A 57,671-nucleotide genomic window follows, 5' to 3' on the forward strand; every position below is an offset into this window, starting at 1 on the left:
CTTCTTGAGTAAGATGAGTATAGTTCATGATGCAACTTTGACTTTGGTCGGTCGGAAGCAAAATGCTAGCTCATCTTGCTTCCTTCCAATAATTTAATCTCTGTTGCACTTCATTTGAGAATCCAAGCATTAAAAAAATTGAAAGACAAGAAATCAGAATAAGCTGAAAATGAGCAAATTGAAGATAAGCTGCAGGCTAATCGGTGGCTTATCAATAAAAAACGGACTCACATTGTCACAATTTAGTTGCTGAAAATTTAAACCACAGTGCTAGTCTGATAAAGACAACCTCATTGAGGATAACAATAATGAAAATATTATTCTATGTTGCCTTGAGTATTGTCGGACTGAGTTTGACCGGCTGTGAGGATCCGCTCAACAAACCCAGAACGGATACCCGTACCATGATTATTGGAGGCGTGCCAGTGCATGATCAGGATTATCAGCTGCGAGATGAACATCTTATTGTCCAGAATCAGTTAAAACCTTAACACCTTCATCTGGTTGAAATTCAGGATAAATACAAAATTTTTTAAAGCAAATAATCAGATTTTTGTTTAAAATAAGAACCCGATTTTTAGGTAGGTCATCTCGTGGAATCATTCTGGATTTTAGGCTCGATTGCTTTTGCCCTCATGTTAGGTGCAATGAGTCCTGGGCCAACCTCTATCTATGTGGCAAAAAATTCCATTGCAATTTCACGTAAACATGGCTTATTTACTGCACTGGGTACCGGTTTAGGTGCGGCGGTTTTTGGCTTGCTTGCTGTGCTAGGTTTACAGGCCTTTTTACTGGCCGTTCCTTCGGCTTATCTGGCCTTAAAAATCTGTGGCGGTTTGTATCTGCTGTGGCTGGCATTTAAAATTATTAAACATGCCAAAGAACCTCTTGAAACAGACACCGCTATCAGCAAGCAGATATCTTTAAGTCGCGCTTTTACCACCGGCCTGATTACCCAACTGTCCAATCCAAAAATTGCGATTGTATTGGCCAGTATTTTTACGGCACTTTTACCGAAAGAAATTCCCACTTATTTTTATATTGTTCTGCCAGTATTGTGCTTCTTTATTGATGCAGGCTGGTGCTCTCTGGTCGCTGTGGCTCTGTCTGCGGAAAAGCCACGCCGTGTGTATTTAAAGTTTAAGGTAATATTCGACCGGGCAGCAGGTGCAGTCATGACCATGCTTGGCTTGAAGTTAATTTTTGGCATGAAGTAAGTTTATTATTCACTTTAGCTGCATATCCAGATTTAGGTTCTGTGTTTGCAAAAGCATGAAATGCTGATTGGTATGATTGCTTAAAGTTTATAAATGATGGACATGAAAGCACATAAAAAACATATAAATGAAGCTGATCTCTGTCGCTATAAAAATATGCAAAACAGCGCCAGAACTTATTAAAAGCAAGACAGATAGGGAGTGTAGTTTTTTTATTTTTAACTCTTATTCTGCCTTGCTTTCGATCCACACAAGCTCTGTTATTTGTTAGATAACACTTCCTGCTGCTTGTAGCGAAAAGCTCTTTGCATATTTCAGTCAAGTTGAGGGGGTAAAGCCTAATTCTTCTCCAACCTATTCCTCATTAAGCGATCTCAAGACAGCTGTTAATCCTTGAAGTGTATAGGCATCCACTGATAGCTTTTTCCCTCTTTTGAATAAATATGCCCAATTCCAGGGAAGGGTAAATGCGGAGCTGCAATCGTTTGTCCTTGCTTGGCATAGTTCGCGAAAGATTTTAAGCGGGTTTCTACCGCTTTTTTCGGATCAATATCAAAGTCGACTGCGGTGTAAGGCCGGTCAAACTGAATACTGTGTGAATGTACTATATCTCCAATAAAAATCAGCTCCTGACCCTGTGATTTTAAGCTAAAACCAAAATGTCCTGGCGTATGTCCTGCCGAACTGATGACATTAAAACCATGAATTTTGTCACCAGATTTAAAAGTTTTAAGCTGATCTTTAGCCTGATAAGGAGCAATGGCTTTTTTGATTTTATCTACAGTAGCTGCAAAAGCTGCACGCTTTTGTTGCGGCAAGCGTTCTGCACTTTTTGGATTCATCCAGAAATCCAGTTCAGTTTGAGAAATATAGACGGTCGCATTGGGGAAATTTGCACTGCCATGATTACTGATGCCACAAACATGGTCAGGGTGTAGATGGGTGAGAAGGATAGTACTGACTTGCTCTGGTTTTTGTCCTGAAGCCTGTAAATTGGAATATACCGAACCCAAATGAGGACCATTACAGCTGGCAGTACCACTATCGACCAAAGTTAATCCTTTTCCATCATTCACTAAAAACGCATTCACCGAAGTCTGAATGCCTTGGCTGTGGTGGATATAATATTTTTTGAGAATCTGATTTATTTCAGCTGCAGGCAGGTTTTTAAATAAGGCTTTGGATAAATAATTGCTCCCATCAAGCAGCACCGTAATTTGATAATCTCCAAAGCTGTGTTGATAATAACCGGGAACCTGTTTCTGTTGCGGTAGAATCGAAGAAGGAGTTTGAGCATGAGTTAGAGAAACACCAACAAGTGAACTAAAAGCAAACACGGATAGGGCTAAAGGACCAGTTAAATATTTCATGGCTATTCTTATGTAATTGAAGTCAATTTTATGTATTAGCATGAATATCATTAAAAAAGAATATGAATATATTTACCTTTTTACAAGGCCGAGTATATATTTCCTTCTGTACTAAAAATGCAGTCTGCACCTGTATATTAAATTTTTTGAGAAACAAAACCTGCATTTTTATTAAAATATTATTGTAAACAGATTGTTTAGATATATTTCACTTTTCATGAAAAGACCGTTAATATGGGGAGATAACGAACAGTTTTGAGTGCCACTATGAGTTTCTGGAAAAGAAAGAACAATGCCAATTTTGTGTTTTTCATCATAACGTTATATTCATTGCTGGGCTTCGGCATTGGCTATGTGATCTGGGAATTTGTGCTGCAAGGCTGAGCGGTTTAGAAATAAAAAAGCCTCTAGAGATAGAGGCTTTTTTATCATACTTGGATATAAATTTTAAAACCTTATTGAATGTTCCCTATCCCTATGGGAGAGGGCTGGGGTGAGGGATTTTCTTAAGGTGAGAAATGTGTGTCTTTCTTTTGATAGATGAAAAGTAACAACATCCCTTTGTTCGTTAGAAGGCACGTCCATGTGCCCTAACGAATGGACGACATCTATGTAGCTGATCACGTGAGTAAATATTCTTTTATTCACAAATTAGTTATTTTTGCTTTAAATAGTGAGCTTAACTGCTTAGTAAGTCTGATTAAAATCTTTCTTATGTATGGTAATACTTATTGCGTTTACGTGATCTTTAGGTTGTATTTGGCGTAAATCTTCAACAATGGCAAATACAGTTGAAAAATAGCAGATCTAGTAAATTGAAGTAAATTCTGAAGACTATTTTCAAACTCACTAATTTTTACATAAGTATGTGTTGAATCATTAGATAATTCAAATGGGTCTGGAACTAAAAATAAAATATTATGTTCAAGTGAATTTCGCCAAATTTTATAAAATCCAAATTGCCCATTTTTTTCATTCAGATCGTATATAAGACTATTAATTGCAATCAAAGCAAAATTTTCTTTTTCTTCAAGTTTTAATTTATTTGTATGCCAAAAATTATTAAAAGCTGTATTTTTATTAATTGTTAATCCGAAATATTGGCAAAGAAAAATTGCTAATTTATCTAATATAGAAAAGCATAATCTAAAACAAGTTCTTAATTTTTCTGATCTTATATCTATGATTTCATGTTCATTTAATTCTGAATAACAGCTTTCAAAATCAAGTTTGGAGCTATCGGTGGATTTAGATTCATAGTAGAGAACTCGAACCAATGAAAACTCAGCTTTAATACGGTTTAAGTATTGTTCGTATTGAAGAATATTTTGAGAAGAAATAATTCCTTCAAGTAATGTCAAATTATCTCGCTCATTGGCTATGCATGAACAATACATTCCATGAACATTTAGAGTTAAATTTTCTTTTATACACCATTGTCGAAATTCACTCATTGAGAAATATTCTTTAGATGTTTCTAGTTCATCAGTATCCAGATTCTTGCAATTTAATTGCTTAGCTAAATAATCAATTTTATGATTGTAGTAGGGAATCCAAGCTTTAGGTATTAAAGGTGAGTCACAAGCAAATTTATATCCTTTAATTATTTCAGTGATCATTTTTTCAGTGCGATGATCTAATAACTGATCAAATTGTTCTAAACAAGACGTTCTATTGAGCCATGCTTGAGGGTAAATAGTATTTTCTCTTATAACAAGATTATAAAGCTGTAATGCTTCAGAAAATCTAAATAGCTGTTTTAGTGTATTTGCAAGATTAATTAAATTCTGCTGATAAAGATCTTGATCATCTTCTTTTCTAATTATTTTGTATGCTTTCCAGTATAGATTTTTGACATCATTATAGAAATCTATATTCTTGAAAGTTAATTTATCTTTGGAATAACCGCAATTGTTTGCTAATGATAATTTTCCATTGGCTAAATTGTAATAATAATTAACATTATATTCTTTTTCATAAAACTCTGAGTTTTTCTCTAAAATTTCAACACCTTTTAGAACTGTATCAACATTTTTTAGGAAAGTCCCTACATCAATAAAATGGGCACCAAGATTAAAGTAAAGGTGACGAGAAAAGTCTGACTCAGGGTGTTTTTCAAGTTCTTTTCGCATGATATTACAGCCGAACAAAGCTTCTTCATATTGTTCAGCATCAATTGAATTAGAAATAGCATTTATAGCTTTATTAATTTCTTTTAGTTCTAGTTTCATTAAAATAACTTATATAAAAAAGCCCCACTAAAATATAGCAGGGCTTTTTATAAGTGTCTAAATCTTAAGACACTTTATCACCCGGTTTAGCACCAGTTTCAGGTGAAATCACCCAAACACCTTCGCCATTGCCTGCGGCTAAGACCATACCGTTAGAAATGCCAAAACGCATTTTACGTGGGGCTAAGTTCGCTACCATCACCACCAATTTACCTTTGAGGTCTTCAGGCTTATAGAACTCACGGATACCACTGAACACATTGCGTGGTTCAGCTTCCCCCACATTTAAAGTGAGTTGAAGTAGCTTGTCAGAACCTTCAACCGTAGTGGCCTGCAAAACTTCAGCAACACGCAGGTCAACTTTCATAAAATCATCAATATGAATGATTTCAGCTTCACCGACTTTAGGTTCGGGCTTTTTCTCAGTCTTCTTCTCTTTTTTCTTTTCAGCTTTTGCAGGTTCAGCTGTAGCAGTCAAAGAATCTTTAGACGCATCGACCATCGCTGCAACCGCTTTAGGGTCTACACGTTGCATCAGCGGTTGGAACAATGCAATTTCGTGATCCACCAGAATTTCGGTACGAGAGGCAAAATCGAAAGCAGCCAGTTTCAGGAAGTCCTGAACCTGAGCAGCCAGGGCTGGAAGAACAGGAGCCAGGTAAACAGCCAATTGACGGAACAGGTTAATACCTACCGAGCACACTTCATGAACTTGTTGCTCTTCACCTTCAACTTTGGCTAAAGCCCAAGGTTTTTTCTCATCGATATATTGGTTTGCTTTGTCTGCAAGTGCCATAATTTCACGAATGGCCGTTGAGAACTCACGTGCTTCGTAAGCTTGAGCGATTGAATCACCCGCATCAATAAAGCTTTGCACCAGTTCAGGTTCTGCACAACTTGCTGATAATTTATTGTCAAACTTGGTATTGATGAACTTGGCACAACGACTGGCAATGTTGACTACTTTACCGACCAGGTCTGAGTTTACTTTCTGAACAAAGTCTTCAAGATTTAAGTCAGAATCTTCCACTTTGTCAGACAGTTTAGAGGCAAAGTAATAACGCAGATATTCAGGATTTAAATGCTGTAAATACGTTTCCGCTTTAATAAAGGTGCCGCGAGATTTCGACATTTTCTGACCGTTCACAGTCAAGAAACCGTTGACGAATAAACCGGTTGGAGTACGGTAATTCGCGCCTTCCAACATGGCTGGCCAGAACAGGGCATGGAAATACACGATGTCTTTACCAATGAAGTGATAGACTTCATTTTTAGAATCTTTTTTCCAGAAATCGTCAAAGCTTAAATCAGGACGTTGGGTTTTAACGTAGTTTTCAAAGCTCGACATGTAACCAATTGGCGCATCGACCCAAACGTAAAAATATTTATTCGGTGCATCTGGAATTTCAAAGCCAAAATAAGGCGCATCACGGGAAATATCCCAGTCTGACAACCCAGCTTCAAACCATTCATCTAATTTGTTGGCAATAGAGACCGGTAAACGGCCTTTATCACGGGTCCATTGTTGCAGGTATTCTGCAAAGTTCGGCAGTTTAAAGAAATAATGATCTGAAGATTTTTCAACAGGGGTTGCACCACTTAAGGTTGATTTTGGATCAAGTAGTTCAGTGGCATTATAAGTCGTACCGCAAACCTCACATGAGTCGCCGTATTGATCTTCCGCCTTACATTTTGGACAGGTGCCTTTAATAAAGCGGTCTGACAGGAACATGCCTTTTTCAGGATCAAACAACTGGGTAACAGGGCGAACGGCAATATTGCCTGCTTCACGGTTTTTGATATAGATCTCTGATGCACGCGCGCGATTGGTATCGCTATGGGTAGAATCATAATGATCAAAATGCACACCAAAACCGTCAAAGTCACGAATGTGTTCAGTTTGCACATTGGCAATTTGTGCTTCAGGCGAAATACCATTGGCTTCAGCACGCAACATGATCGCGGTACCATGAGCATCATCCGCACAGACATAAGTCACGTCATGACCCATCGCACGCATTGCACGAACCCAGATATCTGCTTGGATATAACCAAGTAAGTGACCCATATGAATGGGGCCATTGGCATAGGGAAGGGCATTGGTGACTAGGATTTTACGCACGGATTCACTCTCTCATTCATATTCATTATGCAATGGGCCACAATTTTACATGATGCCGGAGGGATTACAAAGCAATGCTTTGTCTGAAACACCACTAATTAGGACAGCTAAATATCTGAAATTCAAATAGCGGACAGATTAAAGCCGGCTAAGGCTGAAAAATAGAAGAATTGCATAGCTGCTACATCCTGCAAATAACGGCAACAACATGTACAGGCTTTGTTGCAGTTTGCTTAATTCATCCCGACTCCCTACGCACTTTATGCTAAAAACGTTTGATGATTTAAATAAAATTTAGCTTAGGAGAGTACTCATGACTCAACATCAACAGACCAGTACATCGAAGCAACACCAAGATAAAACCCAGCAGACAAAAGCATTAAATCAGAAAATTGAACAAGAGCAAAAGCAAAACGAGAATGATAAACAGCACAATCAGCATCATCAGGAAGAGCCAGGTGCCAAACCGCACAAGGCGGATCCAAACACTGACACCAAGAGTAAGCAAAGTTCTCAGGCAGCAGATAGTGAATCAGTAGAATCACAGCATGCTTCGAAGGATAGCCAATCTGATAGCACGGGTCAGTCTGGTAAAAAGACAGAAACCCAGGAAAGACTAGAACAGCTTAAAACTGAAGCTGGACAAAAATTTGAAGAAGCTAAGCACAAAGCCACTGAACTTGCTCATGATGCTTCAATTAAGCTGGGTGAACTGAAAACTCAGGCGACTGAAAAGTTTGATGAACTCAAAAAAATGGCGACCGAAAAGCTGACTCAAATGAAGAAAGATCATCAATCTGCGGACGGGCAAGCTGAAAATACCCACATGAAGGATGATGAAAAGCAGGATTTGACCGAAGCAGAGACGCACAATCAATCATCTATGCAGGATACAGCCAAGAAGGATCAGGCTGATAAGGACACGTCTCACAACACTCAAAAATAATAAATAATGATCTGCCAGGCGACCACTTCCGAAAGGGATTGAAGTGGTCTTTTAAGGCAGGAGTGAATAAAAATAACTAAAATTTTTAGGCATATAAAAGACTAAAAGAGCGGCAAAGCCATTATTTAGCAGTATTAAATCAGAAAAAATATAAAAACCGACTAAAATAGTAGGAAATAGCGATATAAATATATCTCTGGTTCAAGACAATGCTTAACCTTCTACCCAAACCTCGTTAAACTAAGTACTTCAGATGTCTCAGCCTAATTTTGGAGTAACCTATGTCGTGGCTTTCTTCGCTTAAATCGGTTTTTTCGCCTTCCAAGGAAGTGAACGAAGAAGCTGTGCAGCACATACTCCAAAACTACATTTTGCCGAATTCCAGTCATGCCTTGAAAGATCGTATTACTCAGGTCAATGTGCAAGGCGAGATTTTACAAATTACTTTAAATACTTACCCGGAAGAAAAAGAGCAATTACAACAGATTCATGATGAACTGGCAGATGCGCTAGAAAAATGTGGTATTAAAGAGCTGAATATGCATGTCATTCAGCAGAAAACCGGCCATAAATCTACGCAATCAGATGGGTGCGGACATTCGCATGCCGCGGGGGAAAGCTGCTCTACGACGGACCAGACGCCAACAGGCAAAAGCAATTTACCGCCTGTAGTTGATGCTTCAGGTGGTACAGCTTCAACAGAAGTAGCTGATCCCAATAATCCGCCAATTCAAAAAGCTGCACCCCAACAGCGTGATGTAGCGAAACATCCCCGTATTCAGAATGTGATTTTAGTATCCTCTGGCAAAGGCGGTGTAGGCAAGTCCACCACGACCGTCAACTTGGCATTGGCCTTGCAAAAACTCGGTCTAAAAGTGGGGGTGCTGGATGCTGATATTTATGGTCCAAGTATTCCCACCATGCTGGGTAATGCCGGTAAAACGCCAATGATTGAAGCCGAGCAGTTTGTGCCCTTAGATGCCTATGGTATGCCCGTATTATCTATTGGCCATTTAACAGGTGATCATAATACTCCCGTGGCTTGGCGTGGGCCAAAAGCCACGGGTGCCTTGATGCAACTGTTTAACCAGACCCTATGGCCGGATCTGGATGTTTTGATGATTGATATGCCGCCAGGCACAGGCGATATTCAATTAACACTTGCTCAGCGTATTCCGGTAACAGGCGCCGTGATTGTGACCACACCGCAAAATGTGGCCTTAATGGATGCCACTAAAGGTATTGAATTATTCAATCGGGTGCAGATTCCAGTGATGGGGGTGGTCGAGAATATGTCGACCCATATCTGTTCGAACTGCGGTCATGAAGAACAGATCTTTGGTACGGGTGGCGGCGACCAACTGGCAGAACAATATGACATTCCCTTACTGGGACGCTTACCTTTAAATGTGAAAATTCGTGAAAATGCCGATGCCGGTAAACCTTCGGTGATTGCAGAAGACGAGACAGCGGATAGCTATCTAGAGATTGCCCAGAAAATTGCAGATCGCTTGCCGCAAGCAGAAAAAGATAAAACTCGTATTTTCTAAGATTTTATAGTGAAAAAAGAGAGCCTCGGCTCTCTTTTTTATGAGGTTCTACGTAGTCACTGTATTTTCTTTTCTTGCCTGAACGATATTAAAGCCAATCGCAATAATCACCATGAAGGTGCCGATAATATCGGTCATGGTTTCCGGCACGATCATCATAAGTGCGCCAACCCCCAGGAAGATCCGCCAGAACCAGTTCAGTGCTGTTTTAAAATAACCTTCTACTGCAGCCCCCAGTGCCAGAATACCAACAATGGAGCTTACAGTAATGCTTAAAATGACATGCCATGCCGGTAAGGCAAATTCTTTGGCATTCACGGCAATATCTGTCGTGTCAATCATCAGCATCGCCGGGTTATAGACAAACAGGAAAGGCACAATAAAACCGGCTAGAGATAGGCGTAGGGCCAGGAATCCGGTCCGCATAGGATCACCACCGGCAATCCCGGCACCGGCAAAGGCGGCCAAGGCCACGGGTGGAGTGATATTGGCAAACAAACCAAAATAGAACACGAACATATGGGCGACTAAGATGGGAATGTCAAAGTTGGCCAAAGCGGGGGCAGCCATCGTTGCGGTAATGATATAGGCAGGAATGGATGGCAGGCCCATACCGAGAATCATCGATGCAATCATGGTGAAGAACAGGGTCAGGAACAGACTGCCAGCACCAATACTCATGATGGAAGAAGTCATCACTGAACCGAAACTGGTCAAGCTCACGACACCAATAATAATACCGACGACGGCACAGGCAGCCATCACGGAAAGTGACTGTTTAGCGCCATCAGCTAAGGCTTCCAGAATTTCTTTCGGTCTCATACGGGTCGATTTTCTGAATGCTGCAACCACGATAGTCAATAAAATCGTATACACAGCCGCATAGCTAACCGGAATGGATTGGAATAAGAAGAACACTAAGGCAATGATAGGGAGTAATAAATGTCCTCGTTCTTTTAGGACCTCTTTGACTCGTGGCAGGTCAGCTTTGGGAACACCTTTCAGGTTATCCCGGCCGGCTCTGAAATGGACTTGTGCCATCACCCCGAGATAATATAGCAGGGCGGGCAATACCGCAGCTAAGGCAATGGTACCGTAACTGACACCCGTGGTTTCTGCCATAATAAATGCGCTAGCGCCCATTACTGGCGGCAAGATCTGTCCACCCACAGAAGCACTGGCTTCAACCGCACCGGCAAAGTTTTTGTGATAGCCAATTTTCTTCATTAAAGGAATGGTAAATGAACCGGTTCCCACCACATTGGCAACGGCAGTTCCGTTAATACTGCCCATAAAACCGCTGGAAATCACGGCAACTTTGGCTGGCCCACCTTGCTTATGCCCGGCAAGTGCCATGGCTAGGTCATTGAATAATTTTCCCATTCCTGATTTCGCCAGAAAGGCACCGAACAGGATAAACAGGAAAATGAAGGTGACCGAAGCACCGATGGCTGAGGAATATAACCCTTCAGTCTTTAGATACATTTGGCCGAAAATATCACTGAATGTATAGGGGCGGGTGAGCAAGCGATCTGGCATCCAGTCAAAATGACTGACAAATGGATAGCTTAAGAAAATCAGTCCCAGGATCGGCAGCATCCAGCCCATTACCCGCCGTGCTGCCTCAACCACTAATACGACCGTTATAATCGAGAAGACAATGTCCAGCGTATTGGGAATGCCTCCGCGAGTGGTCATAATGGCTTGGTATTCTTTAAACAGATAAAAGAACGAAGCAAAAGAGGCGATTACCCAAATCCAGTCAGTCCATGCGACCTTTTGTCGGCTGCTGGCCTGACGTGCTGGATAGAGCAGGAAAATCAGTGCTAAACCAATGGACACATGTGCCGCACGTTGAATCAGTTCGGGTAAAGGATTAAAGGTAATATAGAGATGGAATAACGAATAGGATATTGCTAAGGCAGCAATAAACCAGCGAACCGATTTATTGATCGGGTTACGGGTAACAGATTCACGGTCAAATTTTTCTAATAATTCTTGTTGCTGTTGCTCATTGAGTGCTTCGGGCACATTTTTTATGTCTTGTGGATTCATAGGCAGTCATTTAAACCTCTTTTTTTCCATAGGCTGTCTTTTTTTATAGAGATCTGTACCGTGCTGTAGTCAGGAAAATCCTGATAAACATTCCAGACCCGATCAGCGATCTTAATTTTTCCCTGCATCCTGCGTGAAATGACCCAGTTAAGTTCTTCCATCTTCCGGTCGATGTGCATATGGATGCTGCCATCATCCTGTCGAGTAATAGTGCCTTGGTCAGGTGTACCTGCGCCAAATGAAATGAACTGTGTTTCTGCCAGAATCAAATCGTTTTCATGTTGAAGATAGCGTTCTTTCCACTGTGTTTTTTCTACCGAATGCATCCAGCTGAGCTGAAAAGATTTCTGGTCAATTTTGCACTGAAAATTTTGCTCTCTCACTTCAACAAAAATATAAGGAAATACCAGCCAAACACAGCTAATAAAAAAAGCAGCCCAACTAAAAAGTGCAGCAATCGCTGCACCTTGTATCCATTTCATCAGTTCGCTGTATTCTCATCATAGAATTTTTGCGCGCCCGGATGTAGTGGAGCCACCAGACCTTTTTGTGCATCTTCTAGAGTGATTTCTTTAGCAGCCTGATGTGAATTGGCGAGTTGATCGAGACTGGAGAAGAAAGTCTTGGTCAGCTTATATACATCATCAGTAGACAAGTCTGAGCGAACCACCAGTGCATTCATGATCGCTGCTGTTGGAATATCTTCAGCATTGCCATAGGTCCCTTTGGGGATGGTCATCGGCAGGAAATAAGCCTGATCTTTGGCAATGGCTTTGACTTTGTCAGGATTGATACTCACCAGTTGCAGATCAAAGCCCTGTTGTAATTCCATCAGAGAAGAGTTTGGGAGGCCGCTGGTCAGAAAGGCTGCATCCAGCTTGCCACCTTTTAAAGCATCCGCTGCTTCGGCATAACCGAGATAATCTACTTTGACATCCTTATAAGTAATGCCAAAACCATTCAGCAGGCTACGTGCATTCACTTCTACACCTGAGTTCTGGGCACCCACCGCAATACGTTTGCCTTTGAGATCTTCAATATTTTTAATACCAGAACGCTTCGAAGTCACGATTTGTACATAGTTGGGATAAAGAGCAGCAATCTGCTGCACGTTGTCAATTTTGGCACTAAAACTGCCTTGACCATTGATCGCCTCAGTTAAGCTGTCACTCATGACAAAAGCCATTTCAACTTTGTCTTGTTTCAATAAATTCAGGTTTTCGACAGAAGCACCAGTGGTCTGAGTTTTAGAACTCACGCCGTAGGTCTTGTTATAGATTTCAGCCAATCCTGTCCCAATGACATTATAAGGACCTGAGGCCCCACCTGTGGCAATATTGACAAATCGGGTTTGCAGTTTATCTGCAGCCACACTTTCGCCGGATGCAGTCTGACTATTCGATTTATTTTGTGCATTATCATTCGAGCAAGCAACTACGCCTGATAGCGCTAAACCCATGACTGAAAGCTTGATCCATTTATTCATATTATGACTCCTGATATTATTCTGCAGTTTTTAAAATATAATTAAAACAACAATGTACTAGACCGTCTGGAGGTAAAAAAAATGTGAATTATCAATTGTTGTCTTTGTACAATTTAACAGCAATTATTTTGTCTGAATACCATTAATAGCATTTTTTTCAAAAATTTACTTTATCAATAGGTTGAACAAATTGAGCAAGATAGACAGCTTAAATGTATAGCGGAAATTTAAGCATGAGGAGTGAGATAAAAGTTGCTCCAACCACAGTATCTTTTCATAGGCATGTCCAAAGTTCATACACAAGGCCAGAGGTTTTTGATTGGTTGAATTTCAATCAAAGATTACCAGAAATAATGGTTTTTTTAAGTTTTGACAATTTTCCCTTTCATAGGGTGTGGATCAGTATTTCTGGAATTCTAATTCCGAATACGCTCATTGAAACCTCTACTTTTTAGCAGTTTTACTATGTGCTTATAGCTTTATAAATTGACAAAATTGACTAAAAGTAAACTTTCTTATATTTTTAACCAACTACTTAATAGTAAATAGAAAAATAAAATATAATTTTTTTTAATATGTTCGCTTACAAATATTTTTTTGCAGATTTGACTGGATTATTTTATGCTGCAGGCATAAGAGCGAGGTCAAGCTATGGTTTCATGGTTTTTTATTGGTTTGGTGATAAGTATTCTATTAACACCCGGCCCAACCAATACTTTATTGGCATCGTCGGGCATCCAGGTCGGGTTTAAGAAAGCTTTTCGTCTTATTCCTGCAGAAGCCTTTGGTTATTTGATTGCAATTACTTTTTGGGGCATTTTAATCGGAAAGATCTCGGTTTATTTTCCTCCACTTCCTCATATTCTCAAACTGTTTAGTGCAGCCTATATTCTTTTTCTGGCCCTGAAATTATGGCGTACGGCAGAGCTGGATGAAAATTTTGAGCAGCTAACCATTCGTGCACGTGAATTGTTCTTTGCGACTTTACTGAACCCTAAAGCATTACTGTTTGCTTCGGCTATTTTTCCGGTGATGGTTTGGAAAAGCAGTCTCTATTATGTGACTTATATGCTGGTATTCTTGGCCTTACTGATTCCAATTGCATTTTTCTGGACATTTTTAGGCACAATTCTGGCGCGTAAAAATAATCGCTGGCTAAATCAGAAGAACCTGCAAAAGACCGCTTCGATTATTTTAATGAGCTTTTCTGTGCCTTTAAGCTACTCCGCACTGCTTAGCTTATAAACCAGAAAAAGTGACGAATGTTTGTGAAATTTACTTGTCAGGATTTCACTTATTTTCATTACTGCCAATTTCAGTTAAAGTACGTCGTAATTACTTATATTTAAGATTTTTGGATTATATCAATGGCAATTAAGTCTGATCGTTGGATTCGCGAAATGAGCGAAAAACACGGCATGATTGAACCGTATGCAGAAAACCAGATTCGTCTGGATGAGAATGGTCAAAAACTGATCTCTTATGGCGTTTCAAGCTATGGCTATGACGTGCGCTGTGCACGTGAATTCAAAGTGTTTACCAATGTTCATTCTGCAATTGTCGATCCAAAGAACTTTGATGAAAAAAGCTTTATCGATATTGAGTCGGATGTATGTATTATTCCACCGAACTCATTTGCTTTGGCGCGTACAGTAGAATATTTCCGTATTCCGAGAAATGTACTCACCGTTTGTCTGGGGAAATCGACCTATGCGCGTTGCGGAATTATTGTAAACGTTACTCCGCTTGAACCAGAGTGGGAGGGTCATGTCACGCTTGAATTTTCAAACACGACCAATTTGCCTGCCCGTATTTATGCTGGTGAAGGGGTGGCGCAAATGCTGTTTTTTGAATCTGATGAAGTGTGTGAAACATCTTACAAAGACCGTGGCGGTAAATATCAAGGTCAGACCGGTGTGACGCTGCCGAAAGCTTAAATGCTTTTAAAAGATAGATCAAAAAGCGAGGCATTGGCCTCGCTTTTTTTATTCTTTCATTCATCGGAAACTCGGAATTTCTGCTCTTTTGACTTTGGTAATTACACAAAAAATAAGCATAATGGATAATCAATATAAAAAAGATGCGTGATGCATCATTTAACAAAAAATAAAGTGTGGTAGCTAGGAAGCTAAAGGATAAAGATGCGGAGCATCAGATAAGAAAAGGATAGTGATGATGAAGAAGAACAGCAGGCACTTGACCATTAAAAAAACGTGCTTAGCCACCATGTTGTGTATGTTTTCAATGCCGCCAGCCTTCGCAATGCAGCAGCTTTCTGATGATACGATGTCAGATACCACAGGTGAAGGAATTGCAATTTTACCTGAAGATTTTAAACTTGTTTTTCAAATGCCGAATGATAAGTCTACAGGTTCCAGTTATAATCGCCCTTTGACAGGTACCGGGGCTACGGATCCGAGCCAATTTGATACCGGTTTTATTCGAATTATTCCGGTCGGGGAAGATTATTCAAGATATGTCAACTCAAACGAGAATCTGGCAGAAAAACGCACCAAGGCTGATGTTTTTATTTATGGTCTAGCACTTTCACGAACTAATGATAATTTAAATCAAAGATTTAGTAATACAGGTTTTACCTGGGGTTCAGATGCTAACCCTTGGGTGGTACGAGCAGGTACGCAATCGAATGTAAAGCAATTTATAAATACCAATAATGGGGATGTTAGTTATCTGTCAATTGAAGCTCCTCTGGCACGAGAAGGGGTATATGAAGAAGATAACAATATTAAGCTAGGATACTGGCTGGATGCTTTTTCACGTAAGTGGGGCTCAAATAATCAAGTAGATGAAATTACAGGTGCACCGACGGTTGCTGCGGATTTACCCACCGACCAGCGTATTCGACTTCAACTGGTTGCAAACGGATTAAGTTTAAGTGGTTCTCAGGTCCGTCTCTTTCAAACCCAAGCCTCACCTGTGGCACAGCAGAACCAAACACTCGGTATGGCCAGCTTAATCCGGCAGAATACCCATGATAATCCAGCGTCATTAACCTTTAATAAAGGTTCGAATGGCGAAGCAATCAACCTGGCAGACTTAAATAAAAAAGCCCTGCGTATTAGTACGGCGGCGATTGATGATGGCACAGCATCGACACCTGCACTAAATCGTTCGTATGCCCCCATCTTTCACGCCAGTGAAGGCTTATATCTTTATAGCCCTAATATCAACCTGGTCTTTGGTAATATGTATCAACCCTTTATTGTTGGCTCAGAAGGCAATAATATCGTTTTGGAAGTTACACGGATTCCAAACGTACCTGATATTTATAATAAAATTTATACGGACTATTCTAATGAAGCTTCTAAAGCCGCTACTTTATGTAATGTAGCCTCTTGTGGCAGCCAAACCTCCATGATTAGTAATATCAAATATCAGGCCAATACAGCGACTCACAGTAGTATCAGTGTGGGAAGTGTCGCAATTAATAACAAGCTGCTGGAAGCAAATAAAAATGATAATGCAACTGGTATCGTGTTTAGGGGACCTACCAATACAGCTCCAGTAAACTTGGGCTCTGTGGTGATTGATGGTGTGCTGATTCAACATCTGAAGTTTAAAACGACAGGCCTTTAGGAGATGAGCATGAAGCTGAAAATGTTATTTGCTGCCGTACTTATTGTACCTTCATGGGCCTATGCGGCATTAGAAAGTCTGAATAATGAAGAAATGGTCGCTATTAGTGGGAAAGGCACAGAGATTTTAGGGGGGGCAGATTTAAGCTGGACCTTATCTTTAAATCATCAGTATGCCAGTGACCTCAGTAAAAAAGAGATTTCATTGGTTAATGGTTTTGAAGCGAACGGGATTGCCAAGGTGACGCAAGCCTATTATCGCATGACGAATAATCTGGAGTGTCCATTACTGGAATTATGCCGGTTGGCTATTTCTCCAAATAACCATACGGAAAAACAGCCGGATGGTTCAATAGCCAAAAAATGGCTGGTCTTTAAGCAAATTCAGGGCACATTACAGATTGATCAGTTCACTTTAAGTGGTACTACATTTATCAATCAATATAATAATCCGCAAAGCGCTATGCGCTTAACATTTTATGATGATAAACCACTTAAAATCAGAAATTTAGGTTTTAAAAGTTTATCGATTGAAGCGGGTGATGAAGGATATTTTAATACCACTAAATATGAAACTTATGCAACAGGCAGGAATGTCCCTCAATTTGACCAAGGGCAGGAAAAGGGATTCATGGGTTTGAATATTCATGGCAATATGCACATGAATGGAAATATAAAAATATTTAGCGTCAACTGTACGGGTGATGGAACAAGCCGTTGCTAGCTTGGTAGAAGAATAAGGATATTAGAATGAAAACTAAATCGCAGTTCAAATTACTCACCGTCTGTATATGTATGGCGCAGCAGAGCTATGCTCTGGAATTGATTAAAGATCAGGACTTAGGCAGTGTGACTGGTCAAGATGGGATGATCATTACCCATGAAATTTCAAAAGCGGAAGTCAATCAGGTGAACTGGTATGACCCTAATCCCATCTCAAATACAAAAATGGGTTTAGGTCTACATCATGTAAAAATTGAAGGAATTAAGCAAAAGCCTATTATTAGTACTTTTGCTATGGATGTCGGAGCAACCGAGAAGGGGGCTAGATTAAGACTTGAAGCCAGTGTAGATCCGCTTCAGCTCAAAGCTGATTTGAATATTGTAAAAAATAATTGTAATGAGGCTCCTTGTGTACAAAGCAAGCAGAATCTGGGTGAGTTAGGAATTGATATGAAATCTCCTTTCAATCTGGTTCTGCAAACTACATCAGGCCTATTTAACAAAGATAGCAAAACCCATATCAATTTTCAGTTGAAAAACACCTCAATTAGCCACAGTTTAAATAGCAATAGCTTGATATTAAATGATTTCAACTTCAATTTTGAAGGGGAAGGATATATGTATGTGGATGCCAAGGAAGGGGTGGTTTTAGCAACGTCTAATGGTATTGAAGGGATTGATAAAAATACAGTTAACCTGAATAAAGTTGGAAATAACCCAGGTGTAAATATAGATTTTCGCTATAGTACACCATCGAATGAGCGTAAAAATATTATCCGTATGGGCGCTTCAGGTGCAGTTACCAATGCCAAAATTTTCTTAAATGCTGATCAGGCAGGTATTAAAAACTTTGGTACACCTGGTCGCTCCTCATCAAGCACAAGTTATAGTGAACTGGGGAGTGGGGGACTGCATTTTGGAGTGGCGGCAGATTTTTTAAGTAAAGGTCATACCGCATTAAAATCTGGCCAGATGCCTACAACACTTGAAATTGGCCACACGGGTACAGGAAGTTATGCAATTGAGTTTTCAAGATTAAGGGCATTAACCCAGCAGGCGAATGCTTCTATTAATTTTGGCGATATTTATATAAATACAATCCAAAAAGCCAAAACACTTGATTTTGTCATTAATAAAAATATGCAGGATACTCTGGCGAAGGCAAGCCCAATTTTAGCGCAGACTTTAAATAATACGACTGAGGGTGGTGATTTTGCCCTGATTGCCATACGGGGCATGGATTTCCAGACCATTGCCTCACGTGCACGTTTCATTTCACAGACTGCTCCAGTAAATAATGATACTGGAACCTGGGGAATTGGTATTCCTATTTATAATCTGAATGCCAATCTTGCACTGACAGGAGCGACTTATGGCACAGAGCATAAAAAAGGTATTGCCTACAATCTTATGGCTTCAACCGACGGATACGGGGTTGATGGTCCAAAAGGCCCAAGTACTACTTCTATGATCTTGGTTGATGGGCACAATGGGGTACATGGTGAAGCGGTCAACTATTATGCGGGTTTGCGTAATATTGATACTTTTATTGAGTCTCAGGGCGTAATTGGTTATGAAGATGAAGGAATCTATATTCGGGCAGACAAGTTGCTTTTTGCAGCAAATGCGGAAATTGCAGTTGGTCAGTTGCCAGGTTCAAAATATAATTGTGCCAGTTCAGTTTCAGCTAAATGTAATGGTGTCATAGCAGATGATATTTTTGCTAAGAAAGAGGATGTTTTAAATACATTGGCCTTTAAATTAGATGGTAAGGGTGAGCTCATGATTATTCCGGGTGTAGAAAGTATTAACGCAACGCCCGAAACCAATTTTTTATCGCTCAAGGCCAATTTTGAATTTACTCCATTAACAGAATCCTCACCCGAATATTTAGGAAGTTATATCAGTTTAAGCACTGAAGATACGATTGCGGGTGTAACTAAGAAATCAAGTTTAAATTTAAATAAATTACAGGGTCATGTGGGTTTAAACGGGCAAATTTATTTAAAGGAAAATGCTGTAGCCTTGGACACTCAGGTGCAACTGAATTATAAGTCAACCTTGTCCAATAGAGGGCATGGTGTACCTTTTAAAGCTGAAATGGCGATGTCACCTTCAGGTACGACTATGCAAAAAATTGCGGATATCGCAATTACTGGTGGCACATTAAGAAGTACGCTGGGAATTACACCGCGATAAAAAGAATAAAGGATAAAATTATGAAAAAATCTTTAATTGCATTACTGGTGGGTACATTTACTAGTTTCTCTCATACCTACGCGATGACCATATTAAATGATGAGCAATTATCTGAAGTAGAGGGCCAAGCTTTAATCAACCTTGAATACCAGAAAGGAATTAGTGCCACTGATGCGCAAGGTAAATCTTATAATCAAACCAATATGGGATTTTATAAACTTGCTCTTAGTGCTGAAATGGAACTGAATGCCAATATTAAAAAACTACAGCTAGGCTGTGGTGGTGAAAATAATGCTATTCGTGCTGCAAGTTGTGATATTGATATTGATAATCTTGGTTTGAGCGGCTTGCCCTTAAATGCGGATGGCAGTATTAATACAAATTATACAGCCGATCAACGAGCAGCCTCTTCAGCTAAAATTACCAATCCTTTTGTCCAGATTGCGATTAAAAATCCAGATTCGGCAGCAACCAGACAGGTTCTTGGCTTCCGCGTGAGTGCAGAAAAAATTGCAGGGCTGTTAACTTTGGGTACACATAATGACCAGGATGCAAAAGGTAATGGTATTCCGAATGGAATTAATAGCTTTAGTGGTTATATGAAAACCAAAACGGCATCCGGTGTAGCTGTAACAGGTAGTCGTTCTATGACTTATGCAGATACCCAGTTAAAAATTAATGGGGAAGTTTCAGGACGTTTATTGGGCAGTAGCTCGGGTACAACTTGTGTAGGTGGTTTTTTAGATCCTTGTCATAATGTTTCTTATACCTCTGATTCTTATAATTTAAACTTATCTTCAACTTCTGCTCCTTTTACAATTAACTCTACCATTGTATCCGGGACGCGAATGAAAGATGTAATGTTAAAAGGCAGTGGTACAGTTGGGAAGATTGATTTTAGTGGGCAATTAACGGCTAAAGTATTAGGACTCTTAAATTTAGATAAGCAGGTATCGGGTAATATTACAGGCTTGAAAACAGATATTACTGTGAATCAGAGTTTGGGCTTAATTCATGCTCTGTATTTGAATAATCCTGCCTCATTATCTTTACAAGCTGAAAGTATCTTATGGCCGGGTGCGGCTGTCGGGGCAAATAAAGGTTGGTGGCTGGCAATGGAGGATGAAGTCGAACTTGGAAGTTTGAGCCCAAATACTGAAGTTGCAATTACGGATGAAGTCTTGAAGCAAACCATTGCTGGAATTAATAAAGATTTAACGGAGAACCCGCGAAATTGTGGCAACCTTTTAACAGGATGTATAGGTGGTTCCGCATTAGTGGTTGGTAATGTGCCTATGGGTTCTACAACTTTAGATTTTCCTTTAACCAACTTGAGTCTGCAAGGACAAAACTTTAAACCAAACTGCTTTGGCGGGCATAGATTCTGCTAACGGATGCCTATAAAAAATCCCGCTATTTGAGCGGGATTTTCATTTTAACAAGAATTATTTGGCAATTTTAGCCAGTAACTCTTCTTTAGACAGGTTGACTGATTCTGCATCACGACGACCTTTGTATTCAAAGGTGCCTGCATCCAAACCTTTTTCTCCCACCACGATCCGGTGTGGAATGCCCGTTAACTCAAGATCAGAGAATTTTACGCCTGGGCGCTCATTACGGTCATCCAGAAGCACATCAAAGCCCGCAGCTTGAAGCTCAGTATAGAGTGCTTCGGCAGCTTCCAGAGTGCGTGGTGATTTATGTGCATTCATTGGCACAATCGCAACTTCAAATGGTGCAATGGCCATTGGCCAGATAATGCCTTTTTCATCAAAGTTCTGCTCAATGGCAGAAGCAACCACACGGGTTACACCAATACCGTAACAACCCATGGTCACAGTGAACGGCTTGCCATCTTCACCGAGAACTTTACCGCCTAAAGCTTCAGAGTATTTTTTACCTAGCTGGAAGATATGACCGACTTCGATACCACGTTTAATTTGAAGTATGCCTTTACCATCTGGAGAAGGATCGCCTTCCACCACATTACGCAGGTCATAAACTTCAGTAAACTGTGCATCACGCTCCCAGTTGACACCAGTCGCATGTTTGTCCGCTTCATTGGCACCCGCAACAAAGTCAGACAGTACAGACGCAGCACGATCAACGATGACGGTAATCCCTTTTTCTACCAGACCCTGTGGGCCTACAAAACCGGCAGTCAAACCAAGCGCTTTGATTTGCTCTTCAGTGGCAAAAGTCAGTGGCGCTGCAATTAAAGGATGCTTTTCAGCTTTAATTTCATTTAGCTCGTGATCACCTCGGAGGAATAACGCAACCACTGGTACAGCTTTGGCTTCTTCAGTAGCAACACCTTGAACCAGCAGGGCTTTAACTGAATGCGCAGGATCAGTCGCTAAGAATGCAGAAACATCAGCAATGGTCTTTTGATTGGGAGTCTCAACAATTTTCAGTGCTTGAGCTGGAGCAGCACGCTCACCGACTAAAATTGCTTCAGCCATTTCAATATTAGCTGCATAGTCTGATTCAGTTGAGAATGCAATATCATCTTCACCGCTAGAAGCCAAAACATGGAATTCGTGCGAACCAGACCCCCCGATTGAACCTGTATCTGCCTGCACCGGACGGAAATCCAGACCTAAACGGCTAAAGATTTTGCAGTAGGCCTCATACATTGCATCATAGGTTTTTTGCAGTGATTCCTGATTGGCATGGAAAGAATAAGCATCTTTCATGATGAATTCACGTGAACGCATGACACCAAAGCGTGGACGAATTTCATCACGGAATTTGGTTTGTACCTGATAGAAGTTGACTGGCAGCTGTTTGTAGCTCTTTAATTCATTACGTGCCAGATCCGTGATGACCTCTTCATGCGTTGGACCCAGCACAAAAGGAGTGTCATGACGATCTTTAAAGCGTAACAGTTCAGGACCATATTCTACATAACGGCCTGACTCTTCCCAAAGTGAAGCCGGTTGGGTTACAGGCATAAAGACTTCAAGTGAACCGGCATTATTCATTTCTTCACGAACGATCGCAGCCACTTTATTTAATACGCGAACGCCCATCGGCAGCCAAGTGTATAGACCTGAAGCCAACTTACGAATCATACCGGCACGAAGCATCAGCTGATGTGAAATAACTTCAGCATCATTCGGGGTTTCTCTTAACGTTGCAAATAAAAAGCGACTCGCGCGCATGGAAACTGTCCTAAAAATTAAGCGTTAAAGCAGAGATTATACAATAAAAAATGAGGTGATCATTTTTGAATATCACCTCATGCTTGTGATTTAAATTATGACATGATTTTACGCAGATGGCGCAGCATAAAATTCTTTAAATCATCCAGGTAGGTGAAAATTACCGGTACTACAACCAAGGTAAGCAGGGTCGAGGTAATGACTCCGCCAATGACTGCATGTGCCATAGGCGCACTTTGCTCTCCACCTTCGCCTAGTCCAAGTGCAAGCGGCACCATACCCATGACCATGGCACTGGTGGTCATCAGAATAGGACGTAAACGGGTTTTACCGGCTGCAATAATGGCAGCATAACGCGCTTCTCCCCGGTCCATCGCCTTTTTAATAAAGTCAATCAGCAGAATCGCATTCTTGGTGACCAAGCCCATTAACATGATAATGCCAATGATCGAGAACAGGTTCATGGTCGAGTTAAACAGGAAAAGGGCTAAAAATACTCCGACCAGTGATAACGGCAGGGAGGCCATAATGGCGGCGGGATGAATAAAACTGTTGAACTGCGAACCCAACACAATATAAATAAATACGATCGATAAGGTAATTGCGGTTAGGGCATAGCCGGCAGACTCAGCCATATCGGCATTTGAGCCTTGAGTGTCGAAGCTATAACCAGGCGGAAGCTCGAAACTGGCTTGCAGTTTTTCTATATCCGAGCCGATGTCGCCCGCAGGTCGGCCAGCAGTATTGGCTTCAACCAGTACCTCACGTGCCAGATCACGCCGGTTAATCTGTGAAGCGCCAAGTTTTTCCTCAAAATTTGCCACGCTGGATAGCGGAATCAGGATCGGTTGCCCCGCAGCATCAGTTTTATTTGAAGTGATGTACATGTTCTGTAAATCACCTGGAAGCGTGCGTTGGTCTTCAGTGAGACGCAAGTTGACATCATAGGTTTCGCCTTGTTCATCTTGCCAGGTAGTGACGTCATCACCAGCAATCAGAGGGCGGACGACATTGGCAATCTGGTTGACCGATAAACCGAGATCACTGGCCAGAACACGATTAACCTGTATGCTTAAAGTTGGTTTAGGCGCTTTTAAGGAGGACTCTAAATCGACGATACCCTCGATTTTAGTCATTTCCTGCATAAAGCGATCAGAAATTTTCTGTAATTCACTCAGTTCAGGCCCTTTAATTGAAATCATAATTGGCTTTTGACCGCCAGATACGGTTTCATCGGCAGAAGCCACCGAGGTAACCATAATACCGGCCACCGATTGCAGGCGATGACGGAATTCATTATTTAAATCAGTCAGTGTTTTTTCGCGTTCAGTGCGTGGGGTAACGCTTACACGCAGACTGACATGGTTTTTACCGCGGTCGGTGACACCGTTAATCACGCCATAGGTCGCACGCACATCCGGATGCTGACGGATAATAGCATCTACTTGTTGCAGCTTGGCTTGTGAATATTCAAGAGAGGCGTCGACCGGAGTTTCAAATTTGATGCGGATTTCACCTTTGTCGGGGACGGGTACAAATTCAGTGCCGATCAGTTTGGACAGTCCGAATGCACCGACCAGAGAAGCGAATGCAATCAGGAGCGTAAGCAGCCTGAAGCGCAGAGCCAGCTTGAGCAGTTTTTCATAGACCTGGCTTAAATTGTCCAGGTGATGTGAAATCCACATGAAAAAGCGTTTAACTGCTCCAGGACGTTTGTTCGGATCTTTTTGCTTTTCTGCCCAATGCGCAGAAAGCATCGGATCGAGCGTAAAACTGACAAACATGGAAATGAGAACGGCGGTGCTGACTGTCACCCCAAACTGATAGAAAAAACGTCCAATAATCCCGCCCATAAAGGCGACAGGCAGAAAGACTGCGACAATAGTCAATGTCGTAGCCAGAACAGCAAGGCCGATTTCTTGGGTACCTTCCAGGGCTGCGGTAACATGATCTTTGCCCATATCGGCATGCCGGACAATATTTTCCCGTACCACAATCGCATCATCAATCAGCAGACCAATACTGAGAGATAGAGCCAGTAAGGTCATCATATTGATGGTAAAGCCAAAGGCCCAGATAAAAGTCAGAGTACCCAGCAGGGCAATCGGCAAGGTCAGGCCGGTAATCACGGTCGAACGGAATGAACCTAAGAATAGCAGGACAATCAATACCGCAAGCACAGCGCCTTCAATGATGGTACGCGCCACATCGCTAATCGTGCCACGAATACTTTTCGAAGCATCTACCACGACTTCCAAACTAGTGCCCGAGGGTAATTGAGTTTTGATGCTTTCCAGCGTCTTATAGGTCTGATCCACGACCTCAATCACATTGGCGTCCGAGCTACGCAAAATATCAATGGCGACAGCAGCCTTGCCATCCAGAAAAGCCCCTGTTTCAAGCTCAGCCTGACTGTCTTCAATTTGTGCAATCTGTTTCAGGAAGATGGGCGCGCCATTTTTGTTGGCAACAATTAAATCTCCAAAGGCCAGGGGATGCAGGACTTTAGAATTGATCTCAATCACCAGTTCAGAATTGCCAGATTTTAAAGTACCACCCGGCACTTCAATGTTTTCAGCTTTAAGGGTATTTATCACACTGTCTACCCCAATCCCGAAAGCACGCAGTTTTTCAGGTTCAACCTGAATCCGGATTTGACGTTGTGCATCACCGAGCAGGTTCACGGTACCTACGCCGGGAACAGTGCGCAGCTGTGGCACAATCCGCTGATCTAAGTAAGAGCTGAGGGCTTTTAAGTCCATATTGTCTGACTTGAAGACAATCGACATGATGGCATTCGCTGTCGGATCATAGCGCTCGACTACCGGTTCCTGAATTTCATCACGAAATTCGGCCGTTACCGACGCAATTTTGTCCCGCACATCCTGAGCGGCTGTGGTGGAGGGAATATCCAGATTGAATTCGGCCGTGATCATCGACAAGCCTTCACTGGATTGGGAAATTACCTGTTTTAAACCAGAAATGGTATTGATCTGATCCTCAAGTTTTTTGGTAATTTCTGATTCAACCGTTTCAGGAGATGCACCCGGATAAGTGGTATATACCACCACAAACGGAAAATCGACATCCGGGAACTCCTCTACGCCCATCCGTTGCCAGGAAGCCAGCCCCAGCACCATCAAACAGAACATCATCATGATGGTGAAGACTGGGTATTTCACACTGATTCGGGTAAACCACATAGTAATAATCCTGTCAGATTAGGGAGAACCCAAAGTCACGGCCTTGTTCAGATCTGCTTCGGTAAAAGCAATACGACTGACCTGATCGCCTGTTTCCAAGCCTCTGACCACGGCGATATTATCATTATAGCGTTGCTCCAATATCTCTATATTGACTCGCTTGATCTTGTTTTGACGAATTACCCAGACAAAGGGCTGGTTTTGAATATTCTGGATGGTATCCAGAGGAAGTATTTGTCCTGACAGCTGCCGCGAGCTTAAAATAGAGCCATCAACAAAAGAACCAATACTTAAAGAAGAGATGCTTTCATTCGGAGCTGCAAAGAATTCGATCTGGCGACTGGCCTGATCTGCAATCGGGGAGACCCGGCTAATGACTGCGGTGAGCTGATCCGGATTGCCTTGAAGCCGGTATTCAATTCGATGACCCGGGCGCAGGCTGGCCTGCATGTCACTCGGTACACGTGCTTGAATTTCCACCTGATTCGGATCCACAATTTCAAATAGGGTTTGGCCTACTGCGACTGTTTGTCCAGGCTCAACCTGACGCTGAGTAATTACACCGTTCATAGGGCTGGTGATTATTCCATCATGATCAGCCTTTTCAGCAATATCTACATTGGCTTGCTGGGCGTGTACATTTTCCAGTTGGGCCCGGTAGTCTACCTGGCTTTGCTCATATTCAACCTGAGAAATAAAGCCCTGATCCAGCAGGCGTTTCTTTCGCTGCATCATAGTGCGGGCCTGATTGGCCTGCGCCTGAGTCGCAGCCAGATTGGCACGAGCCTGAGCCAGACGGGCTGCATTATCCTGATTGTTTAACCGGACCAGAAGCTGCCCCTTAGTCACTGTCTGACCTACTTGGGCATTGACGCTGGTAGCCGTTGCTGTGACCTGGGCCTGAATGCTGCTTTGATTTACGGCACGAATTGTACCGGTAAAAGCGGTTTTCTGGACTGAATTGCCGGCTTTCACCGCCACCAGATCTTGAGGAATCAGTTCAATTGCTTGGGGAGTCGTTGCTTGGGGGGCTGACTCATTTTGACCACAGCCAAGTAGCAGTAAATTTAAGCAAAGTGCACTCATCATCAAGACTGAGCGCGGAGAGGGCATATCCAAAAGATGAGGCGGTGCAGATTGCATAAGAGTCCTTCATACTTGTGGTCGCCAAAAGCAACGACAAGTTTTATATGTTTATTCAAGTGCTTGTAAACGAGCAATAATTCTGTCGTATTCTGCTTCCAGGTTTCGATAGCGACTTTGTAAAGACTGAATATTCTCTTTTTGGAAAGTGAGATTTTTCTGGTTGTTTTGCAGGCTGGTTTTTAAAGCCGCAGGCGGTGCTTTGCCTTTACGTAAATATTCACGTTCCTGACGTACAAACATGATCCGGTCTTTTTGTAACTGCTTCATTTGTTCCTGTTGAAAGTTAATCTGCTTTTTCAACTGGTTCAGGGCTTCGGTCTTTTTCTGGGAGGCTATATGGCTGCTGTTATAGGCACGTTTAAGTTTTTGGTCCTCGGCCAGACGCTTTGCCTGCTGGGCACGTTGCGGTGCCTGCTTGATATCCAGCTCGGCATTATAAGGGCGCGCGCGCTTAATCACCTGCATATTCTGATCAAGTGCTTCATAACCATAATGAATATGATTGGGGGTGACATTGGTGCTGATATTGGCCACACCTTTGCTGTCATAATAGCGATACCAGGTGGCTTTTTGTGGGTTTTGCTGGGTATTGGCATAGCTCAGGCTCACCTGCGCAAATAAGGCAAGTACAAGAATGAATTGGCCAGTCATTTTATTTTTATCAATGACAGCAAGTTTTTCCGAAAACTGACCCATCATTGGCTCCCCAAATTTAAAGTTGACTAAATTACTTATTTTAAAGTAATAATATGGTTATATTAGACTCAAATTCTTCAATAAAAAACCACCGTTAATCAAAAAAAAATCACCAGTATAAATAAAGTGTGAAGCAGTTCTTGTAATTTGTAAACTCTGCCAACTTGTACAAAAAATGCTCATTGATAATATAAGTAAGTTTGTGTTAAAAATGTTAGCGAATCGTAATAAAATAATGCTATCAGCCTTATGGCATATCATTTCTAAAAGGGGACGGGGCAATAAATGGATGATAAATTCCAGAATTTAAAAGTTATGGTCATTGATGACTCAAAAACAATTCGCCGTACCGCAGAAACTTTACTGCAACGCGAAGGCTATGAAGTCGTCACTGCCGTTGATGGTTTTGAAGCATTGTCTAAAATTGCAGAAGCTAATCCGGATATTGTTTTTGTCGATATCATGATGCCGCGTCTGGATGGCTATCAAACCTGTGCCTTGATCAAAAACTCACAGAACTATCAGAATATTCCTGTGATTATGCTTTCGAGTAAAGACGGTTTATTTGATCAGGCCAAAGGTCGTGTTGTCGGTTCGGATGAATATTTAACTAAACCTTTCAGTAAAGATGAATTGCTTAACGCAATCCGTAACCACATTAGTGCTTAATATTTGATTTTTTTGGGGAATGGCATGGCACGTATCTTAATTGTAGATGACTCACCGACAGAAACCTTTCGCTTTAGAGAGATTCTTAGCAAACATGGCTTTGAGGTGATTGAAGCAGCCAATGGCGCCGATGGGGTCACCATGGCGCAGGCAGAGTTGCCTGATCTGGTGCTGATGGATGTAGTAATGCCAGGGGTAAACGGCTTTCAGGCGACCCGTCAGATTGCGCGTGGCGAAACCACCAAGCATATTCCGATTGTGATCGTAAGTACCAAGGATCAGGCCACTGACCGCGTTTGGGGTAAACGGCAGGGTGCTGCGGACTACTTGACCAAGCCTGTTGATGAACAACAATTAATTGATGTGATTAAGCAACACCTCAATGCAGGATAAGCTCTATGGCAGCAAATGGATTTATCGAATTGCTTCGCATTGCGAAACGGGGGAATAAAAACTACGTTTCCAATGAAAATGAAGTCAACCGATGGTCAGGTATCGCTTTTGAGATGATGGGGCAATATTTTGTTGCGCCGCTGGGGGAAGTATCTGAAGTGATCTATCCTCCAAAATATACGCCAGTTCCTAATACGCAATCCTGGGTGTTAGGTTTGGCGAATATCCGGGGAAGACTGTTGTCTGTTTCTGATCTGGCACAATATGTTTCGGGGCATGCCAGTCAGTTTTTGCCTACTCAAAAAGTATTATGTATACATCATAATGACCATTATGTCGGCTTGGTCGTTGATCAAGTTTTGGGGATTCAACACTTTAACAAGAAAAGTTTCTTTTCTAAGACCACTGAATTGGATAAAAACCTGCAAGACTACTGTCAGGGATTTTTTCACCAGCATAACCAGCAATGGCATGTCTTCTTATTCAGTCGTTTGTTGCAAAATCCAAAATTTATGAACGCGTCAATAAAATTTATAAATTAAACGTCGCACACGAAAGTAATAAAGGCGTAAATCGGGGAGAAGCTGCATGGGCTTTAAACTTAAAAAGAAGAATACAGGTGAAAGTACCAGCCGCAAAAGTGGCAATGCTTTTTTAGCCAAGATTCAATCACAAACAGATCAGTTATCACGTGTATTTGGTGACAGTGAAAAGTCTAAGCCGCTTATTTACGGGGCAATAGGCTGTCTACTCGCGGCACTCATTACCTTGCTATATCTTTTCTATAGCGTGCCACGTACCAACCAGCTGACTCAAAGTCTGGGTGATTTACGCCTACTTTCGCAAATGATTTCACGTCAGGCGACAGAAGCCACTGCTTCGGGAACACCTGAAGCGATGAAAAGCCTGACCGAATCACAAAAAGCGTTTGCTGAAAACCTGGAAACAGTGAAAAGTATTCATCCGGACAATGAAGCACTGGACACGGTGAACCAACAGTGGAGCAAGATGTCATCTAATATTGACCTGATTGCTTCACAACAAAAAATCATTAACCAGCTGTATGATACTAACATCGCGATTGGTGAAGCCATCCCGGGAATTCAGGCAGAATATAACCTGATGGTTGACCAGATGGCGCGTCAGAACATGCCTTCTAACCAGGTTGTTATTGCGAAAAACCAGGTATTTATTGCAGAACGTATCTTGCGTTCAATCAGTTTGGTATTGACGGGTAGCGATGGTTCCCGTGAATCAGCGGATGACTTCAGTGCCGATACGGAAACTTTTGGTTCTTATTTAAATGCCCAATTGAACGGTTCTGCTGAACTGGGTGTAGAACGTGTCAATGATCCGAACCTGCGTGAATCTCTGGAAGGAATCAAGGCTGAATATGATGATGTATTGCAGTCTGCGTCTGCAACGATCCTGAAAAACTCGACTCAAATTGTCAACGTTCGTCAAGCTTCTGCTGCGGTTTTCACCGAATCTGACGTGCTGCTGAATAATCTAAATAAACTGTCAAGCAAAGCCGGTCTGACGACGATTCTTCCAGCGGTTTTATTAATTCTGTTATTGATTGGCTTCCTGATCTGTGTATTCAAACTGCTATCCCTGCGTGGAGCATCGGATAAACAGCGTGTAACACGCCTGCAAGATGAATATGACCGTAACCAGAATGCGATTCTACGTTTATTGGACGAGATTGCTGACCTTGCAGATGGTGACTTACGTTCATATGCGACAGTATCTGAAGACTTTACCGGTGCGATTGCCGACTCGATTAACTTTGCGATTGACCAGTTACGTGATCTGGTATCACGTATTACCGAAACTTCACATGAAGTAGCGCAATATACGGCAACCACACAAAGCATTACCAACCAGTTAGCGGAAGCTTCTGAACACCAGGCCCAAGAAATTGCCGGTGCTTCTGCTGCCATTAACGAAATGGCAATGTCGATTGACCAGGTATCTTCAAACGCTGAAGAATCTGCCATGGTTGCGGAACGTTCGGTACAAATTGCTGCCAATGGTGCAGACGTTGTAAACCGCTCAATTGAGGGGATGGACACCATTCGTGAACAGATTCAGGAAACCTCGAAGCGTATTAAACGTCTGGGTGAATCTTCACAGGAAATTGGTAACATCGTTGCCCTGATTAACGATATTGCTGACCAGACCAACATTCTTGCCTTGAACGCTGCAATTCAAGCGTCGATGGCAGGTGAGGCCGGTCGTGGTTTCGCGGTTGTCGCGGATGAAGTACAACGTCTTGCGGAACGTTCTGCCTCTGCAACCAAGCAGATTGAAGGCCTGGTAAAAACGATTCAGACCGATACCAACGAAGCGGTAATTTCGATGGAACAAACCACAGCCGAGGTTGTGCGTGGTGCGAACCTGTCTAAAGATGCCGGTGTAGCACTGGACGAGATTCAAACTGTATCGAATAACTTGGCAAAACTGATCGCAAGCATTTCTGATGCAGCAAAACTGCAGTCTGCTTCTGCAGGTCATATTGCGACCACGATGAACGTGGTTCAGGAAATTACGTCGCAAACCACGAGTGCAACTTTTGACACAGCCCGCTCTGTTTCTGAGTTGGCAAACATGGCCGATGCATTACGTGAATCTGTATCTGACTTTAAACTGCCAGAATAAAGTTAGAGCATATGGGGTAAATGTGCCTTGATCTAGGTTGAGGCGCATTGGGACATACAGATATAAAGCCTCGACAAGATGTACTTAACTTCATAACGTTAGGTCTCGCGTGACGATGACAATTAAGTTTGAGCGCCCTTCTTGGCGGCACAACGTAAGAAGCATGAGCTATGAAAGAAATATTAAAAAATTTAGTTGAAACGACAACGCTTCCTGAAGATAGTTATCTTGATCAAGATGCAGAAATTCTTGAAATCTTTGTTGAAGAAATCGAAGAGATCTTCGTTGAGTTAAATGCTTTATTTCCAGAATGGTTTGCCAATCCAGGTCAGCAGGAGACGCTGACTACGATTCGTCGCCATTTCCATACCCTGAAAGGTTCAGGGCGGATGGTAGGGGCAAAAACAGCCGGGGAAATTGCGTGGGCAGTTGAGGATAGCTTAAACCGGGTCCTCTCAGGCTCGATTCAGCTAACACCGGTGATTCAGCAATATGCCAAAGCTGTACTGAATATTTACCAGTTTATTTTATATCCAAAATTTAAGCAGGTGCGGGAGCTGGATGTTGATTTGCGCCCAGTCATCCTGTTGGGACAACAATTACAACAACAAATTTCACCTGAGCCAGCTCTAGAAGAACTCTTGCAGTTGGCAGACAGCTTGACGGCTGAAGGTCAGATCACAGGTCTTGAATTGGCAGACAGTTCCAGCAGCGAGCTTGATAGTGCTCCGCTTAGTCCAGAACAGGCCGCTGAAAATCAGGACACGATGGCTCAGAATGATATTGATGAAACTGTTGCAATCTTTATTGAAGAAGCAGAAGAGCATCTTGAAACAATTGCCAGATTCCTGGGCAATGAAGATGAAAAAACTCAGGATTATAATGCCCTGATTCGTGCCATTCATACTTTACGTGGCAGTTCATCCATGGCGCAAATCGAGCAGATTTTTGATGCCAGCTCCAAAGTGGAACATTTGTTTAAAACCCTGGTGCAGGATGAAATCGTTTCGACCTCTAAAGAGACGGCTTTATTGATCCAGTATGCTGAATTTATCAGTGATTATTTGCATTTATTGGGCCAGAGTGAGCAGGAAGCCCTGAACAAGGTCTATGCTACTTTCATCAAGGTTTGGGATGATTATGGCTATGCAGCCAGTGAAGCAGATCGTCCGGAAACTCAAGGTCTGGTTTCCAAACTGGTTGAGCTGAATATTGATCTGTTGCTGGATGCCGAGTTTGAGTTTGATAAACGTGCCCAGATGGATTATCCGGAATATATTCAGGCTTTAAGCCAGCAGGCAGCGGAACTGCTTGCACATACCGATAATCGCGCGGCACTTGGCATCCATGAGTTTACTGCTGATTTGAAACTGGCCTATGATGCCTTGCTGGAAAAGCCGGTACTGCTCGGCAGTAATTATGCTTATGAGCTGTTTGCGCAGGCGCATCAGGAATTCATTCATCTGTTCGATACACTGGCAGCGGGACAGCGGGTGATCTTAAGCGAACAAGTGCATAAGACCCTGGGCGAACTGTCGGCATTTGTACAGCAGGATCTGGAAATCTTGAAGGATGAGTGTACAGAAACTCCGGTAGAAAATACGTTCATTCAAACAGAGCCATTAGCTGAAGCCGCTACTACGGGCAGTGTGGATTTTGCTGTACTAAGCCAGCGGATTGCCGCAGACCGTCAGCTGCTGGAAAGTAGTGAGGCACAGCGTGACTTTGATGAAGACCTGCTGAATATTTTCCTGGAAGAAGCAGATGAATTGTTGGTCAGTATTGATGAAGACCTGAATAGCTGGACCAAAAAACAAAATGACACGGCTTCATTAAATAATCTGATGCGCCATTTGCATACCTTGAAAGGGGGCGCAAACATGATTATGGCGTCACATATTGGTGCAATTGCGCATGAACTGGAAAGTATTTATGAGCGGATTATTCGCCAGCAAATTCAGGTCACTCCCGCTTTAATCCAGATGATTCGTCTGGTACAGGACAACGTTTCTGACCGTATCCAGGCGATGCGTGATGAAGGCATTGACTATCCGGCACCTGAAGCAATTGCAATTCTGCAAAATATTCAGACGCTGGCAGCAGGACAGGCGGTTGAGACACCTGTTGAAACGGGAGTACCAGCAAGTGTTGAGCTGGAGAATACAGCGCAGGCTGATGCGCTGGGTGATTTAGCAAATGAGTTGATAGTTGAAACTGCTGATGACAGCACTGATGAGCTGATATCTGAAAAACCGGCAGCAATAGAATCTGGTCTTGAAGTAGTGGCAGTTACTGCCGAGCTTTCGGCAGAGGATGAGCTGAAATCTATTGTTGAAGAAAGCTTCCTGGAAGAATCTGAAGAGGTTCTCGACAATGCAGAAAAATTGCTGAAGCAATGGTTTGAACAGCGTAGTGACCGTAGCTTGTTACTACAATTACAACGTGCCGCCCACAGCATTAAAGGTGGCGCACGTATGATTGACAATGAAACGGTTGCGAGCATTGCCTATGAGCTGGAAACTACTTTTGAGCAGTTTGCAGTCTATCATTTTAACTCGAATGCGTATGATGGCCTGTTGCAAAAAACGCTGGCCTGGCTAAAACAGGCAATTTTCCAGCGTGACTATAGCAATGTTGGGCAGATTCAAAGCGGTCTGGCAAAGATCCAGTATGTAGATGTAACGGCACAATTGCCTGAACACCTGGCCAAAACTGAACATCTGGCTGCGGTTCCTAGTTTCGAGTTTATAGAAGGTGATGGTACTGAACCACCTCAGATGATGGGTGAGTGGGCGCATACGGGTACGGGCGATACCAGCAATGAGATGATCCGTATCTCGGCCGATCTGGTGGAGAAGATGATTGACCTGTCGGGTGAGAACGCGATTAACCGTTCCCGTATCGAAATGGATTTGGGGCAGCTGGGCAATACCCTGAACGAGATGGAGCTTGCGATCAAGCGTCTGGCCGATCAGTTACGCCGAATGGAAGGTGAGCTGGAATCCCAGATTATTGCCAAACACGGTTCAGAAAACTCGCGTTATGCAGACTTTGACCCCCTGGAAATGGACCAATATTCTTCTTTGAACCAGTTGTCTAAATCTCTGGCGGAATCGGCATCTGACTTGGTAGATTTCAAAAGTACCCTGGCAGACAAGATTAGGGAAACTGAAGGCTTGTTATTGCAACAGTCACGGATTCAGGCCGAGATTCAGGAGAGCCTGATGCGTACCCGTCTGGTTCCATTTGACCGCATGTTGCCACGTTTACAACGTATTGTACGTCAGACATCGACCAGCTTGAGCCGTCCTGCCGAATTAATCGTACAAAATAATGAAGGTGAATTGGACCGTAATATTCTGGAACGTCTGGTGACCCCATTTGAGCATATGCTGCGTAATGCGATTGACCATGGTCTGGAAGATCGCGCTGAGCGTCTTGCACTGCACAAGCCGGAAGTGGGCGCTATTGTATTAAATATTAGCCGCCAGGGGACAGATGTTATCGTTTCCTTCAGTGATGACGGTAAAGGCATTGATGCCGGAAAAATTCGGGAAAAGGCTCTTGGCTTGGGCCTCATCAAAGAAGAGCAGATGCTGGATCAGGAAGAAATCTTGCAGCTGATTTTCCATCCTGGCTTTAGTACTGCCACAGCGGTTACCCAGATTTCCGGTCGTGGGGTCGGGCTGGATGTCGTACAAAGTCAAATCAAGCTGCTCGGCGGTCATGTCTCGGTGACGTCCGAGTTAGGCAAGGGAACCACCTTCAGCATTCGCGTTCCTACAACAGTGGCGGTCAGCGATGCCCTGATGGTGAAAGTAGGGGATCAGCAATATGCCATTCCACTGGCCCAGATTGACCGTATTGTCCGTATTGCGCCGTCAACACTGGAAACTTACTTTAATAGTAAAGATGACCACTTCAAGATTGATAATGAAAATTACAAGCTACGTTCTTTGTCCGAATTTGTTGCCAATCAGCCAATTCCACGTCTGAACAATATCGGTCATTCACTTCCGGTACTGCTGATCAAAGGCAATAGTGGTCAGACCATTGCCTTGCTGGTTGATCAGCTGGTCGGCTCACGTGCCCAGATTGTCGTGAAACCAGTGGGTCAGCAGTTTGCCAATATTGGCGTAGTGGCTGGTGCAACGATTCTTGGTGATGGTCAGGTCTGTCTGATTCTGGATGGTCAGAATATTGCCCGTCAGATTCAAACCACTCAGCGTCTGAAACAGTTGCAAGATCATCGTGATAGTTCACGCTACTCGAATACACGTCGTCTGGTGATGATTGTGGATGACTCGGTGACAGTGCGTAAGGTAACTTCACGTCTGCTAGAACGTCAGGGTTATGATGTGGTAACTGCTAAAGATGGTGTCGATGCGATTGAGCAGCTTGAAAATATCCGTCCAGATCTGATGCTGCTTGATATTGAGATGCCGCGTATGGATGGTTTCGAGGTGACCAACCTGGTTCGTCACCATGATATTCACCGTAACCTGCCAATTATCATGATCACATCGCGAACCGGTGAAAAACATCGCGAACGGGCGTTCAGTCTGGGGGTTACTCACTATATGGGTAAACCGTTCCAGGAAGCAGAGTTGCTGGAGAATATTCAGGAAATCATTGCAGTACAACAGGGGTCATAGATGAGTCAGAGTAACTTAAGCAGCACGATGGCTGATCAGATTAGTCAGCAGGAATTACAGCATTTAATTACGGTCTCTACCGGATTTATTGATGCTTATATTATTGACTGTCACGGCAAAGCGCCGATGTTATTACCGCAAAATATTGTTTTGTCAGCGCTGGATAGTTCGACCCAAGTCAAAACCGTAGAGTGGCATGAAGCCAAACTGCCGGTCTATGCGGTGAATGAGCCTTCTCAGCAACAGGGGGTTGCTCTGGTGATTGAAGGGGATGAAATCCACCAGCGTTTTGCCCTGATGTGCAATGAAATGCCAAAAACGATCCGTTTACGTATTTCTGAAGTGGTGGATGCGGAGCAGTCCGATTATGATCCTGCCGTATTCCAGTATGTCCGTATGGCAGAACAGTTATTCCATATCCCGAATATGGCACATATTCAGGCTACACTCGGTCTATAAAAAATATAAACATAAAAAGGAACTCTACGGAGTTCCTTTTTTATGTCTTCATCTAGTGCTTAGTGGCTCAGTAAGTTCACCAGAATCTGCTCATAAATTTCAGCCAGTGGCTCTAGATCGGCAATATCTACATGTTCATTGATCTGGTGGATGGTGGCGTTCAGTACCCCAAGTTCCAGCACCTGAGCTCCAGTAGGGGCAATAAAGCGGCCGTCCGAGGTCCCACCAGATGTAGACAGTTCGGCTTCACGACCTTTCACACTCAAGATGGCATCTTTGGCAGCATTTACCAGTTCGCCCACCGGGGTCAGAAATGGCGAGCCAGACAATGTCCAGGAAATGTCATACTCCACCCCATGACGGTCCAGAATCTCAAGGGTACGTGCCTTAAGTTCTTCGGCAGTCACTTCGGTGGAATAACGGAAGTTAAACAGCAGTTCCATGCTGCCCGGTACCACATTGGTTGCACCCGTACCGGCATTGATATTGGAAATCTGGAAAGAAGTGGCCGGGAAATAGGCATTGCCATGATCCCAGACCGTATTACATAATTCTGCAATAGCTTGAGAGGCAGTATGGATCGGATTCACTGCAAGCTGCGGATAAGCCACATGGCCTTGTTTGCCTTTAACCGTTAGATGGGCATTTAATGAACCGCGACGGCCATTTTTGATAATATCGCCGAGTTGATGTGTGCTTGATGGTTCGCCCACCAGACACCAGGTGATTTTTTCATTGCGTGCCTCCAGCGTCTCAATGACTTTTACCGTACCATTGATGGAGGGACCCTCTTCATCTGAAGTAATCAGATAGGCAATCGAGCCTTTATGATTTGGATATTTTGCTACAAAACGCTCAGTGGCCACCACCATAGCAGCTAGCGCTGTTTTCATATCGGCACTGCCACGACCATAGAGCTTGCCATCACGGATTTCTGGCTGAAATGGGTCCGAGTTCCAGGCTTCCAGATTTCCTGTAGGTACCACATCCGTATGGCCAGCAAAGCAGAATACTGGGTCTTCTGTTCCTTTACGCGCCCAGATATTATCCACATCTTCAAAGCGCATGGCTTCAATATGAAAGCCGATCTGCTTTAAACGTTCCGCCATGATCGTCTGGCAGTCATGATCCAGAGGGGTAATAGAAGGCTGGCGTAACAGTTGCAGGCTTAAGTCTAGAGTGGCAGAAGAGTCCATAGGGTATTCTTAAGTGGGTAAATTTATGGCTTCTATAATAGGGGAATATAAGCTGGAATGTGAATATGCCATATAAAAAAACCCTATCGTAGATAGGGCTTCCTGGTACTTGAAAAAACTTAATTGTGACGGATTTCTTCAGACGTTTTTTCCGCAGTATTAGTGACAGTATCTCCAGCTTTGGAAACGTCTTTTCCCAGACCTTTGAACGTATTACAACCAGTCAATACAAAAGCCATTAGCAATGAAGTAGCAAGAATTTTTTTCATCATCATCTCCATATAATCAATAATAAAATTATTATGATGTGGAACTTAGATTAGAAAATATATGTTCTAAAAAACATGAGGTTTTCATAGTGCTTCGGTTAATAGATGTAATGTTTTATAGTGACTTATGTGTAGATAAAGGAAGTAGTAAGGGATTGCGGTACATATAAAAATCTTCTTGATCTGCTTTTTTATATAATCCATCTGTCCACCAATATGGCTTTAAACAGCTCGGCTGAGCATTTGGATAAATCCATTCATGTCGTTGCAGACGATAAAAACCGGAGCTGGGATCAGGAATCTGCTGTCCCCATAAACCCAGACGCCGTCCAGTATTTATCCATGCGGGCAGGGGCTGATCAGCACGATGAAGTGGTAGATAAAGCTGGCCCTTAATCACACAAAAACGTTGTTGGATAGGATGCCCAAGCGCCTCGGTAAACTGAAACTGTTTCTGGGTAAAATGCTTCATTTTCCGGATTAAAGTATCACTGCGGTTCAGGCCATACCAGTGTGGCAGGCTGAAATCGGCCTCAGCCAGATAATATTTCAGGGCGATTTCCCAATGCTCAACCAGACCGCTATCGCTATTTAACAGTAAAAAATCCAGCTCACCCAGTGTTTTGGCGCCGTCAATTTTCTGAATACTATGTCCTAAAAGCTGGTAAGGATGATAAGCATCATCCAATAACCAGAACCAGATCAGCATTTCAAAGCGCAGGCCGAGCCGGGTGCTTTTCAGTTGCCCGACAAAATATTCCAGTTCTTGTGGATGCTGATCTAGATATTTCAGGCGCGGATGATAGTGCTGTAGATGCTGCTGCCAGTGCTGGTTATTGTGTAGCTCAAAACCATGCACAATCGTCAGCTCATCTGGGAGTCCGGACAGGATGTTGGGGCTGCCGACAGCGAAGGCCAGTTGTCGTACCAAAGGGTGCTGATAGCATTGCCATGTTTCTACAAAATTTTGATTTAGACGGGAAAAGGGCATCACGTGACCTGTGAAAGTGCAGAAATATAACGGAGAGCAGATAAAAACACTTTATACTACCCTAATTCCGGGGTTGGGACTGATTTATGAAAATGTTGTTTTGGCGAAGCCTAGTGGTGGTGTTTGTGATCCTAGGTTTTATCGGTGCATTTTTGCCGGGTATGCCAACAACAGTCTTTTTAATTCTGGCTGCCTGGGCGGCTTCTAAAGGTTGGCCACAGATGGATGAGTGGCTACTTAACCATCCAAAATATGGGCCTACGCTTAGCGCCTGGCGAGCCAATGGTACGGTGCCTCGTAAGGCCAAATGGTTGGCTAGTATCATGATGCTGATCAGTGGAATCATTATGCTGGTGACCCCAGCACCTGTCGCTGTCAAAATCTTTACTGATATCATCTTGCTGATTGTGACTATTTGGTTATGGCGCCGTCCTGAACCCCTGCCAGAGAGCCAGCAACATGAGCAGATCGCTACCTCAGTATCTTCTTTAATCAAGAAAAAGACCGAGAATGATAAGTCATGAATAACTTACAGCTGGCTCAGGCCGAAATTCTGATTGATTTAGCCCAGCAAAAACTGTATTTGCCGCGCTTTAATAAGAGCTATCTGATTTCAAGTGGAAAAAACGGGATAGGTGAAACTGAAAATAGTGGCAAGACCCCGCGTGGCTGGCATAAGGTGGCAGAAAAATTTGGTCAGGAAATGCCTTTAAACAGTGTATTTATTGCCCGTCAGGCCACGGGTGAGATTTATAATGCTGAGCTGGCAGCCCGGTTTCCTGAGCGGGACTGGATTTTAAGTCGTATTTTGTGGCTTCGTGGTCTGGAAGCCGGCTTTAATCAGGGCGAAGGCTGCGATACCTATCAGCGCTATATCTATATTCATGGCACGCCAGATTCAGAATCAATGGGTACGCCGAGGTCACATGGCTGTATCCGGATGCGCAATGCAGATATAGCAGAGCTGTTTCGTCTGGTGAATGAAGACGCACTGGTCTATCTTTCGGAACAGCCGCTGGAGATTGAACCTGAATCTTTAAAAATAAGACAGATGAATGAATAAAATCAGATGAAATATCACTTATTTTCACCAGGTGAATAAGTCCTGAGTGTTAAATTCACTGCTGGATGGTCTGAGGGAGATATGAGGGAAAGGAAAGTTAGCGACAGTACTGGATCATAAAATATTAAAACTCTAGAAAGACTGAAAATGTTTGAATTACAGGATTACCACCTGAAGAGTTTTGAGGCCCTGTATAATCTTTCAGCAGGCTTGACGTTTTCAGTAATTGCTGGCCTAAATTTTCATTTAATAGTTAAAAAAGTGCAGATCGCTGCTCATAGAAAGCACTTAAAATTTGCTATAAACTTAAAAAATAAACAAAAAGTATTGTTTTTTTTAACAATTAACCTATTTTTTAATCACTCACACTGAAAAAGTGGAAAACAGTCAGAAAAGCGTTTGACAGTCTGTGAGGATTCTCTATAATGCACCTCATCAAACGATGAAGACGTTTAGAAAGGGCGCTTAGCTCAGTTGGTAGAGCGTCTGCCTTACAAGCAGAATGTCGGCGGTTCGATCCCGTCAGCGCCCACCAAGCTTCTTTCACGTTGAGACCTTATAGTGCAGCGGTAGTTCAGTTGGTTAGAATACCGGCCTGTCACGCCGGGGGTCGCGGGTTCGAGCCCCGTCCGCTGCGCCACTTTAAGATCTTGATATTCGTTTGCCGCAATAGTGACATTGTGTAAGTGCAGCGGTAGTTCAGTTGGTTAGAATACCGGCCTGTCACGCCGGGGGTCGCGGGTTCGAGCCCCGTCCGCTGCGCCATTTACATGATTGATCTTTTGAGGGCGCTTAGCTCAGTTGGTAGAGCGTCTGCCTTACAAGCAGAATGTCGGCGGTTCGATCCCGTCAGCGCCCACCAGATTCTTTTGCGATGCAGCGGTAGTTCAGTTGGTTAGAATACCGGCCTGTCACGCCGGGGGTCGCGGGTTCGAGCCCCGTCCGCTGCGCCATCTCAAGAGAAATTAGATTTAGGTCCCTGAGCTTAAATTTAATAAAACTAAAGATTGACACTCTTTATCAGGGCGCTTAGCTCAGTTGGTAGAGCGTCTGCCTTACAAGCAGAATGTCGGCGGTTCGATCCCGTCAGCGCCCACCAGATTCTTACGATGCAGCGGTAGTTCAGTTGGTTAGAATACCGGCCTGTCACGCCGGGGGTCGCGGGTTCGAGCCCCGTCCGCTGCGCCATCCTAAGATCATTCTGCTTAAGCTCCTAAGTTTAAGATATTCATATCAAGACTTGTTGGTCTTGCTTCATAAAATAGCCCTGCTATTTTATTCCTCAGGGCGCTTAGCTCAGTTGGTAGAGCGTCTGCCTTACAAGCAGAATGTCGGCGGTTCGATCCCGTCAGCGCCCACCATATCTTTCTTGCCTAAAATCTGATTATTCCCTAGAATTCAAAGTCTATAATAATTTGAAGATTTCATGGCCATGAGAAATCCATATCAGCGCAAAGCCGCCTCAAAAAATCAAAATTCTACTTACGATCCCAAATATGCTTATAAACAGTATATTGAAGCGATTGTCACCAATGCAGGCATTTTTGCACTTTATCAAGACGGCTGGGCACTTTGTGCGACTCCGACCGGACAGCGGGCTTTTGCCAGCTGGCAAAGCAAGGGTTTGGCCAGGCTGCTGATAAAAGACAACTGGGCCAATTATCAGGTCCAGGAAATCAGTCTCAAGGATTTTGTTGAGAAAGTCATTCCTTTTTTGCGTCAGGAAAAGACCATTCTTTCACTGGATTTAACTCCGGAAGGGCAGAATATTCTGGTGGTGCCAGAAAAGTTACTGCTTGATATTAAAAATTATCTCTATCAGATCTATATACAAAAACCCGAACTTTTTAAAAATCCGGATCTGCCGTTGCCGCGGCAGATCCGTTTACATTAGGATGTATTTAAATAGACCCTTATATCCATTGAAGAGCCACTCATCAACACAAACTATTTGCCTAACCAGAAGTGATAGCGAATACACAGAGAAATGGCGGCACTGAGGTTGATGACATGCTGATAGCCCTCATATTTGGCAATTGCACGGGCGCGTGGCGTATGAAAGCCGAGTTCGCCCGTGATAACCCTCAAGTTATCCGGATATGGCTGGACATATGCTGCTGCGTTGTCCAGACAGTTGTTTAAAGTGAGAGGGGCTGTCCAGACCCCTTTTTATGAGCAGTAGCACAGTAAAGATCAAGCTCAGGCTGTGTTTAAGTTGACTGGAAATTTTTATGTCCTGATTGTTTAAGAACAGATTAAGTTGTCATCTCTGTATGCAATAAAAAACCGGATAGCTTTGCCCGGTTTTTTGATTTTATATCGTTTTAATACACATCACGACGATAACGGCCATCCTGACGTAATTGATCGACACTACTTTCTCCGAGAATCTCGATCAGGGCTTGATCAACATCACTGGCCATGCCGTTAATGCTACCGCATACATAAATCACTGCCCCCTGAGCAATCCAGGTTTTTAGCTCTTCTGCCTGTTCACGCAGCTTATGATGTACATAGACTTTTTCCGGCTGGTCGCGAGAGAAGGCCAGATCCAGACGTTGCAGTGTGCCCATCTGTAACCATGCCTGAATCGTTTTTGCAAAGAAGAAATCATGTTCACGCTGGCGCTCGCCGAAGATTAGCCAGTTTTGTGTATAGTCCTGACGGTTACGTGCGCTCAGCAGGCTGAGTAGGCCGGCAATGCCAGTACCATTACCAATACAGATAATTGGACGGTTATCATCCACCAGATGGAAGGATTCATTGTTACGGATACGTAAGGCAATTGAAGTATTTAACGGCGCATGCTCGGTCAGCCAGCCTGATCCCAGACCGAAGCGGCCTAGGGCATCGCTTTGTTGACGAACCACTAGGCGTAAAACCTGCTGGCTGGGAATACTGGCAATCGAATATTCCCGGGTAGGCAGAACAGGTAATTGCTCAAGTAGCTGCTCCAGAGAGTCAAAAGGCTTGGCTTGAGTCAGGTCACGGTCCCAAAGCGCCTGTTCAATATTTTGTTGCAGAGATGGGACCTGTGTACCGGCAGCAATCTGGTATTTTTGCATGAATGCACGAATACGTTCCGAGCTATTTCCTGGCTGGATCTCGGCAATATCACCTGCCTGCCAGATGGCTTCATGCTCGGGAGTCAGTTCAATACTAAAGGCTGGCGCACCCAGACTGCCCGGATTGAGCAGCTCACGTTGATGCAAAGTCCATGAATCAAAAGTCTTGTCAATGCGCATGGCTTGTAATTCCAGTTGCGTGACCTGTGCCAGTGCCTGATTCCACTGCTGGATATGTTCATGATTGGCATTATCCACTTCAATGGTCGGGAATAATGGTGTGGCGGCATTCTGCTGCAACCATGCATCAATACGATGGCCAAAACTGCAATAGGTGTCTGGATATTCCTGGGAGCCGAGTGCCAGAACTGCATAACTGAGATGACTGAGGTTGGTTTTTGCAGACAGGATTTTTTTCTCAAAAGATGTAGCCAGATCCGGTGCTTCGCCGGTGCCATAGGTGCTGGCAACAAATAACACCTGTTCAGCCTGTTGCAGATCGCTCAGGCTTAACTGCTGTACTGTTTTAACTTTAACCGGTTGACGCGCTTCTTGTAAGGCGGTTGCGGTACGCCAGGCCAACTGCTCGGAGACACCGGTTTGTGAAGCATAGGCAATCAGCCAGGGGGGGGTATTTGAATCTAAAGGAATGGCAGTAGCACTTTGACGGGCAGCCAACGTCAGTTTCTTCTGTTTACGGCGTTTCAGATACAGCATCCAGCCAGTCACGAAGAATAGAGGCATTGTTAAAGCTGCCAGCATGACTAGGAACTGGTAGACCGGACCAAAGAAGCTCCCCCGGTGGACGGGCAGCATACTGCTCATAATTTTTTCATTTAACTTTTTATCTTTATAGAGCTGGACATCATAAAACTTGGCATCAGCATAATGATAACTTGCCGTATTCCGCGCACGTTCATGCTGAGGGATCGGGTCCACGAAACTCAACTCTATTTTACCATCGGCTTTTTTCGGAAGAGTAAACGTCACGCTCGAGTATCTACCGGAGAATTCAGTATTAAAACCCATCCAGCTTTGCTCCAGTATCTGCACAGTTGTTTCTGGAGGCAGAGTGTTTTCAGTATTTTTACCACTGCGACCCGGATTGGCATTGGCCTGCATGGTTGGTTGTGGACGCTCGACTCCTAATACTTTAAACATGCCATTACGCCACCAGTCATACGACCAGTACAGGCCGGTGCATGCGAGCAGCAGGTAGAAAATGACTACCCAGGTTCCAACTACGGCATGTAAATCCCAGATAAAATTTCGGCCTTTTAACTTCGGCTTAACCAGGAACCACTGTTTAATTGAATGGCGTTTGGGCCAACGCAAATACAGGCCGGACAGTACGAAGAAGATGAGCATCAGGGTACAGGCACCGGTAATTTGCTTGCCGAATGGACCCAATGTTAAATAGCGGTGTAACTGCTGAACAAACTGGAAGAACTCACGGCCTTTAAGCTCAGGCAGGGCTTCGGCCGTGTAGGGGTTCAGCATAATATTCTGGCCGCGTCGTGCACCTTCTTTGGCGATATTCACTGTGCTGGATGCAGCCGGATCGCTGGCCACCGTAACGCTATTAATTTTGGCCTCAGGCTGGTTTTGCTGGAAACGTTGATATAACTCAGCTGGGCTTAGTTTTGGTTGATTTTGTATCTGAACCACATAACTGTCAGTATTTATCCATTTTAAGATTTGCTGCTCATAAGAATAAATAGCTCCAGTGACTCCCATGATGGAAAGGATCAAACCAGCGCTAATCCCCAGAAACCAGTGGATTTGGAAAAACATTTTTTTTAACATGGGCGTCAGATGAAAGTGGTTTATACAAAATTATGAAAATTATAGCTGGAAATTATAGAGTTTGAAAATAATATTTATTCTCATTATCATTTATATTGCGGTCTAGGTAATTTTTTATAAAAAAATATTGTAAAAAAACCTCCATGCCCAGGCAGGAGGTTTTTGAGCTTCACTTCTATTTAGATCTGCTTCGGCTCGCCCACTTCAGCTTGTAGATGTTTGCGGATGGTGGCAAAAGAGAAATTCTTGCTGTCCATACGTTTTGGCAGAATATAGGCACCTTGTTGGCCCTTTACCTTGAAATTGACCAGGATAAATTCAGGGGTGTTATACCACTCGTAAATATCTTTCCAGCCAATCGCACCCACACCTTCCTGCATGCCCATTTTCTGGCGCATCACGAGGCCATGCGGTTGCACGCCCAGACGAATGCCTTTGATTTCCTGAACCGGAAATTCATTCATCTTGCGTTTGACATACCATTCCATGCCAAATGTACGAATCAGGTAGTACAGCACCACACAGACAATTGCCACCCAGCAGAAGACAGTCGAATAGTTCTTGAGCAGAATAATACCCAGAATGGAAAGGGCCACAATAACACCCATGATCAGCCAGGCTTTCATGCCAATTTTATTGGTACTACGCCAGATCGTCAGCTGAGCATGACGCTGCTCTGCTTCTGAAATTTCATAGTTCACAGGCTGTAGGGTATAAGCGTATAAATTTTTCGCGGTCATAATGAAATTAACAGATTTAAAACTTTAAAAAGTTTAGCATTAATTGGATGCATTCAGTGAGTATATTGTTCCAAAATCAGTCAAATTATAGGGAAGCCAGTTCGGTAGCCTGTTGATCGTGCTCATGGCTTAAACTTTGCTTTAACTGACTGAGCTGGTTCAGAATACTAAAGATCAGCGACAGCTGCTGTAAGATGATTAATGACTTTTGGTCATCTTCCCGATTGTCGGACAGGCGTTGACGAATATCCAGCAGCATCTTGGGAGCACTCAGATCCGGCATTTCATCATGCAGCAATGCACCGTGAATATCGATCAGCGCCTTGTCGAGCAAGTCCAAAATATCCTGATCCTGAATTTTTTCCCGATGCGCACCCAAGGCCGCAATATAGCTGATAAAGGTATGGTTCAAACATAAGAACTCAAAAGCCAGCGATTTTTGCTGCGGATCGAAGTCGGGCTCAGTAGCCAAAGTCGAAATCAGCGAAGCCACTTCGGCATCGGTATTATGCGCAGCGCGGCGCACCACCCGATATTTCAGGCCATTATTGCGTCCTGACTTATACTGTTCAATTACTTCGCCCAGATAATCACACTCGGCTTGTAGGGTACGATTGATGCTGCGCGGTAGACGACGGAATTTCCAGTCGGGGAAGATAAAGCTCACCCCAAACCAGGCAATCGCACAGCCAATCAGGGTGTCGATCATGCGCGGGAAGGCTGCGGCAAAGCCCATTCCATCCAGGTTAAAGTTAATCAGGGCCAAAATGGTAATAAAGGCCGTGGCCTGAGCATACTGTTTGCTGCGTAATTCAAAGAATAAAATACCACTGATGACCAGCAGTAATAACTGTCCTTCTACCGAAGGTACAAAATATAAAATCGCATAACCCAGCGTAATACCGGCCAGCGTCCCAATAATGCGTAAACGTAAGCGGCGCTTGGTGGCGTTAAAGTTAGGTTGGCTGACAAACAGGGCCGTCAGCAGAATCCAGTAACCATATTCAATATCGGTTAGCTGCACAAAGATATAACTGATCAGCAGCACAATCGACAGGCGGATGGCATGCCGGAACAGCACGGATTCAGGGGTCAGATGCTGCTTGATCCGGATCTTAATATCCTCCCAGCCTTTAAGATCATCATCTTTCAGCTGGTGGTCAATATACTTGGCCCGGTCAAATTTGATATGACGCTCAGTTTCCAGATTACGCAGCTGGGCATCAATCGATTTCAGGTTCTGATAGAGCGAAAATAAGGCATTTACCCAGACCTGATCATATTGCTGTTCTTGTCGTAGCTTTTCCAGAGACTGTCTCAGATTGCCAAAGGCATGTTTGAAACGCTTGTTATGTACATAGGTGGTGCGGAGCTGAATACTGTCCGCCAGGTCCTTACAGGCTTTGGCCTGAAGGGACAGGATGCGTTGAAAACGAAACAGCACATCACTGTGTTCAAACAGCTTGGCCAGTTTCTGGTAGTCAATATGTGCCGAATCGGCCCGCTCATGAATATCCTGCGCGACAAAATAGTATTGCAGGCTGCGGCGGGTGTCCTTCTGCCCACGGTCACCTTTCAGGCGGGTTAACAGCACTGTTTTCATTTCATTAAAAATTGAAATGAGTTTGCCATTTTCCAGAGATAGCTCAATGATACTCTGCTGATAGCTGTTCGGGGTCATGTCGACATCAAACAGATTGGACTTGGCATATAGAAAGTCACCCAGTGAGGCATAGCATTTGGCCAGACTATCCTGCGCACGATGGGCCGGAAAGAAGAGAAAGCTTAAGGTGGAGAGCAGACCATACCACATGGCCCCAATCACCAATAAGCCGGCCTGCACATACCAGCCATCAAACAGGTCAACGCCCAGCATGGAATAGACGGACACCACCAGACAGCCATACGAAATTGTGGCATAACGCCGTCCCAGTGAACCGAGCAGAATCAGGGCTATACAAGAGACAATTAAAGCCAGCGCAAACAGAATCGGATAAGGAAATAGTAGATACACACCAACAGCGGTTATAAAGAAACCGAGATAGGTATACAGTTGATTCAGGATGCGCACCGAAAAGCGGTCATCAATATCGCTTAAGCCAGCTGCTACCACTCCCAAGGTGAGGGGAATAGTCATTAATTGCTGCCCCATAAAATAGGGCACAAAGGCTGTGCCTATAAACGCGACCAGCATACGCAGGTTATACATCAAGGTCGTATTATAAGTGGTGCGTTTAAGATGATTAAGCCAAGATTTCAACGGTGATCCTTTATCCTTCGGTCTGGTGTGGGGGAGAGTGAATTTTCGCGTAAAAATGCGATCTCGATAACATTTAATTTCCATATAAATCATACTATGTGCTGTGTTAACTTGTCTGCATTCATCGCGTTAAATCTTAAATCTTAAATCATGAACTCAAGCAATACAGTACAGCAGCCTTATCGTATGTCCTGGATTATTTTATTGGCTTCGCTGACTGCATTGGGGCCTTTATCCATTGATATGTATCTGTCTGCCTTGCCAGAAATGGCCGCAGACTTTGGGGTCAGTACCCAGATGGTCGCTAACAGTTTACCTGCCTATTTTCTGGGGCTGGCGCTTGGGCAGCTGATTTATGGTCCGATCAGTGACCGGGTCGGACGTAAGCCGCCGCTGTATTTCGGGCTCTGTCTTTATATTGTGGCGAGCGTGTTGTGTATCTTTGCCCAGAATGAATGGAGTCTGATTGCAGCGCGGATTTTGCAGGCCTTAGGCGGCTGTGTAGGCGTGGTCATGGTGCGTGCTGCGATTCGTGACCGTCTGGATATGCAGTCGGCCGCTCAAGCTTTTGCCAGCATGATGATTGTGACCAGTATCGCACCGATTGTTGCACCCAGCTTGGGCGCTTGGGTTTTGATTTTTTATGATTGGCACATGATCTTTGTGGTCCTCATGATGAGTGGCCTGTTTATGCTGGCTTGCGTACATTTTCTGTTTGAAGAAACGCTAAAGCCGGAACAGCAGCTGAAACTGAACTTTCAGCAGGTATTAAGTCTGTACCGTGCCATTTTTCAGGACGAGAGTTTCCGGCATCCAATGCTGGTAGGCTGTCTGTCGGGTGGCATCATGTTCAGTTATATCAGTGCCTCTTCGGCTATTTTTATGGACCGTTACCAGCTGAGTGAACAGCAGTTCGCCTATGCATTTGGAGTAAATGCGATGGGTATCATGTTATCTTCAGCGCTTAATAAACATCTGGTGGGACGTTTCACGATACGGGGACGACTTCAACTGGGACTGTGGCTACAAGCCCTTGGGGTGAGTGCTTTACTCATTATGGGGCTGCTGGATACTCAGTCAGTCATTCCCGTTCTGGTCGCCCTGTTTTTGGTCGTGGCGGCAGTGGGTTTTACCGGTCCTAATGCGATGGCACTGGCCATGTCCGAACAGGGCGCGCGAGCGGGCACCGCCAGTGCCATTATCGGCAGTATGCAATTTACCTGCGGCTTGTTGGGTGGGGTTTTACTCAACTTTTTACTCTGGAATGCATTATTGAATATGGCTTTGGTGATGACCTTGCTGGTCTGTATTGCAATATGGATGCAGTGTAAATTAGCCTGAGCAATCGAGCCTAAAGAAGGCATCAAAGCGGTGGAGTGTAAAAAAAGCCAAGGGCTTTGTCCCTGGCTTTTTGAGTAAAACAAAACTTCTTAATCAGTGATTTAAAAATACTGCGAATTCCTCTACCGGAACACGCGGGGTGATATAGCTATTGATAATATGATCAGGGTCGGCATAACCCAGCGCCATGCCACAAATCAGTTCTTCCTCTTGTCCTGCACCGACCACTTCCAGCACAAGCTGATTAAAAGGATTCCAGGCAGCCTGTGGACAGGTATCCAAGCCACGCGCTTTGGCGGCAATCATGACATTTTGGATCATCATGGAAACATCCATTTTAGAGCCGATGCCCAGCGCCTTATGTAAAGTAAAGAAGAGCCCTACCGGTGCATCAAACAGTTCATAATTTCGCAGCTGTTGACGAGCCATCTTCTCTTTTTCGCCTTTTTGAATGTTGAGCAGGCCATATAAGCCCCAGCCATTTTCACGACGACGTTCTATAAAAGGCGAAAACCATTGCTGCGGATAATAGGAAAAAGTTTCGCCATAGTGTTCTGCTAGCGCGGGATTGGCCTGTAATTCGATTTGCGCCTGACACACCCGTTGTACCAATTCATCCCGCTTTTTGCCTGTCAGCACATACACTTTCCAGGGCTGGATATTGGTTCCTGAAGGTGCACGACTCGCAACGGTTAAAATATCTTTGAGCAGCTCGGTGCTGACCGGAGTATCTAAAAAAGCACGCACGGAATGACGTGAGCGAATGGTTTGGTCTACTGCACGAACGAGGTTTTGATCCATTTTGATATCCAATCTTATATCCTTACGATTTTGAATGACTATAAACTAAACAAACAGTTTGGTGGGTACAAAGTGAATAACGTGATGAGCTGTTATAATTTTTTTTCATTCTGAGGGGAATTAAAATGCCTGTTTCAAGAGCTAAATCTCCTGATTTTTTAAGTGATCTATTAGGGTCATAATATGCAGGATAAACTGCTGCAAGCTCTTATAAGCGGCTGAAAGCGTGATAACAGGCATCTCTTGAGGCCTTTAAGCTCCTGGAAAGTTCCAGATGGTAGACGACTAAAGTAGCCAGAAGATCAAATTTTAATGTAGAGATTAAGAGTTTATTTGAATTAATAAATGCTAAATTTTATATAAGAAATAATAACTTATAATAATTTTTTATAGGTGATTTAACTATTTCTAATAAAAAATAATAAAACTTTATACAAAGAAACAGCATAATGTGCGACTTTTCATCTGAATACATGTGCTTTGAAGAAATTCAGCTTTACATGGCTAAGATCTACTTAAAATAAAGTTATTCCAAACGGCTTGTTTTAAGCCAATTAGGTTGAAAGCGCTCAGAAAAATGTAAAATATTTTTGGGTAGTAAATGACAGTGATTCATCAGCTTTCATATAATTAACTGCTCGTTTTGAGCAGGCATGAAGTTGAAAGACAGGCTGTTTTTTCGCTTTTATAAATCTCTCATTTATTGAATATGATCATCATGATGATATTCATAAGTTTGAAAGGGATGATTAAGCGTTTTGTGATTCTAAAAGTGAGAGATGACTTCGAGGCATTTCTGGCGTAGTCATCATAGGTTGCAAGCAGACTGCAACATAAAGTGACTTTTAGAACGACAAAAAACTCCAGATCATCTTGGGCAAAAATTATGGATTTTACTTTTAACGCATTTTATACCTTGATCGCGGCAGCTATCGTGCTGTTACTCGGACGTTTCCTGGTCAATAAAATCGAATTCTTAAAACGTTACAACATTCCTGAGCCTGTTGCAGGTGGTCTGGTTGCAGCGATTCTCTCATTGCTGGTACACACATTCTGGGGTTATAGCATTACCACAAGTGCCCAATTGCAAACCAGTTTTATGTTAATTTTCTTCTCCTCAATCGGTCTGAGCGCCAACTTTTCCAAACTACGTGAAGGCGGGATTGGGCTGGTGATCTTCCTGATGGCGATTTCTATATTCATTGTGATACAAAACGTCGTAGGGATCAGTCTGGCGACTTTACTGGGCATCGATCCGCTGATTGGTCTGATTGCTGGTTCAATTACCTTGACCGGGGGACATGGTACAGCAGGAGCATGGGGTGAAATTCTGGAAGTTCAGCACGGTATTCAGGGTGCGCTTGCACTGGGAATGGCCAGTGCGACTTTTGGCCTGATTATTGGCGGAATCATTGGCGGACCTTTGGCTAGGCTTCTGATTAACCGTCACAATCTGGCGACTGAGCGTACCAACCAGCAGATTGAAAAGCGCAACAATACCCCGATGGATATTAATTCTACGGAATATATTCCATTTGAATATCCACATCAGGTACGTCTGATTACCGCGGATAACGCAATTACAACGCTAGGCCTGTTTGCCGGTTGTCTGGCATTTGCAGAATTTATGACCGGCTTTAGCCGAGGAACGGCATTCGAGCTGCCGACTTTCGTATGGGCGCTGGCAGGCGGTGTGATTTTGCGTAATGTGCTGGAAGGTATTTTTAAAGTTCAGGTCTTTGACCGGGCGATTGATGTTTTTGGAAATGCGTCCTTGTCGCTTTATCTGGCAATGGCATTGCTTTCTTTAAAACTCTGGCAACTGGCAGATCTTGCAGGACCATTGATGGTGATTCTGGGGGCGCAGACCTTAACCATGGCCTTATATGCAGGTTTCATTACCTTCCGTGTGATGGGTAAAAACTATGATGCTGCGGTACTGGCAGCCGGTCACTGTGGTTTTGGCATGGGGGCGACTCCGACTGCGGTAGCCAACATGCAGGCGATCACCAATACCTATGGCCCATCGCATAAGGCGTTCCTGATTGTGCCGCTATGTGGTGCATTCTTTGTTGACCTGATCAATGCAACGGTCATTCAGATGATTCTAAAGTTCTTTATATAATTTTTTGTATACAAAACTTTGGTAATGCAGATCGGTGGATGGAAATAATGGCCAGTATGTACCTGATTGCAATTTTGTTAATCAAGGCGCATAGCGAACTGTTCCAGCATGGCTATTCTGCTAAACACCAAGATCAAGTCAATTTAAAGAGCTGCTAAGACTTGGCAGCAAAAGCCCCGACTGGTTCGGGGCTTTTTTACTGGCTGGAAATAGGAAAAGAGATTTAAAAATAGTGGAGATAGCCCTGGTATATGATAAAACCGCTGATCAGGCTCGCCCAGACCGGCAATTTGGAACGAAGCAATAAAATCATGAGGAGGACAAATAGCAGATCCGACCAAGAGCGGAAAGAACGCTGCGACAGATCGAGCAATAAATACAATAACAAACCCACCACAGCTGCATTGATGCCACTAACTGTCCGCTGAATATAGCGTTGTTGCATCAGCCAGGACCAGTAAGGCAGGGCGGCAAAGACCAGCAAAAACGAGGGCAGAAAAATCGCACAAGTGGCAAGAAGGGCATTGAGCCAGGGAAAGGCTGTCCATGGAAGCAAGGCACCCACATAACTGGCAAAGCTGAACAGGGGACCGGGCATCAGCTGGGCGAAGGCATAACCCAAGTCAAATGACGGCCCGGAAACTAGATGTGTGGCCACAAAATCCTGATAGAGCAGTGGTAAAACCACATGGCCTCCCCCAAAGACCAAGGAACCGGTCTGATAGAAATCTGCAAAAAATTGCAGACTTTTCCATTCAGTGAAGTGGACGATAAGCGGAAGCAGGAAAAAGGGTGAGATAAAGATAAGCAGCCAATAAGGTGCAGCAGACTTTCTGGTAAATGTTGAGTCAATGGCTGGAGCATGCTCTGCATTTGGCTGTTGAGTAGACGCTGGCCCAGACCTGGCCATGAGCAGGCCACTGATGGCTCCCAGCAGAATTACTAAAAGCTGGTTAAAACTGACGCTGATCACCACAAGCAAAAGGGTCGAGATCAGCACCACGGCATATTGCCAGGCCGTTTTACAGAGACTGTTCAACATCTGCCAGAACGCCCAGGCGATCACAGCGAAAACCACGAGTTGCAGGGTGTGAAAGCTATTTGCGTCTAAGATATAAAAATAATGCTGTCCCAGCAGCGCAATGCCTGTCATGAGCATCGCAGAAGGGAGGGTGAATCCCAGCCAGGCCATCAATGCGCCGGCATAACCTCGCTGTAGATAACCAATGGAAAGACCGACCTGACTGCTACTTGGACCCGGAAGCAGATGGGCCAGCGCTACCAGCTGACCATAGAGCGGGTCGTCTATCCACTTTAACTGCATGACAAATTTACGGTGAAAAAATACCAGATGGGCGGCAGGTCCGCCAAAGGAAACACAGCCAAGTTGTAGGAAAATCAGGAAAATCTGGTATAACGAAGGTCGAGTCATACAGTCGCTGCAAAAATATAGATAAGCTAAGCCAACTGTATGACAGTTTTACGAAATTCTACAGATTATTTGCGCATGCGTTTATACACTATGCTGTTTTGGGTGAGGAAGGTCTTCGCTACATGCAGAATTATGTATTGAGTCTGGTCATTATAAGTGTGGTGGTGCTTGGTGGTTGCCAAACTGTGCCCATGACATCTTTGACCAATCATTTACAGTCTGCTGTCATTGTAGAAGCCCAGTCGCGTCCAAATCTTATTAATTTCTGGAAGATAAAAAAAACCGAACAGCGGCCGATTGTTGCCCTGGTCTTAGGTAGTGGCGGGGCGCGTGGGTATGCGCATATTGGTGCGATTGAGGTGCTGGAGCAGGCGGGCATCCGTCCCGACTTTATTGTAGGTACCAGTGCCGGCAGTCTGGTCGGATCCATCTATGCCAGCGGTAAGCCGGCAATTGAATTACGCAATATTGCCCTTAACATGAAAGCGAATGATGTCCGGGACATCCGTTTGGACCTGAAAGGCTTCTTTGATGGTAAAAAGGTCGAGGACTATGTCAATCTGCAGGTTGACCAGATGCCGCTGCAGGACATGAAAATTCCAATGTTTGTGGTGGCAACAGCACTTAAAGAAGGCAAAAAGGTGGTCTTTAATTACGGCAATACTGGACAGGCGGTACGTGCATCCGTATCCATTCCGAGCATGTTTATTCCCACGCTGATTCAGGGCCAGGAGTACGTGGATGGCGGGCTAGTGAGTCCGGTGCCGGTTAAGGTTGCGCGTGAACTCGGCGCCGATATTGTTATCGCCGTGGATATACTGGCACAGCCTATACACACCGAAACCAGCAATGTCTGGGGACTGTTTAACCAAAATATTAATATTATGCAGCAGCGTCTGGCCCATGAAGAGCTGCAATATGCCGATGTCGTCATTCAGCCGGACTTGCGTGAGAAAGGCCATATTTTCGATGTGCGTGGTCGGGAAATGACGATGCAGGCCGGAATTGAGGCGACCCAATACAAGCTAACCGAGATTGCCCAAGTCTATCAAAAGCATAATTATATTCGCGGACATCGTATTCCCCAGTTGTTGACCCATGAAGCACAATAACGTTTTGGAAAATCAGCCGATCTTTTCCTCTTTTTGAATATGGGATGAAAGCTGTTGGAACTAGATCTCCTCCAGATACTGAGCAGGGCTATCGTTTTTGTCTATGATCTGATTATCTCCCCCAGCTATTTATTGCTTATATATTCACAAAATATAGAATATAATTAAATACAAGAGATTGAATTATAAAAATATAATATTTTTATAAAACTCTATTGCTGTTAATTTGAACTTTTAACATATTTGTTTATAGACTTAAGTTAAGCAAATATTTCAAAAACATAATCTGCATGCCAGAATGTATTTTAATGAATACTAAAAAATTTGAGAGCTTTATGAATCATATTGAAATTGGACAACACGTTAAACTGGCACAATTTGAATCTTATATTTTCACCGTAACTGCTGTGCATGCAGATGGTTCGGTTGATATTGAAACCACACTTGATGGGCAGCAAATACTCAATTATGAAAAGGTTGCTCGAGAAATGCTCAAACGGGTCGAGGAAGAAAAATAGCTTAAGCATTAAAGTGCTGCTGATTAAAGTCGAGTATTTGCTGATAAAGTGCAATTCAAATATAGGTCGTTTATTTGCCTTAAATAAACTCTTATTTAATTTAAGCTTATTTTCTGCATGCTGAAAATGCGATAGAAATAATTAAATATACTTTTTTCTATATAAAGTAATTTTCTGTATAAATAATTGTGATGTTTTATTTGCCGAATTGAACATTTTATTTATGTTAAAATTGATATAATAATGACCTATATCATTGTCATTCAAAGAGTTCAGAAAAAACGATGACCCTTTTAGATCAAATTGCCCCAGTATCGGATGACCAGTCTGAGTTAACGATGTCCGTTCTGATGACACCAGATATGGCGAATTTTTCAGGAAATGTTCATGGGGGCACCATTCTGAAACTACTGGACCAAGTGGCTTATGCTTGTGCCAGCCGCTATTCGGGCAGTTATGTCGTGACCCTATCTGTAGACAAGGTGAATTTTAAAGAGCCGATTCATGTCGGTGAATTGGTGACTTTCCTGGCCAGTGTGAATCATGTTGGCCGTACTTCTATGGAAATTGGTATTCGTGTAGAAGCACAGAATATTCAAAAACGTACTGTACGTCATACCAATAGCTGTTATTTCACCATGGTTGCAGTCGATGAAAATGGTAAACCAAAACAGATTCCACCGCTGAAACTCGATAATGACTGGAAACGCTGCCGTTTTGAAGCTGCAGAGCAACGTAAAGTGGCCCGCTTGCAGGAAAATCATCATCCATCCTGCAGCATCTATAAAAAAACTGCCCATAGCTAAATAGTGAAATTGTCATAAAAAAAGGCTTTTTGAAAGGTCTTTTTGATGAAAACCAAATACAGGCTCTAGTCGGGCCTTTATTTTTACCTTAATATGAAACGATACGTATCGTTTCGATTGTGGAGCTTTTAAAGGTGGAAGAAAAATCCTCACGCCGTCAGGACGAGATTTTACAGGCAGTCAAGCAGGCTTTGACTGAAGGTGACTATTCCCAGCTGACCGTTGAAGATATTGCTGCCCGGGCAGGCGTAGGAAAATCAACCATTTATCGCTGGTGGAAACATAAATCGGAACTGGTGCTGGATACCTTCAAGCAGCATACCGCTTCGGTATTTGAACTGAATGCAGAAGAAAGCTTGAGAACCAATTTGATCCAGCAGTTAAGCCTGCTTGCCCAGGCTTTAAATCATCCAGTGGGGCGGGCCTTGCTGGTGGTGATTGCGGATCATCGGGAATTGACGAGTGAGTTTTTTCAGCAGTATTTATTGCCGCGTCGCCAGCAGACCCATGAATTACTGCAACAGGCCATTCAGCGCGGTGAGATCCGGGCAGATTATCCTTTTGATCTGATGCTGGATAGCCTGTATGGCCCGATTCATTATCAGATTATCTTTTTTAACCGGCTGCCGGATGAAGTCTATATCCAGAAGCTGGTCGACCTTGTATTAGCTCCAGTGCTGGTTTCTGTTTGAGCGTGTGACTTTTAAAAGTGGGTGTTATGTCAGTTGCTCCTGAGCGGTTATGGAATCGCTCATTCATTCTTTGCTTGTTGAATAATTTTTTTCTGTTTGTTTATTACTTTGCTTTATTGACCATCTTGCCGATATATATCATGAAAGATCTGGGCGGAACGGTCAAGGAGGCGGGTTTGGCCTTAACCCTGTTTTTGGCATCTTCTATTGCGATCCGGCCGTTTTCCGGGCTGATCATTGAAAAGCTGGGCAAAAAAGTCTCTCTACGTGCTGCCGGAGTGATCTTTGCCCTGTTTGCCTTTAGTTATCTGCTGGTCGACAGTATGAGCTCCCTGCTGGCAGTCCGGTTTTTTCATGGAATCTGGTTCAGTATTCTGACCACCGTGACGGTACCGATAGCCAACGAATTTATACCGGAGCACTGTAAAGGTGAGGGGATGGGCTATTTTGTGATGTCCACCAATCTGGGAGTGGTCTTTGGGCCGCTTCTGGCGCTGAGCATCATACAAGTGACCAGCTTTCAGGTGCTCTTTGGCCTGCTGGCGGTGATTATTTCCATCGGGCTGATTTTCTGCTGGATGCTGAATATCACGGAACTTCCTCCAGCCACACCGCTAAAGGCGGAAAAATCCAGGTTTAGTCTGCATGATATTCTGGAGTTAAGGGTGCTGGCGGTTAGCTTTGTGGCGCTACTTACGGCATTTTCCTATTCCAGTATCACCAGCTTTATTACGCCTTATAGTGAGTCTAAGCAGCTCTTGGCTTATGCCGGAATATTTTTTATTGTGTTTGCTGTATCGATGCTGCTGGTGCGTCCCTGGGTGGGCAAAATTTATGACCGCAAAGGTCCAAGTGCGGTGATTTATCCTTCGTTTGTTTTTTTCGCAATTGGTCTGTTCATCGTCAGTCTGGT

Annotated in this window: 45 protein-coding genes, 8 tRNA genes and 2 pseudogenes (1 of these 55 running past the window's edge); 36 read left to right on the forward strand and 19 right to left on the reverse strand. The window is 43.5% G+C overall.

All coding sequences use genetic code 11. The features are described 5' to 3' along the window. Nucleotides 1–308 precede the first annotated feature (308 nt). The gene (locus E2K74_RS00005) at nt 309–491 is read left to right on the forward strand and encodes an NF038215 family lipoprotein (RefSeq protein WP_151203455.1); all 183 of its coding nucleotides are present in this window, start codon (nt 309–311) and stop codon (nt 489–491) included. Between the two features lie 102 nt (nt 492–593). Continuing rightward, nucleotides 594–1,217 carry a LysE family translocator gene (locus E2K74_RS00010; RefSeq protein ID WP_151205776.1) on the forward strand — a complete coding sequence of 208 codons (624 nt, stop codon included), beginning with the start codon at nt 594–596 and terminating at the stop codon, nt 1,215–1,217. Nucleotides 1,218–1,603: 386 nt separating this feature from the next. Here the strand turns inward: E2K74_RS00010 and E2K74_RS00015 are convergent, their stop codons facing one another. Then, a complete protein-coding gene (locus tag E2K74_RS00015; RefSeq protein WP_151205777.1) occupies nt 1,604–2,587 on the reverse strand; it encodes an MBL fold metallo-hydrolase in 984 nt (327 codons plus the stop codon). 267 nt (nt 2,588–2,854) lie between these two features. Between E2K74_RS00015 and E2K74_RS15075 the strand changes: the two genes are divergently transcribed. Next, a complete protein-coding gene (locus tag E2K74_RS15075; RefSeq protein WP_373688382.1) occupies nt 2,855–2,971 on the forward strand; it encodes a hypothetical protein in 117 nt (38 codons plus the stop codon). 353 nt (nt 2,972–3,324) lie between these two features. Here E2K74_RS15075 and E2K74_RS00020 read toward each other — a convergent pair whose 3' ends face one another. Beyond that, a complete protein-coding gene (locus E2K74_RS00020; protein WP_227547988.1) occupies nt 3,325–4,818 on the reverse strand; it encodes an LA2681 family HEPN domain-containing protein in 1,494 nt (497 codons plus the stop codon). 64 nt (nt 4,819–4,882) lie between these two features. Next, entirely contained in the window at nt 4,883–6,940 is a 2,058-nt protein-coding gene (metG, locus tag E2K74_RS00025) for a methionine--tRNA ligase (RefSeq protein WP_151205778.1), read from the reverse strand. A gap of 313 nt (nt 6,941–7,253) precedes the next feature. Here metG and E2K74_RS14505 point away from each other — a divergent pair, with 313 nt between their 5' ends. Together E2K74_RS14505 and apbC are read left to right on the forward strand one after the other, a co-directional pair. After that, nucleotides 7,254–7,886, forward strand: a complete 633-nt coding sequence (locus E2K74_RS14505) for a hypothetical protein (RefSeq protein ID WP_153228205.1) — start codon at nt 7,254–7,256, stop codon at nt 7,884–7,886. A gap of 281 nt (nt 7,887–8,167) precedes the next feature. Continuing rightward, complete coding sequence (apbC, locus tag E2K74_RS00035) at nt 8,168–9,436, forward strand: iron-sulfur cluster carrier protein ApbC (RefSeq protein WP_151205780.1); 1,269 nt, start codon at nt 8,168–8,170, stop codon at nt 9,434–9,436. 48 nt (nt 9,437–9,484) lie between these two features. Here apbC and E2K74_RS00040 read toward each other — a convergent pair whose 3' ends face one another. Genes E2K74_RS00040 through E2K74_RS00050 form a run of 3 tightly spaced genes read right to left on the reverse strand, consistent with a single transcriptional unit; the run spans nt 9,485 to nt 12,977 of the window. Continuing rightward, entirely contained in the window at nt 9,485–11,491 is a 2,007-nt protein-coding gene (locus E2K74_RS00040; protein ID WP_151205781.1) for a TRAP transporter permease, read from the reverse strand. Continuing rightward, nucleotides 11,488–11,973 carry a DUF1850 domain-containing protein gene (locus tag E2K74_RS00045; protein ID WP_151205782.1) on the reverse strand — a complete coding sequence of 162 codons (486 nt, stop codon included), beginning with the start codon at nt 11,971–11,973 and terminating at the stop codon, nt 11,488–11,490. The genes E2K74_RS00040 and E2K74_RS00045 overlap by 4 nt, the downstream gene beginning before the upstream one ends. Then, the gene (locus tag E2K74_RS00050) at nt 11,973–12,977 is read right to left on the reverse strand and encodes a TAXI family TRAP transporter solute-binding subunit (protein WP_151205783.1); all 1,005 of its coding nucleotides are present in this window, start codon (nt 12,975–12,977) and stop codon (nt 11,973–11,975) included. The genes E2K74_RS00045 and E2K74_RS00050 overlap by 1 nt, the downstream gene beginning before the upstream one ends. A 651-nt stretch (nt 12,978–13,628) precedes the next feature. Here E2K74_RS00050 and E2K74_RS00055 point away from each other — a divergent pair. The 6 genes from E2K74_RS00055 to E2K74_RS00080 all read left to right on the forward strand — a co-directional run bounded on the left by E2K74_RS00055 (nt 13,629) and on the right by E2K74_RS00080 (nt 20,886). Next, complete coding sequence (locus tag E2K74_RS00055; protein ID WP_151204898.1) at nt 13,629–14,222, forward strand: LysE family translocator; 594 nt, start codon at nt 13,629–13,631, stop codon at nt 14,220–14,222. Between the two features lie 122 nt (nt 14,223–14,344). Then, the gene (gene dcd, locus E2K74_RS00060; RefSeq protein ID WP_004785008.1) at nt 14,345–14,914 is read left to right on the forward strand and encodes a dCTP deaminase; all 570 of its coding nucleotides are present in this window, start codon (nt 14,345–14,347) and stop codon (nt 14,912–14,914) included. Between the two features lie 238 nt (nt 14,915–15,152). Beyond that, nucleotides 15,153–16,574 carry a hypothetical protein gene (locus E2K74_RS00065; RefSeq protein ID WP_413773045.1) on the forward strand — a complete coding sequence of 474 codons (1,422 nt, stop codon included), beginning with the start codon at nt 15,153–15,155 and terminating at the stop codon, nt 16,572–16,574. 9 nt (nt 16,575–16,583) lie between these two features. Further along, nucleotides 16,584–17,297 (forward strand): hypothetical protein, encoded by a 714-nt coding sequence (locus tag E2K74_RS00070; RefSeq protein WP_151205784.1) that lies wholly within the window; start codon nt 16,584–16,586, stop codon nt 17,295–17,297. Between the two features lie 26 nt (nt 17,298–17,323). Continuing rightward, the gene (locus E2K74_RS00075) at nt 17,324–19,495 is read left to right on the forward strand and encodes a DUF6160 family protein (RefSeq protein WP_151205785.1); all 2,172 of its coding nucleotides are present in this window, start codon (nt 17,324–17,326) and stop codon (nt 19,493–19,495) included. Nucleotides 19,496–19,515: 20 nt separating this feature from the next. After that, complete coding sequence (locus tag E2K74_RS00080) at nt 19,516–20,886, forward strand: hypothetical protein (RefSeq protein ID WP_151205786.1); 1,371 nt, start codon at nt 19,516–19,518, stop codon at nt 20,884–20,886. 54 nt (nt 20,887–20,940) lie between these two features. On the opposite strand, the gene E2K74_RS00085 is transcribed toward E2K74_RS00080, so the two are convergent. The 4 genes from E2K74_RS00085 to E2K74_RS00100 all read right to left on the reverse strand — a co-directional run bounded on the left by E2K74_RS00085 (nt 20,941) and on the right by E2K74_RS00100 (nt 27,704). Beyond that, nucleotides 20,941–22,659, reverse strand: coding sequence for a proline--tRNA ligase (locus E2K74_RS00085; protein ID WP_151205787.1), 1,719 nt, complete (start codon nt 22,657–22,659; stop codon nt 20,941–20,943). 95 nt (nt 22,660–22,754) lie between these two features. Next, nucleotides 22,755–25,862 carry an efflux RND transporter permease subunit gene (locus E2K74_RS00090; RefSeq protein ID WP_151205788.1) on the reverse strand — a complete coding sequence of 1,036 codons (3,108 nt, stop codon included), beginning with the start codon at nt 25,860–25,862 and terminating at the stop codon, nt 22,755–22,757. Nucleotides 25,863–25,880: 18 nt separating this feature from the next. Further along, complete coding sequence (locus E2K74_RS00095; RefSeq protein ID WP_151205789.1) at nt 25,881–27,005, reverse strand: efflux RND transporter periplasmic adaptor subunit; 1,125 nt, start codon at nt 27,003–27,005, stop codon at nt 25,881–25,883. Nucleotides 27,006–27,056: 51 nt separating this feature from the next. Next, the gene (locus tag E2K74_RS00100) at nt 27,057–27,704 is read right to left on the reverse strand and encodes a hypothetical protein (protein WP_151205790.1); all 648 of its coding nucleotides are present in this window, start codon (nt 27,702–27,704) and stop codon (nt 27,057–27,059) included. Nucleotides 27,705–27,989: 285 nt separating this feature from the next. Here E2K74_RS00100 and pilG point away from each other — a divergent pair, with 285 nt between their 5' ends. The 7 genes and pseudogenes from pilG to E2K74_RS00130 all read left to right on the forward strand — a co-directional run bounded on the left by pilG (nt 27,990) and on the right by E2K74_RS00130 (nt 36,541). Continuing rightward, a complete protein-coding gene (gene pilG / locus E2K74_RS00105) occupies nt 27,990–28,373 on the forward strand; it encodes a twitching motility response regulator PilG (protein WP_004784987.1) in 384 nt (127 codons plus the stop codon). Between the two features lie 24 nt (nt 28,374–28,397). Further along, nucleotides 28,398–28,766 (forward strand): response regulator, encoded by a 369-nt coding sequence (locus tag E2K74_RS00110; protein ID WP_151204718.1) that lies wholly within the window; start codon nt 28,398–28,400, stop codon nt 28,764–28,766. A 5-nt stretch (nt 28,767–28,771) separates the two neighbouring features. Beyond that, entirely contained in the window at nt 28,772–29,308 is a 537-nt protein-coding gene (locus E2K74_RS00115) for a chemotaxis protein CheW (protein WP_151204719.1), read from the forward strand. Nucleotides 29,309–29,354: 46 nt separating this feature from the next. Then, nucleotides 29,355–31,427: a methyl-accepting chemotaxis protein gene (locus tag E2K74_RS00120; RefSeq protein WP_151204720.1), complete on the forward strand. Its 2,073-nt coding sequence runs from the start codon at nt 29,355–29,357 to the stop codon at nt 31,425–31,427. A 170-nt stretch (nt 31,428–31,597) separates the two neighbouring features. Then, a pseudogene (locus tag E2K74_RS15080) lies at nt 31,598–33,451 on the forward strand (Hpt domain-containing protein); the annotation flags it as partial. A gap of 270 nt (nt 33,452–33,721) precedes the next feature. Further along, nucleotides 33,722–36,082, forward strand: a pseudogene (locus E2K74_RS15085) (response regulator); the annotation flags it as partial. After that, nucleotides 36,083–36,541 carry a hypothetical protein gene (locus tag E2K74_RS00130; RefSeq protein ID WP_151205792.1) on the forward strand — a complete coding sequence of 153 codons (459 nt, stop codon included), beginning with the start codon at nt 36,083–36,085 and terminating at the stop codon, nt 36,539–36,541. 59 nt (nt 36,542–36,600) lie between these two features. On the opposite strand, the gene dapE is transcribed toward E2K74_RS00130, so the two are convergent. The 3 genes from dapE to E2K74_RS00145 form a co-directional block, all read right to left on the reverse strand. Next, the gene (gene dapE / locus E2K74_RS00135) at nt 36,601–37,737 is read right to left on the reverse strand and encodes a succinyl-diaminopimelate desuccinylase (protein ID WP_151205793.1); all 1,137 of its coding nucleotides are present in this window, start codon (nt 37,735–37,737) and stop codon (nt 36,601–36,603) included. 119 nt (nt 37,738–37,856) lie between these two features. After that, a complete protein-coding gene (locus E2K74_RS00140; RefSeq protein WP_151204724.1) occupies nt 37,857–38,006 on the reverse strand; it encodes an entericidin A/B family lipoprotein in 150 nt (49 codons plus the stop codon). Nucleotides 38,007–38,121: 115 nt separating this feature from the next. Then, the gene (locus E2K74_RS00145; protein WP_151205794.1) at nt 38,122–38,997 is read right to left on the reverse strand and encodes a DUF1853 family protein; all 876 of its coding nucleotides are present in this window, start codon (nt 38,995–38,997) and stop codon (nt 38,122–38,124) included. Nucleotides 38,998–39,083: 86 nt separating this feature from the next. On the opposite strand from E2K74_RS00145, the gene E2K74_RS00150 reads away from it, so the two are divergent. The 11 genes from E2K74_RS00150 (at nt 39,084) to E2K74_RS00200 (ending at nt 41,954) form a co-directional block, all read left to right on the forward strand. After that, a complete protein-coding gene (locus E2K74_RS00150) occupies nt 39,084–39,521 on the forward strand; it encodes a YbaN family protein (RefSeq protein ID WP_151205795.1) in 438 nt (145 codons plus the stop codon). Further along, complete coding sequence (gene elsL / locus E2K74_RS00155; protein WP_151205796.1) at nt 39,518–40,060, forward strand: cell wall-recycling L,D-carboxypeptidase ElsL; 543 nt, start codon at nt 39,518–39,520, stop codon at nt 40,058–40,060. The genes E2K74_RS00150 and elsL overlap by 4 nt, the downstream gene beginning before the upstream one ends. 459 nt (nt 40,061–40,519) lie before the next feature. Further along, a tRNA-Val gene (locus E2K74_RS00160) sits at nt 40,520–40,595 on the forward strand. A gap of 28 nt (nt 40,596–40,623) precedes the next feature. Then, a tRNA-Asp gene (locus E2K74_RS00165) sits at nt 40,624–40,700 on the forward strand. A gap of 48 nt (nt 40,701–40,748) precedes the next feature. Further along, a tRNA-Asp gene (locus tag E2K74_RS00170) sits at nt 40,749–40,825 on the forward strand. Nucleotides 40,826–40,846: 21 nt separating this feature from the next. After that, a tRNA-Val gene (locus E2K74_RS00175) sits at nt 40,847–40,922 on the forward strand. 14 nt (nt 40,923–40,936) lie between these two features. Further along, a tRNA-Asp gene (locus E2K74_RS00180) sits at nt 40,937–41,013 on the forward strand. A 70-nt stretch (nt 41,014–41,083) separates the two neighbouring features. Continuing rightward, a tRNA-Val gene (locus E2K74_RS00185) sits at nt 41,084–41,159 on the forward strand. A gap of 12 nt (nt 41,160–41,171) precedes the next feature. After that, a tRNA-Asp gene (locus E2K74_RS00190) sits at nt 41,172–41,248 on the forward strand. Nucleotides 41,249–41,345: 97 nt separating this feature from the next. Next, nucleotides 41,346–41,421: transfer RNA gene (locus tag E2K74_RS00195), tRNA-Val, on the forward strand. A gap of 71 nt (nt 41,422–41,492) precedes the next feature. Beyond that, the gene (locus E2K74_RS00200) at nt 41,493–41,954 is read left to right on the forward strand and encodes a DUF2750 domain-containing protein (RefSeq protein ID WP_151205962.1); all 462 of its coding nucleotides are present in this window, start codon (nt 41,493–41,495) and stop codon (nt 41,952–41,954) included. A gap of 53 nt (nt 41,955–42,007) precedes the next feature. On the opposite strand, the gene E2K74_RS14510 is transcribed toward E2K74_RS00200, so the two are convergent. From E2K74_RS14510 to yccS, 4 genes are all read right to left on the reverse strand, one after another. Continuing rightward, nucleotides 42,008–42,148, reverse strand: coding sequence for a hypothetical protein (locus E2K74_RS14510; RefSeq protein ID WP_153228206.1), 141 nt, complete (start codon nt 42,146–42,148; stop codon nt 42,008–42,010). A 236-nt stretch (nt 42,149–42,384) separates the two neighbouring features. Next, nucleotides 42,385–44,931: a PepSY domain-containing protein gene (locus E2K74_RS00205; RefSeq protein ID WP_151205797.1), complete on the reverse strand. Its 2,547-nt coding sequence runs from the start codon at nt 44,929–44,931 to the stop codon at nt 42,385–42,387. Nucleotides 44,932–45,110: 179 nt separating this feature from the next. Next, entirely contained in the window at nt 45,111–45,671 is a 561-nt protein-coding gene (locus E2K74_RS00210; protein ID WP_151204731.1) for a hypothetical protein, read from the reverse strand. Between the two features lie 85 nt (nt 45,672–45,756). Then, on the reverse strand, nt 45,757–47,931 hold the full coding sequence (gene yccS / locus E2K74_RS00215; protein ID WP_151204732.1) for a YccS family putative transporter: 2,175 nt from the start codon (nt 47,929–47,931) through the stop codon (nt 45,757–45,759). A gap of 150 nt (nt 47,932–48,081) precedes the next feature. Here yccS and E2K74_RS00220 point away from each other — a divergent pair, with 150 nt between their 5' ends. After that, complete coding sequence (locus tag E2K74_RS00220) at nt 48,082–49,272, forward strand: multidrug effflux MFS transporter (protein WP_151205798.1); 1,191 nt, start codon at nt 48,082–48,084, stop codon at nt 49,270–49,272. A gap of 93 nt (nt 49,273–49,365) precedes the next feature. On the opposite strand, the gene E2K74_RS00225 is transcribed toward E2K74_RS00220, so the two are convergent. After that, nucleotides 49,366–50,073 carry a nitroreductase gene (locus tag E2K74_RS00225; protein ID WP_151204258.1) on the reverse strand — a complete coding sequence of 236 codons (708 nt, stop codon included), beginning with the start codon at nt 50,071–50,073 and terminating at the stop codon, nt 49,366–49,368. Between the two features lie 886 nt (nt 50,074–50,959). On the opposite strand from E2K74_RS00225, the gene gltS reads away from it, so the two are divergent. Then, entirely contained in the window at nt 50,960–52,198 is a 1,239-nt protein-coding gene (gene gltS / locus E2K74_RS00230) for a sodium/glutamate symporter (RefSeq protein WP_151205799.1), read from the forward strand. 223 nt (nt 52,199–52,421) lie between these two features. Here gltS and chrA read toward each other — a convergent pair whose 3' ends face one another. Beyond that, nucleotides 52,422–53,630, reverse strand: a complete 1,209-nt coding sequence (chrA, locus tag E2K74_RS00235) for a chromate efflux transporter (RefSeq protein WP_151205800.1) — start codon at nt 53,628–53,630, stop codon at nt 52,422–52,424. 122 nt (nt 53,631–53,752) lie between these two features. Here chrA and E2K74_RS00240 point away from each other — a divergent pair, with 122 nt between their 5' ends. The 5 genes from E2K74_RS00240 to E2K74_RS00260 form a co-directional block, all read left to right on the forward strand. After that, nucleotides 53,753–54,742 carry a patatin-like phospholipase family protein gene (locus E2K74_RS00240; protein ID WP_151205801.1) on the forward strand — a complete coding sequence of 330 codons (990 nt, stop codon included), beginning with the start codon at nt 53,753–53,755 and terminating at the stop codon, nt 54,740–54,742. A gap of 335 nt (nt 54,743–55,077) precedes the next feature. Then, a complete protein-coding gene (locus E2K74_RS00245; RefSeq protein WP_151204262.1) occupies nt 55,078–55,260 on the forward strand; it encodes a hypothetical protein in 183 nt (60 codons plus the stop codon). A gap of 284 nt (nt 55,261–55,544) precedes the next feature. Next, entirely contained in the window at nt 55,545–56,066 is a 522-nt protein-coding gene (locus E2K74_RS00250) for an acyl-CoA thioesterase (protein WP_151204263.1), read from the forward strand. Nucleotides 56,067–56,200: 134 nt separating this feature from the next. After that, nucleotides 56,201–56,758 carry a TetR/AcrR family transcriptional regulator gene (locus E2K74_RS00255; RefSeq protein WP_373688380.1) on the forward strand — a complete coding sequence of 186 codons (558 nt, stop codon included), beginning with the start codon at nt 56,201–56,203 and terminating at the stop codon, nt 56,756–56,758. A 26-nt stretch (nt 56,759–56,784) separates the two neighbouring features. After that, nucleotides 56,785–57,671, forward strand: the 5' portion of a protein-coding gene (locus E2K74_RS00260) for an MFS transporter (protein ID WP_151205802.1). Its footprint extends 304 nt past the window's final position; 887 of the gene's 1,191 nt are visible here — the first part of the coding sequence; its start codon is at nt 56,785–56,787; its stop codon lies beyond the right edge, outside the window.

This window comes from Acinetobacter sp. RF15B, assembly GCF_007558235.1.
Taxonomy (GTDB): Bacteria; Pseudomonadota; Gammaproteobacteria; order Pseudomonadales; family Moraxellaceae; genus Acinetobacter; species Acinetobacter lwoffii_C.

What these genes read in the sequence shown, in the direction of transcription:
- E2K74_RS00005 (WP_151203455.1), top strand. Translation starts at nt 309, where the DNA reads ATGAAAATATTATTCTATGTTGCCTTGAGTATTGTCGGACTGAGTTTG.
- E2K74_RS00015 (WP_151205777.1), bottom strand. Translation starts at nt 2,587, where the DNA reads ATGAAATATTTAACTGGTCCTTTAGCCCTATCCGTGTTTGCTTTTAGT.
- E2K74_RS15075 (WP_373688382.1), top strand. Translation starts at nt 2,855, where the DNA reads ATGAGTTTCTGGAAAAGAAAGAACAATGCCAATTTTGTGTTTTTCATC.
- E2K74_RS00020 (WP_227547988.1), bottom strand. Translation starts at nt 4,818, where the DNA reads ATGAAACTAGAACTAAAAGAAATTAATAAAGCTATAAATGCTATTTCT.
- E2K74_RS14505 (WP_153228205.1), top strand. Translation starts at nt 7,254, where the DNA reads ATGACTCAACATCAACAGACCAGTACATCGAAGCAACACCAAGATAAA.
- apbC (WP_151205780.1), top strand. Translation starts at nt 8,168, where the DNA reads ATGTCGTGGCTTTCTTCGCTTAAATCGGTTTTTTCGCCTTCCAAGGAA.
- E2K74_RS00040 (WP_151205781.1), bottom strand. Translation starts at nt 11,491, where the DNA reads ATGAATCCACAAGACATAAAAAATGTGCCCGAAGCACTCAATGAGCAA.
- E2K74_RS00045 (WP_151205782.1), bottom strand. Translation starts at nt 11,973, where the DNA reads ATGAAATGGATACAAGGTGCAGCGATTGCTGCACTTTTTAGTTGGGCT.
- E2K74_RS00050 (WP_151205783.1), bottom strand. Translation starts at nt 12,977, where the DNA reads ATGAATAAATGGATCAAGCTTTCAGTCATGGGTTTAGCGCTATCAGGC.
- E2K74_RS00055 (WP_151204898.1), top strand. Translation starts at nt 13,629, where the DNA reads ATGGTTTCATGGTTTTTTATTGGTTTGGTGATAAGTATTCTATTAACA.
- dcd (WP_004785008.1), top strand. Translation starts at nt 14,345, where the DNA reads ATGGCAATTAAGTCTGATCGTTGGATTCGCGAAATGAGCGAAAAACAC.
- E2K74_RS00065 (WP_413773045.1), top strand. Translation starts at nt 15,153, where the DNA reads ATGAAGAAGAACAGCAGGCACTTGACCATTAAAAAAACGTGCTTAGCC.
- E2K74_RS00070 (WP_151205784.1), top strand. Translation starts at nt 16,584, where the DNA reads ATGAAGCTGAAAATGTTATTTGCTGCCGTACTTATTGTACCTTCATGG.
- E2K74_RS00075 (WP_151205785.1), top strand. Translation starts at nt 17,324, where the DNA reads ATGAAAACTAAATCGCAGTTCAAATTACTCACCGTCTGTATATGTATG.
- E2K74_RS00080 (WP_151205786.1), top strand. Translation starts at nt 19,516, where the DNA reads ATGAAAAAATCTTTAATTGCATTACTGGTGGGTACATTTACTAGTTTC.
- E2K74_RS00085 (WP_151205787.1), bottom strand. Translation starts at nt 22,659, where the DNA reads ATGCGCGCGAGTCGCTTTTTATTTGCAACGTTAAGAGAAACCCCGAAT.
- E2K74_RS00090 (WP_151205788.1), bottom strand. Translation starts at nt 25,862, where the DNA reads ATGTGGTTTACCCGAATCAGTGTGAAATACCCAGTCTTCACCATCATG.
- E2K74_RS00095 (WP_151205789.1), bottom strand. Translation starts at nt 27,005, where the DNA reads ATGCAATCTGCACCGCCTCATCTTTTGGATATGCCCTCTCCGCGCTCA.
- E2K74_RS00100 (WP_151205790.1), bottom strand. Translation starts at nt 27,704, where the DNA reads ATGGGTCAGTTTTCGGAAAAACTTGCTGTCATTGATAAAAATAAAATG.
- pilG (WP_004784987.1), top strand. Translation starts at nt 27,990, where the DNA reads ATGGATGATAAATTCCAGAATTTAAAAGTTATGGTCATTGATGACTCA.
- E2K74_RS00110 (WP_151204718.1), top strand. Translation starts at nt 28,398, where the DNA reads ATGGCACGTATCTTAATTGTAGATGACTCACCGACAGAAACCTTTCGC.
- E2K74_RS00115 (WP_151204719.1), top strand. Translation starts at nt 28,772, where the DNA reads ATGGCAGCAAATGGATTTATCGAATTGCTTCGCATTGCGAAACGGGGG.
- E2K74_RS00120 (WP_151204720.1), top strand. Translation starts at nt 29,355, where the DNA reads ATGGGCTTTAAACTTAAAAAGAAGAATACAGGTGAAAGTACCAGCCGC.
- E2K74_RS00130 (WP_151205792.1), top strand. Translation starts at nt 36,083, where the DNA reads ATGAGTCAGAGTAACTTAAGCAGCACGATGGCTGATCAGATTAGTCAG.
- dapE (WP_151205793.1), bottom strand. Translation starts at nt 37,737, where the DNA reads ATGGACTCTTCTGCCACTCTAGACTTAAGCCTGCAACTGTTACGCCAG.
- E2K74_RS00140 (WP_151204724.1), bottom strand. Translation starts at nt 38,006, where the DNA reads ATGAAAAAAATTCTTGCTACTTCATTGCTAATGGCTTTTGTATTGACT.
- E2K74_RS00145 (WP_151205794.1), bottom strand. Translation starts at nt 38,997, where the DNA reads ATGCCCTTTTCCCGTCTAAATCAAAATTTTGTAGAAACATGGCAATGC.
- E2K74_RS00150 (WP_151205795.1), top strand. Translation starts at nt 39,084, where the DNA reads ATGAAAATGTTGTTTTGGCGAAGCCTAGTGGTGGTGTTTGTGATCCTA.
- elsL (WP_151205796.1), top strand. Translation starts at nt 39,518, where the DNA reads ATGAATAACTTACAGCTGGCTCAGGCCGAAATTCTGATTGATTTAGCC.
- E2K74_RS00200 (WP_151205962.1), top strand. Translation starts at nt 41,493, where the DNA reads ATGAGAAATCCATATCAGCGCAAAGCCGCCTCAAAAAATCAAAATTCT.
- E2K74_RS00205 (WP_151205797.1), bottom strand. Translation starts at nt 44,931, where the DNA reads ATGTTAAAAAAAATGTTTTTCCAAATCCACTGGTTTCTGGGGATTAGC.
- E2K74_RS00210 (WP_151204731.1), bottom strand. Translation starts at nt 45,671, where the DNA reads ATGACCGCGAAAAATTTATACGCTTATACCCTACAGCCTGTGAACTAT.
- E2K74_RS00220 (WP_151205798.1), top strand. Translation starts at nt 48,082, where the DNA reads ATGAACTCAAGCAATACAGTACAGCAGCCTTATCGTATGTCCTGGATT.
- E2K74_RS00225 (WP_151204258.1), bottom strand. Translation starts at nt 50,073, where the DNA reads ATGGATCAAAACCTCGTTCGTGCAGTAGACCAAACCATTCGCTCACGT.
- gltS (WP_151205799.1), top strand. Translation starts at nt 50,960, where the DNA reads ATGGATTTTACTTTTAACGCATTTTATACCTTGATCGCGGCAGCTATC.
- chrA (WP_151205800.1), bottom strand. Translation starts at nt 53,630, where the DNA reads ATGACTCGACCTTCGTTATACCAGATTTTCCTGATTTTCCTACAACTT.
- E2K74_RS00240 (WP_151205801.1), top strand. Translation starts at nt 53,753, where the DNA reads ATGCAGAATTATGTATTGAGTCTGGTCATTATAAGTGTGGTGGTGCTT.
- E2K74_RS00245 (WP_151204262.1), top strand. Translation starts at nt 55,078, where the DNA reads ATGAATCATATTGAAATTGGACAACACGTTAAACTGGCACAATTTGAA.
- E2K74_RS00250 (WP_151204263.1), top strand. Translation starts at nt 55,545, where the DNA reads ATGACCCTTTTAGATCAAATTGCCCCAGTATCGGATGACCAGTCTGAG.